Source organism: Paraburkholderia domus, assembly GCF_905220705.1.
Taxonomy (GTDB): domain Bacteria; phylum Pseudomonadota; class Gammaproteobacteria; order Burkholderiales; family Burkholderiaceae; genus Paraburkholderia; species Paraburkholderia domus.
The window spans coordinates 56,121-112,701 of the sequence record NZ_CAJNAT010000014.1; the positions used below are offsets into that span (position 1 = coordinate 56,121).

At 61.0% G+C, this 56,581-nt stretch carries 54 protein-coding genes and 8 pseudogenes (2 of these 62 only partly in view); 43 read left to right on the top strand and 19 right to left on the bottom strand.

What is annotated here, in order from left to right:
• A protein-coding gene (locus KHO31_RS22520) for an iron-containing alcohol dehydrogenase (protein ID WP_201085398.1) crosses the window boundary here: on the bottom strand, positions 1–755 show its 5' portion. The gene continues 523 nt to the left of window position 1, outside the view; the window shows 755 of its 1,278 coding nt (coding positions 1–755); its start codon is at positions 753–755; the stop codon falls past the left edge of the window.
• A gap of 17 nt (positions 756–772) precedes the next feature.
• Positions 773–1,471 (bottom strand): alpha/beta fold hydrolase, encoded by a 699-nt coding sequence (locus tag KHO31_RS22525; RefSeq protein WP_201085397.1) that lies wholly within the window; start codon positions 1,469–1,471, stop codon positions 773–775.
• 168 nt (positions 1,472–1,639) lie between these two features.
• Here KHO31_RS22525 and KHO31_RS22530 point away from each other — a divergent pair.
• A pseudogene (locus tag KHO31_RS22530) lies at positions 1,640–2,586 on the top strand (FAD-binding protein); the annotation flags it as partial.
• A 56-nt stretch (positions 2,587–2,642) separates the two neighbouring features.
• Here KHO31_RS22530 and KHO31_RS39875 read toward each other — a convergent pair.
• The 3 genes and pseudogenes from KHO31_RS39875 to KHO31_RS22540 all read right to left on the bottom strand — a co-directional run.
• Positions 2,643–3,146, bottom strand: a pseudogene (locus KHO31_RS39875) (IS4 family transposase); the annotation flags it as partial.
• Positions 3,147–3,279: 133 nt separating this feature from the next.
• Positions 3,280–3,426 carry a hypothetical protein gene (locus KHO31_RS22535; protein WP_236060971.1) on the bottom strand — a complete coding sequence of 49 codons (147 nt, stop codon included), beginning with the start codon at positions 3,424–3,426 and terminating at the stop codon, positions 3,280–3,282.
• A gap of 24 nt (positions 3,427–3,450) precedes the next feature.
• Positions 3,451–3,588: pseudogene (locus KHO31_RS22540) on the bottom strand (IS4/Tn5 family transposase DNA-binding protein); the annotation flags it as partial.
• A 304-nt stretch (positions 3,589–3,892) separates the two neighbouring features.
• Between KHO31_RS22540 and KHO31_RS22545 the strand changes: the two are divergent.
• From KHO31_RS22545 to KHO31_RS22575, 7 genes and pseudogenes are all read left to right on the top strand, one after another.
• Positions 3,893–5,248, top strand: coding sequence for an MFS transporter (locus KHO31_RS22545; protein ID WP_236060934.1), 1,356 nt, complete (start codon positions 3,893–3,895; stop codon positions 5,246–5,248).
• A gap of 34 nt (positions 5,249–5,282) precedes the next feature.
• Complete coding sequence (locus KHO31_RS22550; RefSeq protein WP_201085394.1) at positions 5,283–6,500, top strand: acyl-CoA dehydrogenase family protein; 1,218 nt, start codon at positions 5,283–5,285, stop codon at positions 6,498–6,500.
• 19 nt (positions 6,501–6,519) lie between these two features.
• Positions 6,520–7,044: a flavin reductase gene (locus KHO31_RS22555; RefSeq protein ID WP_201085393.1), complete on the top strand. Its 525-nt coding sequence runs from the start codon at positions 6,520–6,522 to the stop codon at positions 7,042–7,044.
• A gap of 2 nt (positions 7,045–7,046) precedes the next feature.
• On the top strand, positions 7,047–7,751 hold the full coding sequence (locus KHO31_RS22560) for an EthD domain-containing protein (protein ID WP_201085392.1): 705 nt from the start codon (positions 7,047–7,049) through the stop codon (positions 7,749–7,751).
• A gap of 48 nt (positions 7,752–7,799) precedes the next feature.
• The gene (locus KHO31_RS22565) at positions 7,800–8,720 is read left to right on the top strand and encodes a LysR family transcriptional regulator (RefSeq protein ID WP_201085391.1); all 921 of its coding nucleotides are present in this window, start codon (positions 7,800–7,802) and stop codon (positions 8,718–8,720) included.
• 414 nt (positions 8,721–9,134) lie between these two features.
• Positions 9,135–9,456 (top strand): annotated as a pseudogene (locus tag KHO31_RS40045) (hypothetical protein); the annotation flags it as partial.
• Between the two features lie 111 nt (positions 9,457–9,567).
• Positions 9,568–10,539: a PDR/VanB family oxidoreductase gene (locus tag KHO31_RS22575; protein WP_201085390.1), complete on the top strand. Its 972-nt coding sequence runs from the start codon at positions 9,568–9,570 to the stop codon at positions 10,537–10,539.
• An 18-nt stretch (positions 10,540–10,557) separates the two neighbouring features.
• Here KHO31_RS22575 and KHO31_RS22580 read toward each other — a convergent pair.
• Positions 10,558–11,333: pseudogene (locus tag KHO31_RS22580) on the bottom strand (LysR substrate-binding domain-containing protein).
• Positions 11,334–11,501: 168 nt separating this feature from the next.
• Here KHO31_RS22580 and KHO31_RS22585 point away from each other — a divergent pair.
• The 7 genes and pseudogenes from KHO31_RS22585 to KHO31_RS22615 form a co-directional block, all read left to right on the top strand.
• Complete coding sequence (locus tag KHO31_RS22585; RefSeq protein ID WP_201085389.1) at positions 11,502–12,785, top strand: aromatic ring-hydroxylating oxygenase subunit alpha; 1,284 nt, start codon at positions 11,502–11,504, stop codon at positions 12,783–12,785.
• Complete coding sequence (locus KHO31_RS22590) at positions 12,782–13,282, top strand: aromatic-ring-hydroxylating dioxygenase subunit beta (RefSeq protein WP_201085388.1); 501 nt, start codon at positions 12,782–12,784, stop codon at positions 13,280–13,282. Before KHO31_RS22585 ends, KHO31_RS22590 begins: the two co-directional genes overlap by 4 nt.
• A 62-nt stretch (positions 13,283–13,344) precedes the next feature.
• Positions 13,345–13,719 (top strand): tautomerase family protein, encoded by a 375-nt coding sequence (locus KHO31_RS22595; protein ID WP_201085387.1) that lies wholly within the window; start codon positions 13,345–13,347, stop codon positions 13,717–13,719.
• Positions 13,720–13,779: 60 nt separating this feature from the next.
• Positions 13,780–14,160: a hypothetical protein gene (locus KHO31_RS22600; RefSeq protein WP_201085386.1), complete on the top strand. Its 381-nt coding sequence runs from the start codon at positions 13,780–13,782 to the stop codon at positions 14,158–14,160.
• Between the two features lie 4 nt (positions 14,161–14,164).
• Positions 14,165–14,680, top strand: coding sequence for a nuclear transport factor 2 family protein (locus KHO31_RS22605; protein ID WP_201085385.1), 516 nt, complete (start codon positions 14,165–14,167; stop codon positions 14,678–14,680).
• Positions 14,677–15,837, top strand: coding sequence for an amidase (locus KHO31_RS22610; RefSeq protein ID WP_211624197.1), 1,161 nt, complete (start codon positions 14,677–14,679; stop codon positions 15,835–15,837). Before KHO31_RS22605 ends, KHO31_RS22610 begins: the two co-directional genes overlap by 4 nt.
• A gap of 30 nt (positions 15,838–15,867) precedes the next feature.
• A pseudogene (locus KHO31_RS22615) lies at positions 15,868–15,987 on the top strand (SDR family NAD(P)-dependent oxidoreductase); the annotation flags it as partial.
• A gap of 268 nt (positions 15,988–16,255) precedes the next feature.
• Here KHO31_RS22615 and KHO31_RS40050 read toward each other — a convergent pair.
• The 4 genes from KHO31_RS40050 to KHO31_RS22635 all read right to left on the bottom strand — a co-directional run bounded on the left by KHO31_RS40050 (position 16,256) and on the right by KHO31_RS22635 (position 18,875).
• Positions 16,256–16,507 (bottom strand): DUF4148 domain-containing protein, encoded by a 252-nt coding sequence (locus KHO31_RS40050; RefSeq protein ID WP_201085382.1) that lies wholly within the window; start codon positions 16,505–16,507, stop codon positions 16,256–16,258.
• Between the two features lie 120 nt (positions 16,508–16,627).
• Positions 16,628–16,873 carry a hypothetical protein gene (locus KHO31_RS22625; RefSeq protein ID WP_211624211.1) on the bottom strand — a complete coding sequence of 82 codons (246 nt, stop codon included), beginning with the start codon at positions 16,871–16,873 and terminating at the stop codon, positions 16,628–16,630.
• Positions 16,798–17,259 carry an alpha/beta fold hydrolase gene (locus KHO31_RS40055; protein WP_236555600.1) on the bottom strand — a complete coding sequence of 154 codons (462 nt, stop codon included), beginning with the start codon at positions 17,257–17,259 and terminating at the stop codon, positions 16,798–16,800. The genes KHO31_RS22625 and KHO31_RS40055 overlap by 76 nt, the downstream gene beginning before the upstream one ends.
• A 179-nt stretch (positions 17,260–17,438) precedes the next feature.
• Positions 17,439–18,875: an amidohydrolase gene (locus tag KHO31_RS22635; RefSeq protein WP_211624198.1), complete on the bottom strand. Its 1,437-nt coding sequence runs from the start codon at positions 18,873–18,875 to the stop codon at positions 17,439–17,441.
• Between the two features lie 185 nt (positions 18,876–19,060).
• Between KHO31_RS22635 and KHO31_RS22640 the strand changes: the two genes are divergently transcribed.
• The gene (locus tag KHO31_RS22640; protein ID WP_201085379.1) at positions 19,061–20,011 is read left to right on the top strand and encodes a LysR family transcriptional regulator; all 951 of its coding nucleotides are present in this window, start codon (positions 19,061–19,063) and stop codon (positions 20,009–20,011) included.
• 24 nt (positions 20,012–20,035) lie between these two features.
• Here the strand turns inward: KHO31_RS22640 and KHO31_RS22645 are convergent, their stop codons facing one another.
• A complete protein-coding gene (locus tag KHO31_RS22645; RefSeq protein WP_201085378.1) occupies positions 20,036–20,974 on the bottom strand; it encodes an NADP-dependent oxidoreductase in 939 nt (312 codons plus the stop codon).
• A 352-nt stretch (positions 20,975–21,326) separates the two neighbouring features.
• Here KHO31_RS22645 and KHO31_RS22650 point away from each other — a divergent pair, with 352 nt between their 5' ends.
• The 5 genes from KHO31_RS22650 (at position 21,327) to KHO31_RS22670 (ending at position 27,880) form a co-directional block, all read left to right on the top strand.
• Positions 21,327–22,655, top strand: a complete 1,329-nt coding sequence (locus KHO31_RS22650) for an MFS transporter (RefSeq protein WP_201085377.1) — start codon at positions 21,327–21,329, stop codon at positions 22,653–22,655.
• A 180-nt stretch (positions 22,656–22,835) separates the two neighbouring features.
• Entirely contained in the window at positions 22,836–24,263 is a 1,428-nt protein-coding gene (locus KHO31_RS22655) for an amidohydrolase (RefSeq protein ID WP_236060965.1), read from the top strand.
• Positions 24,263–25,714 carry an amidohydrolase gene (locus tag KHO31_RS22660; protein WP_201085375.1) on the top strand — a complete coding sequence of 484 codons (1,452 nt, stop codon included), beginning with the start codon at positions 24,263–24,265 and terminating at the stop codon, positions 25,712–25,714. The genes KHO31_RS22655 and KHO31_RS22660 overlap by 1 nt, the downstream gene beginning before the upstream one ends.
• Before the next feature lie 182 nt (positions 25,715–25,896).
• A complete protein-coding gene (locus KHO31_RS22665) occupies positions 25,897–26,484 on the top strand; it encodes an ethyl tert-butyl ether degradation protein EthD (RefSeq protein ID WP_201085374.1) in 588 nt (195 codons plus the stop codon).
• 274 nt (positions 26,485–26,758) lie between these two features.
• Positions 26,759–27,880, top strand: coding sequence for a porin (locus tag KHO31_RS22670; RefSeq protein ID WP_201085373.1), 1,122 nt, complete (start codon positions 26,759–26,761; stop codon positions 27,878–27,880).
• Positions 27,881–28,252: 372 nt separating this feature from the next.
• Here KHO31_RS22670 and KHO31_RS39385 read toward each other — a convergent pair whose 3' ends face one another.
• The 5 genes and pseudogenes from KHO31_RS39385 to KHO31_RS22695 all read right to left on the bottom strand — a co-directional run bounded on the left by KHO31_RS39385 (position 28,253) and on the right by KHO31_RS22695 (position 32,097).
• Positions 28,253–28,741 carry a porin family protein gene (locus KHO31_RS39385; RefSeq protein WP_236060935.1) on the bottom strand — a complete coding sequence of 163 codons (489 nt, stop codon included), beginning with the start codon at positions 28,739–28,741 and terminating at the stop codon, positions 28,253–28,255.
• 59 nt (positions 28,742–28,800) lie between these two features.
• Positions 28,801–29,373 (bottom strand): annotated as a pseudogene (locus tag KHO31_RS40060) (porin); the annotation flags it as partial.
• Positions 29,374–29,492: 119 nt separating this feature from the next.
• Positions 29,493–30,806, bottom strand: a complete 1,314-nt coding sequence (locus KHO31_RS22685) for an MFS transporter (RefSeq protein ID WP_201085370.1) — start codon at positions 30,804–30,806, stop codon at positions 29,493–29,495.
• A 263-nt stretch (positions 30,807–31,069) separates the two neighbouring features.
• Positions 31,070–31,660: a TetR/AcrR family transcriptional regulator gene (locus KHO31_RS22690; RefSeq protein WP_201085369.1), complete on the bottom strand. Its 591-nt coding sequence runs from the start codon at positions 31,658–31,660 to the stop codon at positions 31,070–31,072.
• A gap of 62 nt (positions 31,661–31,722) precedes the next feature.
• Entirely contained in the window at positions 31,723–32,097 is a 375-nt protein-coding gene (locus KHO31_RS22695; protein ID WP_201085368.1) for a hypothetical protein, read from the bottom strand.
• A 319-nt stretch (positions 32,098–32,416) separates the two neighbouring features.
• Here KHO31_RS22695 and KHO31_RS22700 point away from each other — a divergent pair, with 319 nt between their 5' ends.
• From KHO31_RS22700 to KHO31_RS22755, 12 genes are all read left to right on the top strand, one after another.
• A complete protein-coding gene (locus KHO31_RS22700; protein WP_236060941.1) occupies positions 32,417–33,733 on the top strand; it encodes an aromatic ring-hydroxylating oxygenase subunit alpha in 1,317 nt (438 codons plus the stop codon).
• Between the two features lie 16 nt (positions 33,734–33,749).
• The gene (locus tag KHO31_RS22705) at positions 33,750–34,157 is read left to right on the top strand and encodes a hypothetical protein (protein ID WP_201085367.1); all 408 of its coding nucleotides are present in this window, start codon (positions 33,750–33,752) and stop codon (positions 34,155–34,157) included.
• A 43-nt stretch (positions 34,158–34,200) separates the two neighbouring features.
• Positions 34,201–34,605: a cupin domain-containing protein gene (locus tag KHO31_RS22710; protein ID WP_201085366.1), complete on the top strand. Its 405-nt coding sequence runs from the start codon at positions 34,201–34,203 to the stop codon at positions 34,603–34,605.
• 8 nt (positions 34,606–34,613) lie between these two features.
• Positions 34,614–35,012 carry a cupin domain-containing protein gene (locus KHO31_RS22715; RefSeq protein WP_201085365.1) on the top strand — a complete coding sequence of 133 codons (399 nt, stop codon included), beginning with the start codon at positions 34,614–34,616 and terminating at the stop codon, positions 35,010–35,012.
• A 10-nt stretch (positions 35,013–35,022) separates the two neighbouring features.
• Positions 35,023–36,408, top strand: a complete 1,386-nt coding sequence (locus tag KHO31_RS22720) for an NAD(P)/FAD-dependent oxidoreductase (RefSeq protein ID WP_201085364.1) — start codon at positions 35,023–35,025, stop codon at positions 36,406–36,408.
• A complete protein-coding gene (locus KHO31_RS22725) occupies positions 36,405–37,052 on the top strand; it encodes a nuclear transport factor 2 family protein (protein WP_236060943.1) in 648 nt (215 codons plus the stop codon). Before KHO31_RS22720 ends, KHO31_RS22725 begins: the two co-directional genes overlap by 4 nt.
• Positions 37,049–37,936, top strand: coding sequence for a dihydroorotate dehydrogenase electron transfer subunit (locus tag KHO31_RS22730; protein WP_201085363.1), 888 nt, complete (start codon positions 37,049–37,051; stop codon positions 37,934–37,936). Before KHO31_RS22725 ends, KHO31_RS22730 begins: the two co-directional genes overlap by 4 nt.
• Positions 37,930–38,868, top strand: a complete 939-nt coding sequence (locus KHO31_RS22735) for a dihydroorotate dehydrogenase (RefSeq protein WP_201085362.1) — start codon at positions 37,930–37,932, stop codon at positions 38,866–38,868. Before KHO31_RS22730 ends, KHO31_RS22735 begins: the two co-directional genes overlap by 7 nt.
• Complete coding sequence (locus KHO31_RS22740) at positions 38,865–39,272, top strand: non-heme iron oxygenase ferredoxin subunit (protein ID WP_201085361.1); 408 nt, start codon at positions 38,865–38,867, stop codon at positions 39,270–39,272. The genes KHO31_RS22735 and KHO31_RS22740 overlap by 4 nt, the downstream gene beginning before the upstream one ends.
• 1 nt (position 39,273) lies before the next feature.
• Positions 39,274–40,347 carry an asparaginase gene (locus KHO31_RS22745; protein ID WP_201085360.1) on the top strand — a complete coding sequence of 358 codons (1,074 nt, stop codon included), beginning with the start codon at positions 39,274–39,276 and terminating at the stop codon, positions 40,345–40,347.
• 56 nt (positions 40,348–40,403) lie between these two features.
• A complete protein-coding gene (locus KHO31_RS22750) occupies positions 40,404–41,105 on the top strand; it encodes a hypothetical protein (protein WP_201085359.1) in 702 nt (233 codons plus the stop codon).
• Between the two features lie 72 nt (positions 41,106–41,177).
• A complete protein-coding gene (locus KHO31_RS22755; RefSeq protein WP_201085358.1) occupies positions 41,178–41,882 on the top strand; it encodes a maleate cis-trans isomerase family protein in 705 nt (234 codons plus the stop codon).
• Positions 41,883–41,917: 35 nt separating this feature from the next.
• Here KHO31_RS22755 and KHO31_RS22760 read toward each other — a convergent pair.
• Positions 41,918–43,045: pseudogene (locus KHO31_RS22760) on the bottom strand (ISKra4-like element ISBusp5 family transposase).
• Between the two features lie 477 nt (positions 43,046–43,522).
• On the opposite strand from KHO31_RS22760, the gene KHO31_RS22765 reads away from it, so the two are divergent.
• The 4 genes from KHO31_RS22765 (at position 43,523) to KHO31_RS22780 (ending at position 47,401) form a co-directional block, all read left to right on the top strand.
• Positions 43,523–44,875, top strand: coding sequence for an MFS transporter (locus KHO31_RS22765; protein ID WP_201078199.1), 1,353 nt, complete (start codon positions 43,523–43,525; stop codon positions 44,873–44,875).
• Between the two features lie 33 nt (positions 44,876–44,908).
• Positions 44,909–45,568 (top strand): RraA family protein, encoded by a 660-nt coding sequence (locus KHO31_RS22770; RefSeq protein WP_236060945.1) that lies wholly within the window; start codon positions 44,909–44,911, stop codon positions 45,566–45,568.
• Between the two features lie 107 nt (positions 45,569–45,675).
• Positions 45,676–46,452 carry a class II aldolase/adducin family protein gene (locus KHO31_RS22775; RefSeq protein ID WP_201078414.1) on the top strand — a complete coding sequence of 259 codons (777 nt, stop codon included), beginning with the start codon at positions 45,676–45,678 and terminating at the stop codon, positions 46,450–46,452.
• 22 nt (positions 46,453–46,474) lie between these two features.
• Positions 46,475–47,401: a 2-hydroxyacid dehydrogenase gene (locus KHO31_RS22780; protein ID WP_201078195.1), complete on the top strand. Its 927-nt coding sequence runs from the start codon at positions 46,475–46,477 to the stop codon at positions 47,399–47,401.
• A gap of 21 nt (positions 47,402–47,422) precedes the next feature.
• On the opposite strand, the gene KHO31_RS22785 is transcribed toward KHO31_RS22780, so the two are convergent.
• Positions 47,423–48,376, bottom strand: a complete 954-nt coding sequence (locus KHO31_RS22785; protein WP_236060947.1) for a LysR family transcriptional regulator — start codon at positions 48,374–48,376, stop codon at positions 47,423–47,425.
• Positions 48,377–48,517: 141 nt separating this feature from the next.
• On the opposite strand from KHO31_RS22785, the gene KHO31_RS22790 reads away from it, so the two are divergent.
• The 4 genes from KHO31_RS22790 (at position 48,518) to KHO31_RS22805 (ending at position 53,133) form a co-directional block, all read left to right on the top strand.
• Positions 48,518–49,750 (top strand): Zn-dependent hydrolase, encoded by a 1,233-nt coding sequence (locus KHO31_RS22790; protein ID WP_201078193.1) that lies wholly within the window; start codon positions 48,518–48,520, stop codon positions 49,748–49,750.
• Positions 49,747–50,649 carry an HpcH/HpaI aldolase/citrate lyase family protein gene (locus KHO31_RS22795; RefSeq protein WP_201078191.1) on the top strand — a complete coding sequence of 301 codons (903 nt, stop codon included), beginning with the start codon at positions 49,747–49,749 and terminating at the stop codon, positions 50,647–50,649. The genes KHO31_RS22790 and KHO31_RS22795 overlap by 4 nt, the downstream gene beginning before the upstream one ends.
• Before the next feature lie 122 nt (positions 50,650–50,771).
• Positions 50,772–52,082 carry an MFS transporter gene (locus KHO31_RS22800; protein ID WP_201078189.1) on the top strand — a complete coding sequence of 437 codons (1,311 nt, stop codon included), beginning with the start codon at positions 50,772–50,774 and terminating at the stop codon, positions 52,080–52,082.
• 74 nt (positions 52,083–52,156) lie between these two features.
• A protein-coding gene (locus KHO31_RS22805; protein ID WP_236060948.1) for an IS5 family transposase occupies positions 52,157–53,133 on the top strand; the annotation gives its coding sequence in 2 pieces (ribosomal slippage) (positions 52,157–52,526 and positions 52,526–53,133; 978 coding nt in all).
• A 1,273-nt stretch (positions 53,134–54,406) separates the two neighbouring features.
• Here the strand turns inward: KHO31_RS22805 and KHO31_RS22810 are convergent.
• A complete protein-coding gene (locus KHO31_RS22810) occupies positions 54,407–54,511 on the bottom strand; it encodes an alpha-hydroxy-acid oxidizing protein (protein ID WP_201078187.1) in 105 nt (34 codons plus the stop codon).
• A 112-nt stretch (positions 54,512–54,623) separates the two neighbouring features.
• Between KHO31_RS22810 and KHO31_RS22815 the strand changes: the two genes are divergently transcribed.
• Positions 54,624–55,874: an ROK family protein gene (locus KHO31_RS22815; protein ID WP_201078186.1), complete on the top strand. Its 1,251-nt coding sequence runs from the start codon at positions 54,624–54,626 to the stop codon at positions 55,872–55,874.
• On the top strand, positions 55,861–56,581 hold the 5' end (the start) of the coding sequence (locus tag KHO31_RS22820) for a sugar ABC transporter ATP-binding protein (RefSeq protein ID WP_201078184.1). Its footprint extends 833 nt past the window's final position; the window shows 721 of its 1,554 coding nt (coding positions 1–721); its start codon is at positions 55,861–55,863; its stop codon lies beyond the right edge, outside the window. Before KHO31_RS22815 ends, KHO31_RS22820 begins: the two co-directional genes overlap by 14 nt.

A 56,581-nucleotide genomic window follows, 5' to 3' on the forward strand; every position in this document is an offset into this window, starting at 1 on the left:
TTCAGGAATCGCGCGCATAGCGAAATGGCTTCGCGCGCGAACAGCATGGTCAGAGACGAGCGACCGCTGTATCCGGGATCAGGATGACCGTTCCGATCGTATTGCGCGGAGTCCAGCGTCAGATATGACTCGATCGCGTGCGTCAAGGCATCGATCCCTGCGTCCGCGGTCACGCGCGGTGGACAGGTGAACGTGAACTCGGGGTCGATAAGGGCAATTTGCGGACGCAGCGAGTTGTCCATCACCGCCACTTTGGTGGCGTTGTTCGGATCGAGCAAAATCGCACCGGGAGTCGCTTCCGAACCGGTACCGGCAGTCGTAGGAAGCGCAATCAATGGAATGGGATTGTCCGCCGACGTCAGGCCACCGACAAAGTCCCGCACCGGTCTTCCAGATGGCAGGGTAATACAGAGCGCCTTTGCGAGGTCGATGTTGCTCCCGCCACCCAGCGCGACGACATGATCGGGCGCTGCGCCCTTCAAGGCCTCTCGCACAGACTGTGTGGCGCTGTCGCAGAGTGTGGTGGTGGGGTCAGGCTCGCCGCCGTCGAATACGATCGTTTCGATTCCGAGCAGGGAAGCGGATTTCACGTACTCGTCCACCCACCGGGTGGACGTCACAAAGAACCTGTCGGTCACGAACACGCCTTTGCGGTATCCGAGGTGGGCGACCAGGGCCGGAAGCTCGGCGCGTGAGCCAGCACCAATAATCAATCTTCCTGGCGGGCAAAAATGAATGAGGTCTTCTGTTCTCATATGAACTCCGTGGAGAATTAATGGCCAACGAAACGGCGTATGGCTTTCGCGACCAGGTCGGCGTGTGTGACGGGCAAGGTGTGCCCGGCGTCGATAAAAATCTGCCGTTGAGCACCGCGGATTTCTTGAGCGAGCGAATCCGCGCATGAACTCGGACAATCGGTGTCCTGAGAACCGTGCAGAACCAGCGCCGGGAGATCAAGCCGTTCGAGAACGGCTCGTTGATCAGTCGATCGAATGGCTTGCCAGGTCCACGCTACCGCATCGTGGTCTGCTGCCTCCTTCAACTCGAGGCGCTTTTCCCGCGTTGCAATCTCTTGCAGCAGCGACCTTTCGTCCTCTGCCCTGAACCAACGGACCTCGCGTATCGCGCCTGTTCCAGATACCAGAATGACGCCCTCCGGCCGCCGCACGTCTGAACGCGACAGGTATTCAAGCGCTACCGATACACCCATGCTCCAGCCCGCTAACCAGTAGGGTCGCCCCCGAACTTCGAAATTGATCGCGTCAGAAAGATCATCGGCAAACGCGCCGAGACCGTAATCCTCGGCCGATAAGCCGCGTGCAGCTCGGCCTCTGCCCCTCAGATTTGGCAATATGAACGTCGCCTCTTTCCGCAAATTCCGGGCGACCGGCATCCAGACCGAACGCGTTCCCTGAATGCCATGCACGGCAACGACAAGCGCCGCACCTTCTCCCACCGTGGTAATGTCCATATTCGCTCCGTATGCTGCTTATATCCCACTAACATATTAGACCGATGTCAGCGATGTGCGTCAAGCGACATTTGTTTATCAAGCACTTTTCTTCACGGGACGGCCCCATTGATAGCGGATCCGGGGTATCTACCTGACAGAAGTATTTCGCCGGACAGCAGTGAATCAATGGCGCTTGCCCGGCGGGCTCGACGCATCGACGCGTTTGCGCAGAAATTGAGACGCGAGATGCCTGGCTGCACTTTGCTGACGGACAAGGAGGATGTCGCGCCTTACGAATGCGACGGTCTTGCCGCATACAGGCAGTTACCGCTCGGAGTCGTGCTGCCTGAGTCGGAAGCGCAGGTTCAGGGGGGCCTCAGGCTTTGTGCGCACCATGGCATTCCGGTAGTGCCACGTGGCGCGGGTAGCGGCTTGTCGGGCGGCGCCATGCCACTTCGCGAAGGCGTGGTGCTTTCGCTTGCGCGCATGCGCAAGATTATTAATGTCGATCCTTACGCCCGCACGGCCACCCTGCAACCCGGGGTGCGCAATCTCGCGATTTCCGAAGCAGCGTCACCGTACGGGCTGTATTACGCTCCTGATCCGTCATCGCAGATTGCATGCACCATCGGCGGCAACGTCGCTGAGAACTCCGATGGAGTGCATTGCTTGAAGTACGGCCTCACCGTCAACAACGTGGTGCGCGTGCGCGCCGTTACGATGGACGGAGAAATCTGTGAATTCGGTTCGCCGGGGCTCGACTTGCGGGCAGTACTGATTGGCAGCGAAGGCATGTTCGCGATCGTGACCGAGGTGACCGTCCGCCTGATCCCGAAACCTCAGGTCGCGCAAGTCGTGAGGCGAGTTTCGATGATGTCGAAGTCGGAGGTGCGGCTGTGGCAGCGATCATTGCAAGCGGGATCATCCCGGCGGGACTTGAAATGCTCGATCGCGCCGCAGCGCAAGCTGTAGAGGAGTTCGTGCATGCAGGCTATGACACGGGCGCGGCGGCAATCCTCCTTTGCGAGTCGGATGGAACGCCAGAGGAAGTCGCCGAGGAGATCGAACGGCTCACTACGCTGCTCGAAACGCAAGGCGCTACGCGTATCGAAGTTTCGACCTCGGAAGCAGAAAGTTGCAGCGCCTCAACCCGGCAGGCGCTCTTCAGGACGTTGAAGAACATTTCTATTTCCCACCTCGCGCGGTACCAGTCAACGAGTTCGATGAGCGCATGCGCATCGCCCGCTTCGCGGTTGGTCACAAGACGCCAGATGACGGGCTTCACACCCGCTGGCGCATCCACTTCATATGCCTCGACGCAGGGGAGCGTGACACCGGCACGCCCGGGCAGCGTGATGCGCTGGCTACGCAGTTCCTGCCTCACTTCACGCGCCTTCTGGCCGCTGCGCCCGGGCAGCACGAAGCTGATGTGGCCAACCACCTCACTGGCGTGCGCCGTCTCCCACAAACTCGCTTCGCCCTTCAGGGCACGATTGTGCTGCGAGCGCATCAACCAGTCCGCCGGTTCACCCAGTTCCTGGGTACGCTGCATGAGCGCGGCGATGTCGCCTTCACGATCGGCCACATACACCAGTCGCGTGTCAGGCAGCGCCCGTGCCTGTTCGGCCACGATTTCATAGCTTTCGATCCACCGCACACTTTTCCCTGACACCGCCACGCCTGCCGTTTGCATCGCGTGGCTCGCGCGCCCACCTCCATGCGTTCATCACACCCAGCGGCTCCCGATCCGGTGTCACCGCATAGGTCGCGTGAAGATACATGCCCACCTGTGCTTCATAACTGAGCGGGCCGGCCCCATCGATGTCCTAACCGTTAAAGTTCAGGTCTGTCGTATCGGCAATGCAAAGCACCACCGGCAACTGCCCCATGCGCGTCGTGGGACGGTCCCAATGCGGCTGCATCATGTCGCGCCAGTCGATGCGCTCATTGCCCAGAAAGCGATATGCCGCCATCGTCTCGGCCCAGCCTTCGCACGCGCCCGGAATGCTGGCCGTGGGCCGGCTGGCGAACCGCTAGACCAGCTCCTTCGCGCGCCGGTCTCGCCGTGGATCACCCAAATCCAGCGTCTCAAATTCCTCGTCCACCCATGCTCCCGCGTCGTCTCGAATCTTCATGCCGAAAATCCGAGAGTAAACGCGAAATCCGCGTTGTTAACAACCACCTCCTGGCTGATTTGCTATCCAGCATCATTTCCAGGCACGTCGATTTGTGTATAAGGAGGTGGGGTTAACTCCCATCCCTCATGCACCAGATTCATAGCGCGCATTTTTGGCTCGAATTTGACCGGCCTTTTCGCCGGTCATATTGTGGTGCCATGTCGTTGAGACCTGTCGTCCGGCCTCGCCGTAACGATGTTCGCACCGCTTCTTCAGCCCATCCGGAAGCGGGGACCATAACTTCAATGTTCTTCCCCAATCCATGAATCCTGACGCTTTGCACCCCGAACTCAGCCCGCCCGTTGCATCGCCGCGATCCGCGCGTCCAGTGGGAGCAGTACGCCGCGCCGTGACGACTGCGGTACTCGGCCAGATTCTCGAGTGGTACGACTTTTTCCTCTATGGCACCGCTGCGGCACTGGTGTTCGGCAAGCTGTTCTTTCCGGTGGGCAGCGATCCTCTTACGGGCACCATCGCAGCGTTTGGTGGCTTCACGGTGGGCTTCATCGCGCGTCCGTTTGGCGGCGTGCTGTGCGGCCACATTGGCGATCGTTATGGCCGCAAGCTCGTGATGATGCTGACCCTTCTGACGATGGGCACCGCCACCGTTCTGATGGGCGTGCTTCCTACGTATCACCAGATCGGCCTTGCGGCACCCGTCATGCTGGTCTTGCTGCGCATTCTTCAGGGACTCGCCGCGGGCGGCGAATGGAGCGGCAGCATTCTGCTCATCCACGAAAACGCGCCGCCCTCGAAGCGCGGTGCGCTCTCGGCATGGAGCCCGTGTGGCGCCGCGCTCGGCTTTGTTCTATCGACGGGGGCATTCCTGTTGGTGCACAACCTTGCATCCGATGACTTCATCAGCTGGGGCTGGCGCCTTCCGTTTCTCGGCAGCGCCGCGCTCGTCGCACTCGGTTTGTGGATGCGTCGCTCGGTCGGTGAAAGTACTGCCTTCGCCGAGGTCAAGGCAACGCGCCATGAAAGCCGCATGCCGGTCGTCGAGGTGCTGCGCCAATGTCCGCGCCAGGTGCTGACTGTATTCGGCCTGCGTTTCGGCGAGGGCGGTGCGTCATATATCTTCTTCGCGTTCTCGATCGCCTATGGCCAGTTCCTCGGCGTGAAATCGAACTGGATTCTCGGCGGCCTGACCATCTCCATGCTGCTGATGATCCCCGTCTCGCTGCTCTCCGGCTACGTCACGGACAGGATTGGCCGCAAGCCCGTCTATCTCGCGGGCGCCATCGCGCTGGTGCTGGTTGCGTGGCCCTACTTCGCGCTGCTCGGCTCGGGAGAATACTGGAAGGTCATCACCGCGCTCGTGCTCGCCAACAGCGTGACGTTGGGCATTCTCGAAGGAGCGCAACCCGCTTTCATCAGCGAGATGTTGCCGGTCCACCTGCGCTTCTCGGGGCTCGGCATCGGACGCGAGGTTTCGTCGGTGCTCGGCGGCGGTCTTTCACCAATGATCGCCACTGCCCTTCTCGCGCATTACCGCAGCGCCGTACCGGTTGCGATCTATCTCGGCGTGCTCGGTCTCTTCACTGTCGCCTCGACGCTGCTGGCTCGCGAAACCTACCCTAAAGCGATGCGCCTCAAGGCGCGTCAGATGTCGGCATGACATCGTCCATCTCTATCGACAAGGAGTAACCCGCATGCACGCCGCCCATAGCGCCAACGCCGGTGCAGGCACCGCCGAACAACGGTTCATCGATGCACAGGAGCACTACCCGCAATACGCGGGACCGCTCTCCCTCGATGAACTCATCATTGAAGTCGAACGCCGCCGCGACGAGTTCGATGGACTATCGCACGTGCCGCCCGACATGGTCGGCAAGATGAAGCGCGCCGGCATTTTCCGCGCAAGTACGCCGAAGCGTTTCGGCGGCGACGCACTCCCTCCACCGCGTTTTCTCGAAACGCTGGAACGGATAGCGATAGCAGACGGGTCGACGGCCTGGGTCGCCGCATTCGGCTCGGCCAACACATACCTGGCTTCGCTGCCGATCGAAACTCAGGCTCGCATTTATACATCCGGTCCCGACCAGGTTTTCGCGGGCGGGTTGTATCCATTGCAGAAAGCCGAGCGCGCGCCGGGCGGCTTCCTCGTCTCGGGGCAATGGCATTTCGCGAGCGGCTGCAAGGGCGCCGACTGGATCGGCGTGGGGATTGGCGGCACACCCGCCAACGCGGGCGATACCAATGCGGGCAAACCCTTCACGGCCGTGTTCCCGGCGAGCGAAGTGGAGATCGTCGACAACTGGAACGTAGTCGGCATGCAGGGCACGGGCAGTCACGACCTGCGTCTGCAGAACAAGTTCGTCGATGAAGCGTGGACGTTCGTTCGTGGCGGCGCAGCGTTGATCGACGAACCGCTCTACCGCTATCCGGCCGTCGCCTATCAGGCGCAAGTCCACGCTTCGGTCAATCTCGGCCTCGCGCGCGCGGCGCTCGACCTGCTCGCGTCGATGTCGGGCGTCACCAAAACGACCACAGGTGCGCCGCGTCTCGCGGATCGCGCGTACTACCGTTCGGGCCTGGCGCAAGCCGAGGCCAGTCTGCGCAGCGCGCGCGCCTTCTTCTTCGAGGCCGCGGAAACGTCCTGGCGCACCATACTTGCGGGCAATCCCGTGTTGCCGGCAGAAGCCAACCTGCTGCGTTTGTCGGCGACCCATGCCGCGCACGCGGGCGCCGAAGTCGTCATGCAGGCCTACAAGATGGCGGGCATCAACGCGATCTACCGCGAGAGCCGCATGCAGCGCCTGGTGCGCGACTCCATCGTGGTGACGCAACATGCGTTTCTTGGCGAAGGCACCTATGACGCATCGGGCGCGATCTTCGTCGGCATTCCGCCTGTCACGCCCTTTCCCTGACATGCGAGGAGCAATCGCTATGACGAACGATAAAGATCAGACCCGTACGCAGTTCCGCAATGCGATGGCCGCGCTGGGCGCGGCGGTCAACGTCATCACGACCGATGGTCCGCGTGGCCGCTGCGGCATCACTGCAAGCGCGGTCTGTTCGGTGACGGACTCTCCGCCGACCATGCTCGTGTGCATCAATCAATCGAGCTATGTGCACGACATTCTGTCTGGCAACGAGCGCGTGTGTATCAACGTGCTGGGCGCCGATGCCGAGGAGGCTGCGCGCGTGTTCGCGGGCATGACCGGCTGCTCGATGGACGAACGCTTCGAGCGGTGCGCGTCGCGCTCGGGCTGCTCGGATGTCCCCGTGCTCGACAACGCGATTGCGACGCTCGAAGGCAGAATCGCCGACAGCAAGACTGTTGGCTCGCATTCGGTCTTCTTCGTGCGGGTCGATCACATCGGCACGCGCGAGCATGGCGACGGTCTCGTCTGGTTCGGCAGGCAATTCCATCGGCTCGCGCGAACGAGCGCATCCTGTGGGGTGGCCTGATCATGCAAGCTTGTCTCTTTCTGATTGGGCAAAGCGGACCGGAGCCGCTAGTCGATGTGCAAGCGCTGCAACGCGCGGCGACGGGGATCGACGGCTTACGGCGGTTGATCGTTCACGAACCGGTGTCCGGGCAGATCGATCCGCGGATCGCCGCGCCAGACGATGCGCCTTCGTGCGTACTTCAGTGCTACTTCGACGAACTCGCGCCCCTTGAAGCCGCCTTGCGTTCCGATGGCGCGATACACAGCGCGCTGCGGACAGCGGCGCGCGCCGAGTTGCAGCGCGATACCTTCAGGCAGCAGATCATGGCGGTGCGCAAGTTCACGCCGCCGGCCGCTCCGACCGAAGACGAACAGCGCACGCAGCGGTGCACTTATCTCGTCGCTTACGAAGGCCCAGCCGAAGACCTCAACGCGTGGCTCAAGCATTACCTGCAGGGGCATCCGCCGCTCATGCTGCAATTGCCGGCAATCCGCGAGGTCGAGATCTATTCCTGCCTCGACGGCACGAGCGGCTTGCCCTTCGTGCGAGCGCAGGCCATGCAGCGCAACAAGGTCGTATTCGACGATCCAGGCGCCCTCGCGAACGCACTCGCCTCACCCGTGCGCGACGAGATGCGACGCGACTTCCATACTCTGCCTCCCTATCAGGGCGCCGCGCCGCATTTTGCAATGCACAGCAAGTGCGTTAATCTCGCAACACACTAACCGGCCGTTGAGCGCAGCGCGGCCCACTTTCGTCCGCGAGTAACGGGCATGAACAAGCCGAACCTCGGCATCGCCGACCTCAACCTGCTGCGCGTGTTCCTTGCTATCTGGGACCTGCGCAGCCTCACCGCAGCTGGCGACCGGCTGGGACTGACGCAGCCCGCCGTCAGTCACGCGCTGCGCCGCTTGCGTAACCTGTTCGAAGATCCGCTATTCGTGCGCAGGCCCACCGGCATGGTACCGACCGAGGCCGCCTTCCGGCTCTATCCGCCACTCGCTCAGGCTTTGTCGATCATCAACGACGCGGTGCAACAGCATGCGAAGTTCGATCCCGCCACCGCGCGCCGCGAGTTCCGCATCTCGATGTCGGACATGTCGGAGTTCTTTTTTCTTCCGCCACTCATCGCGCTGCTCGATCGCGACGCGCGCGGCATTCGCATCGAAGCCGCCAATATTCCGGTCGAGTCGGTGAGCGCGGCAATGCGTGCCGGTGAGATCGATCTTGCGCTCGGCTACGTTCCGGGTCTCGACGCGGGCTGCGTGAGCCAGACGCTGTTTGTCGACGAACATGTCTGCATGGTGCGCGCGAGTCATCCGTTACGCAAATCGAAGCCGAGCCGCGAAGACCTCGCCGCGCTACGTTATGCGTATGCCAGCACCAATGCCACCGGTCATCGCATGGTCGAGCAATGGCTCGACGAGTTGAACTTCAAGCGCGACGTCGTGCTCCGTCTGCCGCATTTCGTCGTGGCACCCGAGATCGTTATGAACACGGACCTCGCGGTGATCTTTCCGAGGAGCATCGCGCGCCGTTTCAATCGCGGCAAGGCGTTTCGCATCGTGCCCTTGCCGTTCGCCCTGCCGCCCATCGAAATCCAGGTTCATTCGCACACGCAATTTGCCGCCGATCCCGGCATTGCGTGGCTGCGCGGAGTCATCCATAGCATGTTTCATCAGCCGGTCGCGTGAAATCGGCGACCCGCATTTGCGGCGCTGATACCGCAACGTCTTTTTTTCCAATTTGACGGCTGCCTGGCGCCACTCGACACTGCCTGCCATGCGAAGCCTCCTGAAAGGCTTCCTGCCCTCAATACAACGATGCGATCAGACATCGCAACCCATCAATCTTCGTCCACAGCCGAGCGCAGCACGGCGCCCACGGACCGCGTACTCAACCGTATCGTCATCGCGTCGGTCGCCGGCAATCCGACGGAGTGGTACGACTTTTTTGTCTACTGTACGGCTGCCGCCCTCGTGCTTTACGCGGCATGGCGTCTATTCGGCGTGGGTGGCGGATTCGTGCTTTCTTCGGCCGCGTTTCTCGCGGTGCATCCTGAAAGCCGCGACTTCGAGAACGCCAAACAATCCGGCAAGACGTCGCACATGCCTGTGCTCACCGGCGAACTGTCCAGCACCGAGGTGCGCTATTCGGGCGTCGCGCTCGGGCATGACGTGGCGTCCATCTTCGCGGGCCGGCCTCTCCCCGCTCATCGCCACGGCATTGTTGGCGCATTACCACGCGTCCTGGCCAGTTGCTCTGTTTCTTCTCGTGTCAGGTCTCGTTGCGGTCGTGACGCTCAAGTTCACGCACGAACGCGGCACCGGCAAGTCCTCTTTAATTCCACGCCATCCATTCGGCCGCTGTCAACCGCGCGAACGCTTCGGCACGATATCGTTGGCTTCATTGTGGTTGTTGCGAAGGTAGTGAAATTAATCTCACTGATGCCTGAGAGACTTTTTAATCTATTTCTCTTATTCATTGCTTGAGTCTAATCTCGACCCATCGTCCCCAGGAAAAAGTCACACGAAGATAATCATGCAAGCTCAAAACCTGAAAGTCCGGGTCGACGCCTTGCGCGAAGAAGCGCATGGCGTGCGCTCATTCATCATTTCTCGCGTCGATAACCTGCCGTTTGAACGTCACGAGCCCGGCGCACATATCGATGTCACGAGTCCCTCGGGGGTCGTCCGACAATACTCCCTGTGCGGCGACCCTGAATGCCTCAAATCGCAAACCTTCGCGGTGAAGAAGGAAGGACAGTCGCGTGGCGGGTCCCGCTCTCTTCACGACGAAGTCAACGTAGGCACCGAGTTGTCCATCGGTGCGCCGCGCAATCTTTTCCGACTCTCCGAAGACGCGAGCGAACACATCCTGATCGGCGCGGGCATCGGCATTACGCCGTTACTTTCGATGGCGTATCGCCTCTCCGCAAGGAATGCGCGCTTCACGCTGCACTACTTCGCGCGCAGCAAGGAGCATGCAGCTTTCATGGCGCTGCTCGTCCGCCCGCCGTTCGATGCACACGTGCAGTTTCATTTCGGGGTTGAGCGGGAAGACCTTCCCGCGCGGCTCGATGCCTGTTTGCGTGAGGCCGGCAGCGACGCGCATCTCTACACCTGCGGCCCGGGTCCATTCATGGACCTGGTGGTGCAAAGCGCGCAGACGCGCCTGCCGGCAGACGCGATTCATCTGGAGCGCTTCAAGGCAGAGCCCGCCGCGCCATCAAACGACGCGTCGCTCGACAGCTTCGAAGTTCAGATCGCGAGCACCGGGCAACCCGTGCATGTGGACGCGAAGCGTTCGATCGTGGATGCGCTCGCGTCGATTGGCATCGAAGTGGATACGTCGTGCGGCGAAGGCGTGTGCGGCACATGCATGGTCGATGTGGTGAGCGGCGAGCCGGAGCACCGTGACCATTGCCTGAGCAAGGCGGAGCGCGCGAGCAACAGCGTGATCTGCTGTTGCGTCTCGCGTTCACGTTCGCCGGTGCTCGTGCTCGACATCTGAGCCGCGAGACGGCACGTTCTACACTTTGGCGAAATCCGCGAGGACGTCGGTCATGAGACCCCGCATCGAGGCGATGCCTTCGTCCTCGTGAAAATGCTCGTGCCAGTGCATCGTGACAGCGGCCTTGGGTAAGGAAACCGGCAGCGCGTAAATGCGAAAGGTGTCGCCCTGATTGAGGATGTGTGCGAGCTTCTCGGGCAGCGTGGCGAAAAAATCCGTTGCGGCGAGTACGCCCGGCACCGCCACGAAGTGCGGCAACGCCAGGGCAATGTTGCGTCCCACGCCTTGCGCGCGCAAGGCGTCGTCGAGATTGTGGTGACTATGCTCGAGCGACCGCACCTGCACGTGCGACGCGGAAAGAAACTGCTCCAGATCGAGCTTGCTCCCCGCTGGCAGACCACGGCGCTTGCGCGTCATGCACACATACGACTCCTCGAACAGCAGCAAATCGCGCGTGCGCGGCAATAGCGACGGCAGGTTGCCGATCGCAAAGTCCAGCCGGCTCGAACGCAGCGCCTCCTCGATCTCCTCCACCGGCAATGGTTCGATCAGCAGCTTCACGCGCGGCGCCGCGTCGTGCAATGCGGCGCAAAGGGCCGGCAAATAGGCCATTTCGCTCGCGTCCGACAGTGACAACCGAAACGTGCGCGTGCTCGTTGCCGGATCGAAACGCTCGGCATAGCGCAACGCCTGGCGCACGGTATCCAGCGCAAGGCGCGCGTCAGACTGCGCTCTTCGCCGATCGCCTGAAAGACGCGCAAAAGGTTGAGATCGATGTGATCGATGGACGTCATGGGAAATCACAAGATATTTGCCGCACTTATTAGAAGACCATTTTTTTATCGATTTGACGCATGATCCTCGGAAAGCGAAACTGCTGTCAACGAGAGGATGCGCTGATGTGGTTTCGGCATCCTCGTGTCAGTCACTCATTTCGCAACCCCTATTTCCCCACGAAAACGATGAGTACGCCGACCTACCAAACCATCGACACAAGCGCGCTCGCAAAGCGCGCCGAGTCGGATCGCATTGCGCCTTCCCTCTACTACGATCCGGAACTGTTCGAAGCGGAACTGGAGCGCATCTTCTACAAGACGTGGATCTGGGTCGCACACGACAGCGAACTGCCGAAACCGGGCGATTTCGTGACCACGACCATCGGCCGCCAGCCCGTCATCGTGGTGCGCGACAAGACCGGCGCCGTGAACGTGCTGCAGAACCGCTGCCGCCACCGCGGCGCCACGGTGTGTGAAGAGCACAAGGGCAACGCGAAGGGCTTCACGTGCCCGTATCACAGCTGGTCCTATGCGCTCGACGGCACGCTACGCGCGCTGCCTTATGGCGACGGCTACGAAGGCGTGTGTGAAAAAGGCGATCTGCCGCTCAAGAAGCTGCGCGTCGGCGTCTACCAGGGTTTGATCTTCGCAAGCTTCAACCAAACGATCGAACCGCTCGAAGACTTCCTCGGTGGCGCCAAGCCGTGGATCGATCTCTTCATGAAGCAGGGCGCGGGCTATCCGATCAAGGCCAACGGCGAGCACAAGTTCAAGTTCAAGGGCAACTGGAAGATCCAGCTCGAGAACACGACCGACCTGTATCACTTCCCGGTCGTGCACAAGTCGTGGATGAAATCCATCGACGAGGAAACCGCCGCCGCGATCACCAGCTTCATGACCAGCGATCAGGCGTTTTGCCGCTCGCTCGGCAACGGTCATAGCCTGGCGGTGCTGATGCCGGAAATCGTCGATCTCGACAACGACGACGGCGCGCCCATTCCTGAGCGCTTCCAGGAACTCGCCGCGCAACTCGCCGAAAAGCGCACGCCGGAGGAAGTGCGCCGCATTGTGCGTTCGCTGATGGGCGTCGGTTTCAATCTGAACCTGTTCCCGAACCTTGCGCTCTCGATGGCCTTCTTCCGCGTGCTACGCCCGATTTCCGCGGAGGAAACGGAGATCCGTCATGTCGCACTTGCCATGGAAGGTGGTCCGGAAGAAGCAAACCGCGTGCGCCTGCGCATTCACGAACACTTCCAGGGTCCGTTCGGCTTCGGCAGTCCCGACGATGCCGAAGCGTGGGAACGCGTGCAGCGCGGCTCGTATGCGGGTCCCGACGTGCCGATTCTCGTAAATCGCGGCCTGAATCGCGAGACCACCGCGCCAAACGGCGAAAAAACCGCGCACTCGACCGACGAAACCGGCATGCGCGAAGCGTACAAGCAATGGCGCGCAATGATGGAGCAAGCATGACGGACGACCGCAACGCACTCTTCTCCCACCAGACCTTCGCACGCGCGATCGAATTGATCTGGCGCGAAGCCGAGCTTCTGGACCGGCGCGACTATCGCGCGTGGCTCGACATGTGGGACCCGAAAGGCATCTACGTCGTGCCGATCGATCCGGACACGACCGACTACGCATCGACACTGAACTATGCGTTCGACGATCAGCACATGCGTGAATTGCGCGTGCAGCGCATGACCTCCGGTTACTCGGCGTCCGCATCCGACGCCGCGCGAACGGTGCGTACGGTGTCGCGCTTCACGTTGTCGAGCGACATCGCGGATCTCGTCGAAGTGAAGTCCTCGCAGATCATCATCGCGTACAAGCGCGGCGTGTCGACGATTTTCGCGGCCGACCTCACACACAAGATCAGCATGGTGAACGGCGAGCCGCGTCTTGTCGAGAAAGTCATCCGCCTGATAAATTCGACCGAAGCACTGAACGCCATCGGCTTCCTGCTTTGATGTTCAATCGCGCATCGGCGGCGGCACGCGCTGACGCGCGCAATTTTTCGTGACACGTTTTCATGCCGACACTCGAAGTCTATCTTCCCCAAGGTCACGCCGACGACCGCAAAGCCTCGCTCATTCAGGGGCTGACGCAGGCGACGGTAGATGCAATCGGTGCGCCCGCCGAGTCCGTGCGCATTCTACTTTCGGAGTTGCCCGCCACGAACATCGGTCTGGGCGGTAAACTCACGCCGGCCGGGTTGCCCGTCATTATCGCGATCCTGATAGCGGGCCGCACGGATGCCCAGAAAGAAGCGCTGATCGCCGCGCTGTCCGAAACGAGCGTCGCCGTGCTCGATGTACCCTTGCAAGCCACGCGCGTGATTATCAAGGACATTCCGAACACCAGCTTCGGACTAGGCGGTCAAACCGCGCGCGCGCTCGGTCGCTAAGTTCGCGAAGTCCTCGCCCATCTAACGATAGCGCGGCGACGCGCAGCAAGGAAAAACACCATGACCGACACTCGAGTCCTGCCGTTGCGCGTGCTGTTCTGCTGCGGCGTCTCGCAGAACTTCTTCGATCTGCCCCGCGAGCAGATCGGCGATGTGTGGCAAGCCTACGGCAAGATGCTCAGTGCAATCGAAGCGATGGAGAATGTGCGTGTGCTCGGCATCATGGACGACGACCGGCTCGTGGTCGGAAACGCCGACAGGGCGCCGTGGACCTTCTACATCATGGCCGATGTCGCCGATTTCGACACGGCAGTTGCGATCTGCAATCTGTATCGCACCACACCCGTCGGCGATCACAACCTGTGGCGCTACGGCAAGATCGAAGCGCGCGTGGGCCGCGCGCTGACGGTCCCGCCCGTCGCAATTAACGATAATGCGTGACGCCATGAGCGATTCCATCATCGAAACGCTGCAGGCACGGCTTCGGGCACTCGAAGCACAAAATTCGGTGCGCAAGACCATGGCGCGCTATATGGCATTGTGCGACGTGCCCGCACGCGCATTCGTACGCGAATCGCTCGCTGCGCTCTTTAGCGACGACGCCGTGTGGGAAGGCATTGGCCCGCAATACGCGCACAAGTTCGGCCGGCTCGAAGGCCCCGGTCCGATCGTCGGCATGTTGCAGCGCTATCTGCCTCCTACGCCGCATTTCACCACCAACGTGCATTTCCTCACTGCGGAGCACATCGAGGTCGACGGCGACCATGCCATAGGACGCTGGATCATGCTTCAAGCGTCCGGCTATGTCGACTCAGAGGCACAGTTGATCGCGGCCCGCCTCGAAGTAGACTTCGTGCCCTCTTCACATGATGATTCGGAGTGGCTGATACGGCGCTTCACCACCGAGCGCCTCTTCGATGCACCATGGAACGTCAATCCGGCCGTAGGGATTTCAACATGAGCGCCTTTCTGCAGGAGTTCGATCTCAGTGCTAGTACTGCCGATAGTGCAAATGACGCTAACCGCGCCGACAGACCGACCATCGCGATCAAGGACAGCATCGACATCGCCGGCTATCCGACCACCGCGGCCAGCCGCGCGCTCGCCGATGCGCCGCCCGCGTCGCGGCATGCGCAAGTCGTCCAGCAACTGCTCGACGCCGGCTGGCGTATCACCGGCAAGACCAACATGCACGAACTCGCTTTCGGCATGACCGGCATCAACGATTTTTGCGGCACGCCGCAGAATCCGCAGGACATATCGCGCATTCCGGGCGGCTCGTCGAGCGGTTCGGCATCGGCAGTGGGGCAGAAACTCGTCGACGCAGCGCTCGGCACGGACACAGGCGGCTCTGTCCGCGGCCCCGCCGCATGTTGCGGCATCATCGGTCTGAAGCCGACTTTCGGACGCGTGTCGCGCGAAGGCGTCGCACCCCGCGAGACTACGCTCGATTGCGTCGGCCCGTTCGGGCGACACATGAAGACGATCGTCGACGTGATGCTCGCGATCGACCCTTCTTTCGACGCAAGTCGAGCACGTCGCGACGTTTCGAAAGCGCGGATCGGTATTCCTCGCGTGGAGGCCGACAGCGAGATCGTGCGTGCGATCGCAACGGCGATATCACGCACAGGCTTCGCAACCCACGACCTTCGTCTCACTTCGATGAACGACGCGTTCGCGGCGGGCCTCTCGGTCATCAACGCGGAGACGTGGCGCGCGTTCGGTCATCTCGTGGACAGCGGCAAGCTCGGCGCCGATATCAAAGCTCGATTGCGAGCCGCTTCGAAGACGACGGCCGCGGATCTGGACGCAGCGGAACACGTGCGACGCGAGTTCACCGCTGAAGTCGACGCGGCGCTGAATGAAGTCGATGTCCTCGTGCTGCCCACCATGCCCGCGTTGCCAATTACACTGGACGCCGCGCGCGCTGGCGCGTCGGTGATCGCCATGTCATCGCTGATCCGGCCGTTCAATCTCAGCGGTCATCCCGCGCTCACGCTGCCGGTTGCCGTGGAAGGCTCCCCGCTCAAGGCCGGGTTGCAAATCGTCGGTTGCAAGGGTGACGACGAAACAGTGTGCGCCGTGGCGGCGCGTATCGAAGCGATACTTGCAGGCTGAGAGGCAACGCACCGAAGAGGAATCGACACCATGTCCAACAGAGTCGTGCTGGTGACGGGCGCCGCAAGGGGACTCGGCGCGATCATCGCGCGCCGCTTCCATGCTGCCGGATACAACGTCGCGCTGGGCGATGTCTCGTTTGACGCCGTCTAGGTTTCGCGGTGGACATGTGTCACATTCATCAATTTCGCTCTCGCTATCAATCTGGCGGATTTTGGGGTAGCACTTCGGCGGTTGCATCGGTCGAGGATAAAGTACGTAGCATCTCCTCATGCGCCGGCTACTGGCCGCGGGTAATCTTCAAAGACATGCGATTGATCGATGGCACCCAGAGGCAGGGTCCAGCGTTCCAATTCAATTTGCAATCCTTATAAACTATCGCCAGACGCATCGTAGTGTGCCGAACCCAGTATTTCCACTACTGCGTCGGAACAGTGGAATTATCCTGACCTGCGCGTTTGGCAGCGAGACGCTTCTCTGCTGCAATAAGGTCGTTTGGATAGTCATACCGTACTGCGTCGGGCTGATATCCAATCCCGACCAGTTCCCTTAGTTCCTGCGTCACTTTCGTCCGGGTCACAGCGTTATCGTTCGATGTTTGCGCGAACGCAACCCCAGGGAGAAGAACCAGCGTAGCTGCAACCGACACCAACATTCGAGGCATGTTCATGATCCACACTCCTGGCGAGGCGCTAAATGAGGTTGCACCAGCCTCGCTCAGCCAAGTATAGGTGTGAATCTGCAGCAACAGAAATGCGCGGAACAATCGAAAGGTATTCGCAAGGATTGCTCAGGCATCGCCCGAATACCAGCCGGATAAGGCCCAATCAATGGCGGACGCCAGGCCCGCTGGATTGTCCCGCATCATGAAGTGCCCTACGTTTTGCACGATACTGACCGCGATACCCACCTTCGACAATCTGTCCGCGTCGGGATGCGGCAACGAGCGCTCGCCGAAAATCACAGCGCGCGGCATGTGTAGCCGGAACAGCAATTGGCGCCACGCCAGTGAATCGCCAGCGATGTCGCCGCACAATCGATTCCTCTGGGACAGGAGATCGCGAGAGCGCCCGCCCAAATGGGATCGCCCTCTTTCGACGCGGTTGCGACCATTTGCGCGTGGCCGTACAGCAAGTAGTCAGATTCAGGGTAGGCTGCAATCTCGCGCCTGAGCAATCCTCCGCCCACGTCAAGATTTGGCTCTGCGAGAACCAGATGGCGCGCCCGGCGAGGCGCCATCGTAGCCGCGACGACAGCGACCGCCCCACCCATGCTGTGACCGAAGAAGTCGACTTTTGTTTCGAGACTCTGAATGAGCTCGACGACGATTCGAGCATGGTCTTCGATACGATATCTAAAACACTCAGGCCGATCGCCATACCCGGATCCCAGCAAATCGACCAGAATACTGCGCCGCCTCATCAATGCCGAATCTGCAATCACTCGCGGCTAGTCGCACAAGGGCGCGCAGTCAAGTCCGTGGATAAACACGAGTGGCGTGTCTGACCCCGGAATGTCATGGAATCGCAGCGTTGCGCTTGGCCCGGAAACCTTGAGAGTGCGCACGGATGATCTTCGGCCGATATGCAGGCTTGTGGCGTTCAGGCGGTCGCTCCAGTACGCGCTGGCGGAGGCAAGACTTCCGGCGGAATCGGGCAATCATAAGGCTTGCGGCCGCGCTTTTCGTCAAGCTCCACTTTTGCTGCGCGCAGCACATCCGGTTGGCCGACCAGATCGATGGCCGTGGCCGCCAGCGTCTGCGCGGCCAGCAACATGCCTCGATGAGCCAGCGTCGCCTTTCCCTGCGAGACCATTTGCCACGAATGAAAACCTGTTCCCCATGCGAAGCAGGACGTCAGACATTGCGTGGTCGGGACGACCCAAGTGACATCGCCGACATCGGTCGAGCCTGTCACCGGGCGCACCATGTCGGCCCGATACGGCTGGATTTCCGTGATGATCGGACGCGGATCACGCAGCGCCGCCGCGAAGTGACGGGCGCTATTCTCGAAATCGTCAGATGAAATGGTCTGCTGAATCTTGCTCGCGAATTCGACGTCGTGGTCACTGACGTCGAAGCCGCCGAGCGCCCGCATGTTCCGGTCGAGAACCTGATCGAGCGTGTCGTTATGCAGCACGTTCGAGCACGCTTTGTCAAAAATGATCTCGAGACGTGTGCCGGTCATCAATGCAGCACCGGTCGCGATCTGTTTGACACGCTCGAACAGATCCCGCGCGTCTTCGCTGCGCGGTGCTCGCACCGTATAAAGCAGTTCGGCGAGTACCGGCACCACATTGGTCGAAATTCCACCGGAATTGATGTAAGCGAAATGCACGCGCGCCTGATCCGGCATGTGCTCGCGCAGATAGTTGACACCGATGTTCATGAGTTCTGCGGCGTCCAGCGCGCTGCGCCCAAGATGCGGCGCCAGTGCCGCGTGCGCAGCCTTGCCGTGAAAGCGGAAATACGCCTGAACGTTCGCGAGCGTGGCGTTCATGAACACGGAGTTCGCTACCGACGGATGCCAGCTCAACGCGACGTCCAGGTCATCGAACAATCCGGCACGCGCCATAAAGGTCTTGCCGGCAGCAGCTTCCTCGGCGGGGCAACCGTAGAACCTGACCGTGGCGTCGATATTGTTGGCAGCAAGGTAGTCTCTCGCGGCCACTGCGGCGAGATGCGCGCCCGCGCCGAGCAGGTGATGGCCGCAGCCGTGTCCGTTGGTGTTGACGCCGTCAGCGGCCGGTACGCAGACCAACGCGCCGCTTTCCTGACTCAGCCCGGCCAAGGCATCGTACTCGCCGAGAAATCCGATGAGGGGGCCGCCGCTGCCCGCCTCCGCCACAAAAGCCGTCGGCAGTCCGGCCACGCCACGCGTCACGCGAAACCCTTCCTCCTCGAGTAGCGCCGCGTGCAGTTCGGCAGAGCGATATTCGCTGTAGCGCATCTCGGCGTACGACCAGATTTCATTTGCCAGTTCAACGTATCGCTGCTGCTTTGCCTCGACAAGACGCTTCACCTGTGCTGCGTGCTCCACATAGCCTCCATTCGTTCAGGATCGGTAGTAGTTTCGAAAGATTCGCGCCGGCAACCGGGCGCAAATCTTTCCACTTTCTGTTGGCGTAGAGTAGTCGACAGATAACGAGCCAACAACTCAATGAAAGTGTTGCCGTTGACCCCCGGTTGTCTCCTCCTGAAAAAATTTGGTGTCATACATTGACCATGAAGCTACATCAACTCCGCGCACTTGTTGCGATCGCCGACACCGGCAGCATTCGGAACGCAGCCCGCGCCACGGACCTCTCGCCGGCCGCCATTACCAAGGCGATACGCGAGCTCGAGGAGGATCTGAATGTCACACTGATCGTACGCGAGCCCACGGGTGTGACGCTGACCGAGGCAGGTCAGACGCTGCTCGGGCATGCAAGGCTGACAGTTGGACAATTGGCGCGAGCGCGGCAGGAAATGGAGCTGCTATCCGGCAAGAGGGACGGCACCCTGTCGATTGCAGCGGTGTCGTGGGTCGGTCTAACGTTGCTTGGAGAGGTTGTCGGCATGTTCCAGACGCGTATGCCTGAGGTAAAGATCGAATTCTTCGAAGGATTGGCAACCGTGTCGATACCAAGATTGCGCGACGGAACGCTCGATATCTCGATTGGAAGGGCTAGCTCTGTTACGCAAACGGAGGAGTTCACACATGTCCCGTTGTTTCGAACCGGCTACGCGGTGGTCGGCCGGGCAGAACATCGCTTGGCAGGATGTAGATCGCTGCATGAATTGAAGGACGCCGAGTGGATTCTGAATCGCGACTCTTCCGTCGACGAGCTCGCTTCGGACAACGCGTTCGCCGAATACTGCCGGGCCTACGAACCGCGTATCCATATATCACATTCCAGCGGAATCGCGCTCGGGCTGGTCGCCAACACAAATATGTTGACGCTCATGCCCTGGCCGCTCGCGGAACTGCTCTTGAGCAGGGAGCGGTTATCCGTCCTCCCGCTCATCGACTCCATTGCCGAAGGGGAGATCAGCCTCATCTACCGGCGCGCCGCACCGCTCAGCAACGCGGCAAAATGCTTTGTGGAGTGCCTGACCAGTGTCATCCGCACCTCCATGACCTCCGACGATCCTTTCAAGCGCCGGCTCTTCAACTCGGTCGAGTGCCTGCTATAGGCGATACGCGCGGCCAACCCGCGGTCAGGAATCGAAGTCCACTTCCAGCACGAGTCGGCCACGCGTGACCTGCCTAGTTTCGAGTGCGCGGTGCGCCGCTGCCGTATCGGCAATGGGGAACACACCGGCAATCGCGGGCCGCAATATCCCCTGCTCCGCAAGTTGCGCGACCGCGAGCAGAGCCTCGCGCTGATCGTCTACTGTCGCGCGTGTGACTGTCACGCCGAATTCCACCCCCCGGTCCACTATGGAATCCGCGGTCAAATACACAAGGTTTCCGCCACGTCGCAAGATAGGATAGGAGCGCGCATGCACGGCGCCGCCGATCAGGTCGAATACCACATCCTGGTCGCGCAGCGTGCTGAAATCGTCGCGATCATAGGCAATCGCCCGATGCGCACCGAGATCCAGCACGTAGTCGACGTTGTCGGCCCGGCATGTGGCGCTCACGTGAGCCCCCAGATGTCGCGCGAGCTGCACCATCAAGCTTCCGACTGCGCCCGCCCCGCCGTGAATCAACACATGCGCATCGCGCGTGACACGCGCCGCTCGCACCACCGCACTCCATGCGCTAATGCCGGGCTGTAACAGCACCGCCGCCTGATGATCCGACAAATTAGCGGGTTTCAGCACGGCGCGTGTCGCGGAGCAAACGATCATTTCCGCGCAAGTACCGCCGCGAGTCAGATCGGCCAGTACACAGACGACGTCGCCGACCACCAGTTCACGCACCCCTTCGCCCACCTGATCGACGACTCCGATACCGTCCCGTCCGGGAATCATCGGGAACGCGAGAGTGAAATGTTGCTGGAGCAATCCGGCCCTGAGCTTGGTATCGAGAGGCGCGACCCCTGCCGCCCGCATTCTGACCCGGACATCGCCAGGCCCGACGACTGGATCAGGATGCGTAACACGCTCAAGCACATCGGGACCACCATATCGAGAATACTGGATTGTTTGCATGAGTTATTTTTCGCCAATAAATAGTTAATTCTGAAAGATTCGCCGTGCCCACCGGCCCCTGATCTTTCCATCCATGGCGACGTAGAGTAGGTCGACAGATCGTGCGCCAGTAGCTGAATGAAAGTGTTGCCGTTGACCGACGGTTGTCTCCTCCATCAAAAATTTGGTGTCGTACATTCGCCATGAAGCTGCACCGGCTTTGCGCATCTGTTGCGATTGACGGCAGCACCGATGCCCGGATTGCGTGATCGAATTCACGACGTTTTGGCACGTTGACGACAATAAAAAGAACGAATTTATTTTTTAAACCGGACGGCAACTGCGCCGACGGAAACTCAATTCGGAGACGGGTGTGTCAAATCAAGCAAACGGGTGCGAGCACTCGACGGTCCACACAGCCTCGACCCTCGACTTCGTCGCGGTAGTCGTAGGTAACGCCCTGGAGTTCTTCGACTTCACGGTCTACGCCTTTTTTGCGGTATTCATCGGAAAAGCGTTTTTCCCGGCGTTTTCTCAGGCGAGTCAGGTGATCGCGTCGGTCGCCGTGTTCGGTGTCGGTTTCATTGCGCGCCCAATCGGCGGTGTGGTCATCGGGGTGTACGCGGACCGTTCAGGGCGCAAGGCGGCGTTGTCTCTGACGATCGGCCTGATGGCGCTCGGCACCGCGGTCCTCGCGTTCACGCCGTCGTATGCGACGATCGGCATGGCGGCGCCTGTCCTCGTCGTCATTGGCCGCCTGCTACAAGGATTTTCGGCTGGCGGCGAAATGGGACCCGCGACGACCTACATGCTCGAAATGGCGGCCTCGAACCGGCGTGGCTTCTACACGAGCTGGCAGCTTGCGACTCAAGGCGTCGCTTCGCTGCTCGGCGGCCTGGTCGGCTACGTCGTGTCGTCGATGCTGTCACCCGCGGCGCTCGCCGAATGGGGCTGGCGCGTGCCGTTCATGATTGGCTTGCTGATCGCGCCGATCGGGCTATATATCCGCAAGCAGTTGAGCGAGACCCTCGATACCGAGTCCGCGGCCAAAGGCACGGCTGAGCTTGCATCCGTCATTGTCGGCAAGCATCTGTCCGATTTGCTGATCTCTTGTGCCGTGCTGATCGGACCGACGATCACGGTGTATGTCGTCGGGTACTACATGACGACATACGGTCTGCGCGTGCTGCATCTGCCCACATCGACCTCGATGCTGGTCGGGCTCATCACGGGCGGTGTGGGAATCGTCGCGTCACTGGCCGCCGGCCTGATCTACGACCGGTTTCCCAACACCAAGTGGATGGTGTTGCCGCAAGTCCTGATGGTTCTGGCGATCATCCCGGCCTTCATGTGGGTCACCCAGAGCGGCACCGCCAGCACCTTTCTCTCGATGGTAGCGCTGCTGACGCTGTTGCGCGTGTTGATGGCGCCGTTCCAGCTATGTTTCATTCCCGAGATATTTCCGAACGCGATCCGCAGCACCTGCGTATCCATTTGTTTCAGCGTGCCGACCACGATCTTCGGCGGTAGCGCGCAAGTCATCGTCGCATGGCTCGCCGCCAGAACAGCTGATCCGATGTCGCCCGCCTGGTACCTGCTGGCCGCAAACATCATTTCGCTGCTTGCGGTGCTGACCCTCTACCTGCGACATCGCTCAACGATGAGACGCAATAGCGTATTTCACGCCAAAGCGGGTATCTAGCAGTCCGTCGAAACATCGCGACTAGCTAAAAGTGTTCGTCATTCGACTGCGAGGCCTGGCATGTCATTTCGACTAAGGGTTGAACAGCAACGGGCTTCTTGCTTCAATCGAACTGGAGAGCAAGTGAATTTCGATCAACTCGATCAAGAGATTGCCGCACGGATCGAATCGTACCGTGATATGTGCGTACACCTGAGCGACCGGTTGTGGGACCTCGCTGAAACGGCCTATGCAGAGTACGAGTCGGCGGAACTGCAAATCCGCGAGCTCGAGCGGCATGGCTTCCGGATCACGCGGGAAGTTGCGGGCATCCCTACTGCGTTTGTCGCCGAAGCCGGCGATGACGGCCCTGTCATCGGCTTTCTCGGCGAGTACGACGCGTTGCCTCACCTCAGCCAGGTCGCCAACTCCGCCACCCGTCAACCGACAGCAGACGCCGGCAGCGGACACGGTTGCGGTCACAACCTGCTTGGCGGCGCAGCGCTGATGTCCGCGTTCGCCATCAAGGGTTGGCTCCATGCGTCCGGGCGCGCGGGCCGGATTCGCTATTACGGCTGCCCCGCCGAGGAAGGGGGAGCCGGAAAGACGTTTATGACGCGAGCCGGCGCATTCGCCGATCTCGACAGCGCACTCACCTGGCATCCTGCGAGCGTCCTCGCCATCGATGCGATGACAACCCTTGCGACGCTCCACGCGCGCTTCACGTTCAGCGGCGTCGCTGCACATGCGGCGGCCGCGCCTCACCTGGGGCGCAGCGCACTCGACGCCGTCACACTGATGAACGTCGCTGCCAACTATTTGCGCGAGCACATGCCGAGCGACGCCCGTCTTCACTATGCGCTGCACGATACGGGAGGGTCAGCGCCCAACGTCGTGCAGGCTCGCGCCGAGGTCGTCTATCAATTGCGCGCACCGGAACTCGCCACGATCCATTCACTGCTCGAGCGGCTGCGCAAGATCGCGGATGGTGCCGCGATGATGACCGACACCACCGTCGTGTGCCGGGTGGAAAAGGCAATGTCGAATATGAAGCCCAACAAGGTTCTGTCCGATCTGATGTACGAGCGCATGCTCGCAATCGGTCCGACGCCCTTTGACACCGTCGATCACGATTTTGCCGCGCGCATGCACGCCGCCATTTCACCCGCCGAGGCACAGGGAAGCTTGTCGATTTTCGGCGCCCATCGGCTTCGGGGAGTCCTCCATGACGGAGTCCTGCCCGCTGAATTGATGCCATCGTTGTTGCCGGCGTCGACCGACGTAGGGGATGTCAGCTGGGTCGTACCGACAGCCCGCTGCCTCGGAGCCTGCTTCGCGCTGGGCACGCCGTTCCACTCGTGGCAGTTGGTCGCCCAAGGCAAATCGTCGATCGCGCACAAGGGCATGCTTCAGATCGCGAAGGTGATGGCTGCCACCGCCGCAGCGCTCTACGCGAGTCCTTCATTGCTTGAGCAGGCCAAGGCTGAACTGCGTGAGCAATCGGCGGGTGAAACCTACGTCTGCCCCATTCCGGACGACGTGCTTCCTCCCATAGCTAAAGAAAGCCGAACGCAAAGAGGCTCGGTTCGGGGGGCGTTTCCGCACCAATACGCTGGGGGTAACGCGTGATGAAGCGCGAAGATAACCAGCGGATCGGACTCATCGAGCAGTTTGTCGAAGCAAAGCGTGACGACTTTATCGGTCTTGCGGATCGGATCTGGGATCTTGCCGAAACTCGCTGGGAAGAATTTCGCTCAGTTGAAGCGCAGATCGAGATGCTTGAGCGCGAAGGATTCCGGATCACGAGAAATCTGGGCGGTCTGCCCACGGCATTCGTCGCCCAGGCGGGGAATGAAGGACCCATCGCCGGTTTCCTCGGCGAATACGACGCGTTGTCGAACATGAGCCAGCAAGCCGCGGCCGTTGAAGCGTGCCCGGTATGCGCCGGGGGTAGCGGACACGGATGCGGCCACCATCTGCTTGGTGTCGGTGCGATGCTGGCGGCAGTTGCCACGCGCGACTACCTCGTGTCCCAGGATTTGCGTGGAATCGTCCGTTACTTCGGATGTCCAGCCGAGGAAGGCGGTGCCGGCAAGACATACATGGCTCGCGAAGGCGTCTTCGATGAAATCGACTTCGCCTTGACCTGGCACCCTGGTCCTTTCTCGGGGATTTTCAAGTACAAATCGCTGGCGGTGATTCAGGCATTCTTCCGCTTCTCTGGCGTGGCCTCGCACGCGGCGGCTTCACCCCATCTCGGACGAAGCGCGCTCGATGCGGTTGAACTGATGAACGTCGGCGTGAATTTCCTGCGCGAGCATATGCCCGCCGAGGCTCGCGTCCATTACGCAATCACCGATGCGGGCGGCCTCGCTGCAAACGTTGTTCAGGCTCTTGCCGAAGTGCTGTACGTCGTCCGCGCGCCGAACATCGAGCAGGCGCGTGCGCTGTTCGAGCGCGTTCGGCGAATCGGCGCGGGCGCGGCGTTGATGACCGAAACAACCGTCGAGGTCGAAGTCGATCGCGCATGCTCGGACGTCCTTCGCAACGAAGCGATCGAAGCCTTGGTGATGGCGAACCTCGAGCGTTTCGGTCCCCCTCCCTTCGACCAGTCCGACCGCGATTTCGTCACGCGGCTCGCCGGAAACATCAGCTCGGGGGATTTGCAGGAATGTCTCGACGCCTATCGAGGACCCGCCGATGCCCATGGACTTGCCGACATGCCGCTTCCACTGAACGACGAACCGGGCTCCTTGACAGGATCGAGCGATGTGGGAGACGTGAGTTGGGTCGTGCCGACAACCCAATACCTCGGCGCGTGCTACGCAGTGGGTACCAACATGCACACGTGGCAACTGGTGTCACAGGGGAAACTGCCCGCCGCACACAAAGGAATGCTGCATGCGGCAAAGGTACTCGCGGCGACCGCTGTAGATCTGCTGACGGAGCCGTCGCGTATCGGTGCAGCTCAGGCAGAACATGCGCGCCTTACCGGCGGACGTCCCTATGTCTGCCCTATTCCCGAATCGGTGCTCGCGCCGCCGCTGCGTAAAAGGACGGAAAAGGGAAACCTTACCTAGCGCCCAACCGCAATCCTTTCACGCACTTGACCTGACCCATGACATTTTCTTATTTCATCACAGCGACTAACGAGCAAGATCCGAACGCTCGGGTAAGCGCGACACATTCTCGGCTCATTCAGGAAGCCATCCGCGCGACGCCTAACTTAAAGAAGGCAGAGCTTTATACACCCGCCCAGATCATGACTTATCACGACGACGGGCATTCGCCCGTGCTCGCGCTGCGGCTCGAGTTCGCCAGCATCGAGGCACTCGAGTCACAACTCACCGAGGGCGGACATCTCTGGCGGCTTGCGCAGTCGGATGACTGGCTCGCGCTGGGCGCAAGCCAGGTCACGCATCAAGCCATGCTCACCCGAACGTTTCTGCCGCTCACGAGGACGACCACCGAACCGACGTTGTGCAGCTATCTCGTGCACTACCCGGGCACTGCGGAAAATTTCAACGACTGGCTTTCCTACTACATCGCACATCACCCTCAGATCATGCTCGAGTACCCACACGTACGCCAGGTCAACGTATTCACGCGGGTCGACTGGTGTGAGTCGATGCCATGGACGCGCGTGAACTACATGCAGCGAAACATGCTGACCTTCCCTTCGTCGCAACTGCTCGCCGAGGCGCTGACGTCGCCCGTGCGTGCGCGAATGCGAGAAGACAATGACCGATTTCCGGCGTTCTTGGGGCGAGCTTGCCACTACCCGATGCTCACCAATTTAATTGCTCCGGGCAACGAGACGTCTTTCGAAACACCGCCATTGTTCGTCTGAACGTTTGACCCTGCCATCTGGATGACTTGCCGCCTGATCGCACCTCAAAGGGCCGGCATTCTGAAGATGGACATAGCTGACAAAGGAGAAAAATAAACCAGATAAGTCTTCAATCACTGCCTCATACCACACACTCTAATATTAGTAATACTTAGCACCTAAAGATATTTCGTTTTGGTTGAAAATCAATTTCGTCAACGAATCGTCTCGAAACATTTAACAACACTAACAAAAATTCAGGCGATCTACGCAGCACTTTAAGAGGATGTTTAAAATGTGTAGGAAAGTTCTAGTCACCGCTACCCTGCTTGGCTCCATCGCAGGCGCCGCACACGCACAAAGCAGCGTAACCCTCTATGGGCTCGTCGATTCGGCAATTGGCTACACGAGCAACATGGGCTCGACCAATGGCCACATCAATCACGGCATTCAGGCGCTGCCCGGCGGTATGTCAGCCAACCGATGGGGCTTGCTCGGCTTCGAAGACATCGGCGGCGGTACGAAAGTCACCTTCAGACTGGAAAACGGCTTCAACGTTCAGAATGGCGCGCTCGGACAAGGCGGCCGGATGTTCGGTCGTAGCGCGTACGTGGGCCTCACTAGCAACAGTTGGGGGAGCGTAACGGCCGGTCGCCAATACATGCCGTTCCAGGAAGATGTGGGCAACGAAATGGCCGCCTTATATATGTCAGGCTATACGTTCCACCCATATGACAGCGACGACATGAATGCCACGTTCAGGCCCAACAACGCAATCAAATACACGACACCGACCCTCGCCGGGTTCACGGCGAAGGCCTTGTATGCGTTTTCGAACCTTCCAGGTCAGATCAATACCAATCGCCTGTGGAGCGCCAGCGCCGACTATCTGAACGGGCCCTTCCGCCTCGATGCGGGTTTCTTCACGGTTAATCAGCCAGGATACAGCACGGCAGGCGCGGAATCGTCGGACAACACCTATGGCGCACTGCCTACGATTGCCGCTGGCGGCATTGCGAAGCACACGGTATGGGGCGCCGGCGGCTCGTATAATTTTGGCTCGCTCCTCGCGAACGTCGTCTTTACGCATGCGACCTTCGATGCGACCATCGGCGGCACACTGAAGTTCAACAACTACGAAACGAGCTTGCGCTATCAGCTCACGCCCGCTGCGATACTGACTGCAGCCTATCTCTACACGACTCAGAGAAGCACCGTTGCCGCCGGCGGGAACACGCACTACAACCAGGGTGCATTAGGTATCAACTACTTCCTGTCGAAGACAGTCGACTTGTACAGCAACCTTGTCTACCAAAGGGCCGCAGGTACGGCTCATGCGTGGATTCTCAACGGAACGGCGATGTCCAGCAACAACAGCCAGTTCATGGCCCTAGTCGGGATCCGGAAGAAGTTCTAGAAACCCCGGCTTCGAGAGAACGGCAGTGTGTGCTGGCGGGTGCGCGAGCTTGTCGAGGCGCATTCCGACAGCATACAAGGCGGCACAACCTAGAATAATCAGGCGCATGCGTTTTTTAACGGCTACGCATATTGTGAAGCAAGCTGACGGCGGGACAGATGCAGCCAGCAACCTCCATGTTAACCATCTCAATTGCCGTAGAAATCCGCAGTACGCCGGAAAATGAAGTTGTGCTACCGGGTGTCGACAGATGCCTTTGTAGAGGCTTGATCCGTATATGACCGACAACCCTGTTACTTGCCGTTTCGGAGGGAAAACGGTGCGACCGCCGGTCATCCTTCTGCTTCGGCCCATGCGGCGTCGAGCAGACGCTTAGAACCAATGCTGCATCCCGATTCGCAAAGATGCCTGCTCGCTGCCTGACGACGGCGCAAGCGAGATCATTGCGGCACGAGTCCCGCCCCCCGCGTGTTCAAATGTCGCTTCCGCGTAGAGCATCGTACGGACCGACAGGCGATACAGATTCGACAATCCCGCGGTCGTGTACGTCTTGCCGCCGAACCAGGTTCGGTAACCTCCGAGCAACACCGTGTCGAACGGCGTCACGTTCCAGTCGACGCCAAGCTCGGTCCTCGTGGCTCGTGTCGACGCAGAATTGCTTGAAATCCGGACGGTGTCAGCGACGCAATGAACGACCCACTGCCTGTTGAACGAGTAAGTGCCTGCGGCTCCAATAATCTGGGTATCTCTCGCCTTGAAGGCTGCGCCACCCGACAGGTTCTGACCGAGAAACTCGTTGTAGCCGAGAGTCGTATTGAACGCATACAACTTGTTCCGGGTGTCGCTATAGACCGCACCCACCTAGAGACCGCGGGATTTGTACATGAGCGCCCCCCGACATATCGCCCCTGCGATGTGGATGGATCAACGAATCCGTACATCATGCGTGCAGAGACGCCGCGCCATGGGACACTGCTATATTTGATCGTGTTGTTCACGGGGGTTACCGCATCGTTATCGATGTTGGCCGGGTGATACATAAAATAGTTGTATTGGAACGCACCGTTTGCATTGGGCAGAAGAACGTCATCTGTCAGATCCCATTGCCGACCCAGGGTAAGCGTACCCCATGTGTCGTCACTGAGGCCCACGAATGCTTTGCGACTGAACAACACGCCCGATGTTGCCAACGCACCGGTGTTCGAGAAGAATCCATTTTCGAGCTGAAAGATCGCCTTAAGCCCGCCTCCGAGATCCTCGCCTCCCTTGAAACCGAACTGGTCCGGAACGGAAATAGGCCCGGTCACCGTCGCCGAATGGCCTTTCTCGTTAGTAACGTAACCGACGCCTTCATCGATACTGCCGTAGAGCGTCACACTGCTTTGAGCGTGAGCAGGAACAGAGACAAGCGAATTCAATAAAACCGTAGCAGCAGTTTCAATACGACAAGGATACCTAACTAGTTTTTCTGCACAATGATTTATTGATTTCATATGATCTGCGAGATGGATACTTCTATGCAGGCGCGTGCGGCATCCGCCCGTTATTCGCCTTAGCGCAACGGAAGCTCTGTCGCCAACACGTAATTTCCGTTACGGGTAATTCGAAAGAATCAAACGTCGTGTTGCTTCGAGCTGCTCAGCGCGATAGCCAGCGCTGCGACGAGACCGGACACGGCGAATGCCACGAAATTCAGCCGGACGTCGAGGTGGGACGAAGCAAACCAGGCGCCAACCATCGGACCTGCCATAGCGCCGAAACGCCCTATGCCCACTGCCCATCCCGTGGCACTCGCGCGAGCGAACGGACGGTAGAAGTTTGCAATGTAGCCAAGCTGGACCATCGCGACGCCAATGCTACCCAGCCCGGCAAGCGCTACGAGAACGTAATTCGTCGTCACGCTGCCTTTGATCGTCAGACCGCAGATCGCGAGCGCGCCGATCACGTAGCCGCCCACGATGGTCTTGCGCGCGCCGATGCGATCACTTACTTGCCCGATCAGAATCCCGCCAATAGCCGACGACAGCATGAATACCGCGAGAAACGTCAGGCTCGAACCCAGGTCATAGCCAAGCTTGCGCATCAACTGAGGCAGCCAGGTACCGAGTCCGTAGATCACCAGCACAGCGGCTATCTGCGCAACCCATAGGCAAAGCGTCGGCCAGAGATTGCCGCGCGAAAACACCTCGTCGAACACACTCTTTATCGAAGGCCCCGCTGCATTCGCGGCCGGGATAGCATCGATCGCGGACAGGGACAAGCCAAGCCGCTCAGCCAGCGTCTGTGCTTCCCGCGTTCTTCCGCTCGCCATCAGGTAGGCGAGCGATTCCGGCAGCATGGCGATCAGGAATGGAATCGCGATCAATGGAAGCGCGCCAATGCCGACGACAAAACGCCAACCGTGCGCTCCAAGGAACGCGATGCCTGCCACGGCCGAAATGAGCGCGCCGATCGCATAGCCCGAGTACATGATGGCGAAGTTCAGATTGCGTTTCGCCGCCGGCGAGTACTCGACGGTCAGCGCGGCCGCCGCGGAAATGACCCCGCCAAGCCCGAGCCCCCCGATAAACCGCATCACGCCGAAGACAAACGGGGTCGGAGAGAGCGCTGCGCCTAACATCGAAAGAGAGAACAGCGCGACGCAGGCAATCAGCAGCCGCTTGCGTCCAATCAGATCAGTCAGCACGCTGATGAAATAGGAACCGAACAACGTGCCGAACAGCGCGGCGCTGCTCATGGCGCCGACCTCGATCGGCGTGAGCTTCCAGACCGGGTCGGCAAGCATCGACGGCACGATGGTGCCCATTACACCGATGTCGTAACCCTCGGTGACGATGGTCAAAAAGCAAAGAGCAAGAACGCGGTTAGTGGTGCGCGCAGGGGGATCGACCGCGAACGAATGAGGACTTTCGGAGATTGCCGCCATGGGAAACCTTTCTCGAACGGAGCTGCCGGATGACTTGATCAGGCAAATCGAGTGCCAGCATGCTGAATGCCGCTTCCACCGCGATGCCGGACTGCGGGGTGTCGGCCAATGTCGCGGCTCCTGCGGGCATGCTGTCACGTTTGCCAGCCCGGCGCAGGCACACCATTCGTCCTGCGCTTCAATAAAGAATGCCATTCCATATTGAGTGGGTCAAAGGTTTCAAAAAGTTTTCCGACCAGACCAGGGTAAGTCCTGACAGAACGTCAGGGCGAGCCGTTCGGCTCCTCTCCGAGCAGCAGCGTGGCCGTCATCTGCGTGATGTGCTGGATGTCGCGATGGTCGCCAATGCGCTGGTTGATCACGAATCCATCAAAAGCCATCCAGATCACGTGCGCGAAAAGATCGCCGCCGAGCGCGCCAATGCGCTCGGGCGGCAAGGCGTCCTTCAGCAATTGCGTCAGAAAATTTTCGACGGACACCAGCAGATTGTTGGGCTTCGAGAGTCCGGCGGGCGCGCTCGCCAGCGCGTCGATCAGCGCGTTGGCAAACGCGTTGTCGGCGGCGGGGATATCTCCCCATATGCCGACCAGAATACGCTCGACCTTTTTTCGGGGGCCATTGAGCAACGCCACTTCGGCGCGCAGCCGGTGCAGTTGCTCGATCAGCCACGGTTCGTAGATTTCGTAAAGGATGACCAGTTTCGAATCGAAATAGACATAGAGATTCGCGACTGTAGTGCCCGCCAGACGGGCAATTTCGGTCATCGTGGTTGCTGAATAACCTTTTTCGCTGAATGCGTTGAATGCGGCCGTCAAAATGGCATCGCGCTTCACGGCTTTCTTGATCTGCGGCACAGAGAGGCTCTTGTTCGGAAGGAAGAGGATCGGAAGTGACGCAATTTTAACAAGCCGCCGTATCAAGCCGGGACTTTCTCGTGCGTGGCGGATGAAGCCGCGGCGGCATCTCCAGTTCGCAGCAATGACCTCACCAGCGCGGCAATACGCTCGATGTCGCGAGCGCCACCGAGCTGACGGTTGATCACGAAACCGTCGAACGCCGTCCAGATCTGCCGCGCGACGATGGTTCTGTCGACGCAATGTCCGCCCGGCCGCAATGGCTCCTCGAGACACACGTGCAGGAGTTCGGCGATGACATGCTCGATTTCGTCCAGGAATGCGCTCGTTGGCCGCTCGCGCACTCCCGCGTGAGACAGGGCGTCGACCAGCGCATTCGCAAAGCTCGAATCCGCTGCGGGAATGTCATGCCAGAGCCCACGCAGCAATCGCCACACACGCGCCGCGGGATCGCTTTGTGCACGGTCATCTGCGGCGCAGCGGCGATCTCCGCCATCGTCGTGCCCGTAAATCCCTGCGCGCGAAAGAGCGTGAACGAGGCTGCGGCGATCTTCTCCCGCTTCGTGTGCCTCATTTCGTCATCCTGATTCTGTCACGAGGAAAGCGACGGCCCAGATTCTAGAAGTGTCGCGACGGCCAGGCACGCTCGAAATACAAGTTTCGCAAATTCCAGACACACCCTCTTGACTTCGGTTTTTTTCCAAAACAGAATGTGATTCATTATTAAACGACATTCGTTTTTGAGGTGTTGCTATCGTGTCCACAATCCAACTCTCCTCCGATGTCCCCGCGCCCGCAGGCACGCTGACTGGCCGTTATCCCGAACTGGGCTCCGGCCCGATTCCCGTCGAACCCTACATCTCGCCCGAGTATTTCGAGCAGGAGAAGGAGCACATTTTCAAGAAGACGTGGCTCCAGGTCGGCCGCGTCGAGGAAATCCCGAAAGCCGGCGATTATTTCGTCAAGGATCTCGCCGCTTGCGATACGTCGATCATCGTGGTGCGCAATCGTCAGGGTGAGATCCGCGCGATGCACAACGTCTGTGCACACCGGATGAACGAGATCGTCTACGACAAATGCGGCAATACGCGGAAGTTTTTCTGCAAGTTCCACGGTTGGGCGTATGACCTGGACGGCAAGCTGACTGGCGTGCCGGATGAGAAGTGCTTCTTCGGCCTCGATCGCGAACAGTTCGGTTTGTCGCGCGTCGCCTGCGACGTCTGGGAAGGATTCATTTTCGTCAACATGGATCCAAACCCGGCGATTTCGCTCGCTGACTATATGAAGCCGATGTTCGGCGACGTCGAAGGCTACCCGTTCGAGAAAATGACTTCGGGCTTCGGCTGGCAGACCGTCGTCAACTGCAACTGGAAGCTCGCGCTCGACGCGTTTCAGGAGGCGTACCACGTCGCTTATGTGCACGGCAACTCGATCGCCGACGCCATCGACAAGACCGACAACGAAAGCATGCCGCCACTCGACGCGCTGTGCGGCGAGTTCCACCGCCGCCTGTCGCTGGCGGGCAACCAGAAATCAGTCTATGGCAATCCCAAGGCGCTGACCGAAGGTGGCGCCGCCGCCCAGAACGCGCTCTCCGACGCCGGACAGAAGCGCCCGATCGCAGCGGCCGCGCTGCGTGCCGGCATCGGCAGCGCGAAGTATGCGTTCCCGATGGACGCGCTGCCGTCCGGCGTCAACTGGACGAAGAGTCCGAACTGGCTGTTCGATATGAACATCATGTTCCCCGACTTCTACGTGTCGCTGCGCCCGAACTATTGCCAGGCGTACAACTTCCGTCCGATCTCGCATAACCAGACGCTGGTCGACGCGCGCGTCTTCTACCCGGAAATGACGACGCCCGGCGGCCGCTTCTTCCTCGAGTACATGAAGGTCGCCTTGCGCGACGTCCTGCTGGAAGACTTCAGCACGCTGGAGCGCACCCAGCGCGCCGCCGAAACCGGCGCGAAAAAAGTCATGGTCCTCCAGGACAACGAACTGCTCGTCCGGCACGCGTATCACGTTGTCGAACGCATCCTGGCCGAAGGGGCCGCGAGTGCCGCAACGTCGGCCTGAATCCGGAGTCATCGCAATGCAAACTGAAATTCAAGTCCAGCCAGTCGCGTTCATCAGGAGGGCCACGCCGGCCGTTCGCCCTCTTCCCGAAGGATTCGAATCGCTCGCGCCATTCGTCCACGTCTGGGCACTGGAAACCGAAACCGAACGCAACACACAGCGCCACACGGTCGGTATGGACGCGATCCTCGCATTCCGGGACGCGATCCTGCCGCAAGTCGACGATGTGGTGGCCTATCTGAACCAGTACGCACTAGGGACGCTTGATGAGCATCCGGAAGCGATGACGATGATGTACCTGCTGCTCTCGCTTGCCGAGATCGCCCCGGCGATCGAGTTCTATAACCAGCCGTCGGTGATCGATGGCTACGAGTCGTCGCGCTTCAGGGCCGACGAGTCGTTCGTGATGCGCCCGCTGCCGTAAGCGGCAACGCGATCGACGGCGCGCAAAAATGAAGGAGGCGGAAATGGCGAGATGTCGGGTGTTTGGTATCGATCACGGTCTGAAGACCGTGGTCGAAAACGGGTTGTACATGAAGACGATGATCGGCGAGACGATGAGCGTCGCCGTCATCAAGTTCGTCGAGCAGGAAGGCACGAATCTGCCGGCGAAGGCGCACGACCACGGCGAAGAAGCCTCGCTCCAGGTGCTGGGTTCGTGTTCGATTTTCGAGGTTCGGCCCGATTCGCCGGACATGGAGCGTCCGCTCGCGCAGGGCGACGCGATGATCATTCCGGGTGGTCTTAGCCACTATGGCAAAAACCGCTATGGCGCCGAGGGCGTCAGCATGCGCCTGAACGTGGTCTCGCCGCCGCGCGCGGAATATGGCGCGCAGGACGACACGCCGTACTACCCATTGGCGAACCGGTGAGCGCAGACATGCAAATGGAAACAGTCAACCAGCCGGCCGAAGGTGATGTGCACTGCACGTCGGTAAGAGCGGCCGACAGCTGGCGCGATGCGGCGGTGGCGAGCGGGAGCATTCGCGCGCAAGGCGCCTTGCTGTCGACCGAATTCGACGTGTTCGACCAGGGCGAAGTACGTGAACATCCCGCTGGCATCGTCGGCGAGGAAGTAGTTGCGATCCTCGAAGGCGAATTCGACATCGATGCTGCCGGCGAACACTACCGCCTCGTCGCCGGAGAAGCCATCCTGATTCCGCCGCGTGAACCGCGCCGTTTCTCCTGCGTTGGCGCAAGAGGCGTGCTGTATCGCGCCGGAACGTCGCTCGACGCGAGTGCATCTACGTCCGGCAGCCCGTCCGGACAATCTGCGTGAGGACTTCGTCATGGCTCACGATATTTCCGCTGAAGCCGTACCTGAGCACGTCGTCATCGTCGGCGCCGGACATGCCGGAGGCCGCGTCGCGCAGCAGTTGCAAGCGCTCGGCTTTCCCGGCCGGATCACGCTGATCGGCGACGAACGTCACGCGCCCTACGAGCGCCCGGCCCTGTCGAAAGACTGGCTGACAAGCGAAACCGAACCGTGGACGGATGAACCGGTCGCCGCCGTGACCGAACCGGCCGCGCCTTCCGGCGCCCCGGCATCGTCGCTGGCGCTCGCGCCTGCCGCGTTCTGGGACCGCCCTTCGTTGCGCGATGCACGCATCGAGCGCATGTACGACCGCGCTATTGCGCTGGATACGGCGCAACGCCTACTGACGCTCGCGAGCGGTACAAAGATCGGCTTCGACCGTTTGGTGGTCGCAACCGGCGGCCAGCCTCGCGACAGCGGGATCGTGGGCGCCGACCTGCCTGGCGTGCACGTGTTGCGCACGATCGACGACAGTCTGGCGCTACGTCGCGCACTGCGTAAGAGCCTCGGACTCGTCATCATCGGTGCGGGCGTTATCGGTATGGAAGTGGCGTCGGCGGCGCTCGATCTCGGCGTGCCCGTCACGGTACTCGAAGCCGGCGACCGCGTGCTGTCACGCTGCCTGCCTCCCGTCATGGCCGACTGGCTGCTGCGCGAGCATCGTGCACGCGGCGTACGCGTCGAATCCGGTGTCGCAGTCGAGGCCATCGTCACGACCGCCAATGCCCAGCAAAAGCCCTACGATGCCGATGCTCCGCTTCGCTACGCGGTGCGATGCAAACGTACCGGCACAGGCGCAGAGACCTTCGATGTCGCCGCCGATACGGTGCTGATCGCAATCGGTGTCGACTGCTCGCCTGCTTTCCTCGCGGACACGGATCTCGCTGGACGACACGGCGTCAATGTTGACGAGTGGTGCCGCAGCCCTCGCGCACCCTGGCTCTACGCAGTCGGCGATGTCGCACACGTGCTCGGCAATGCGGTGGAAGGATCTGCTTCGGGCGGCGTGCGTCAGGAAACGTGGCGCAATGCGGAGAACCAGGCGCTGGCGGTAGCCGAGGCGCTCGTTGGGCGTCCGCATCCTTATCGCGAAACGCAGTGGATGTGGACTGACCAGCTCGGCTACAACATCCAGGTGGTTGGCCAGCCTGACCCGAGCGACGAAGTCGTGTTGCGCGGCGAGCCGGGTGCCGGTCCCGCGCTGGCGTTCAGCCTTCGCGACGGCAAAGTCGTCGCGGGCGTGCTCGTCAACGCGGGCCGCGAACGACGCTTCCTCGAGAAACTCGTCGGAAACGGCATTTCGGTGGACCCAGCGAGCCTCGCCGATCCAAAAGTGACATTGCGGGAATTGACGTCATGAGCGCGACATCGATGTGGGACCCCGGGATGACCGCTACCGGAGACGGATGCCCGATGCCGTTCGACGCCGCCCCGGCCACGCTCGGCGAACGTATTGCCCGGCTCGAAGCGATCGAGGCGATCCGTGCGCTAAAGGCCCATTACGGCGCACTCGCCGATGCCAAGTACACCGCCGACTACCGGAAGATCGACGCCGACGCACTCGCAGAGGTCGCGCGCCGACAGGCGGCATGCTTCACCGAGGACGCAGTCTGGGCCGGCGGCAACGGCTTCGGCGGCGACCTGGTGGGTCGCGAGGCGATTGCCCGCTGGTTCCTGTCGTCACCGTGGCGCTACGCGATGCACTACTACGTGAGCGAAGCGTTGCGCGTCGACGTGACGGCTGGCGAGGCGGAGGCGACATGGCGCCTGATGCAGGTCGCCTTGCGCGACGGCGACGATACCCATGCGCGTGCGGTCTGGCTCGGCGCCGTGACATCGGAGCGTTACCGGCGCGACCCGGTCAGCAGCCGCTGGCTGATCAGCTATATGAAATTTACCGATCTGCAGATGATGACGCTCGCCGACACGCCGCTGCCGATCGCCCGAAACTTCGCGGGACTCGATGCCATTCGCGCGGCCCGCACTCAGGACATTCCACAATGACCGAGGCCACTCTGTCGCATTGCGCGACACACGATGCGTTAGACACACCAAGCGCCGCAGACTGCTGCGGTGCGCCGCTCGATATCGCCGAACACGCTTGCCAAGTGCTGGCCAACAAACCCGTCAACGCCGAATACCGGCACATGATCGTCAAGGCGCCGGCCGGCGCGTCGCTCGCGCAGCCCGGCCAGTTCTTTCATCTCGCTTGCCCACCGGGCGCTTCGGGAAGCACCTTCCTGCGCCGGCCAATGAGCGTATACGGCGCGGACCCGGTATTGCGCACCGTCGAGTTTCTGTACAAGGTGCAAGGCGCCGGTACACAGGGTCTCGCCACGTTGCAGCCGGGCGAGACGCTGGACGCGCTCGGCCCGCTTGGCAGCGGCTTCTCGTTGCCCGGCGGCACACAGCATCTCCTGTTACTCGCACGCGGCGTCGGTCTGGCAACGCTGTCGCCGCTTGCTGCCTATGCGATAGCGCGCGGCGCACGCGTCACGGCCGTGCTCAGCGCACGCAGCAAGGCGCTAGTGATGTCGGCGGAGCGTTTGCGTGAAGCGGGTGCGACGGTCCATATCGTCACGGACGAAGACGGCGACAGCGACCCGCTGCAACTCGAAGCGCACTTGCGCGCCTTGCATGCCGGTCAGCCGTTCGACTTCCTGTCGACGTGCGGCTCGAACCGCCTGCTCGTGTTGCTGCAACAACTGGGTAACGAATGGGGCGTAGCGGGCCAAACGGCGATCGAGCAGCACATGGGTTGCGGCATAGGCTCGTGCTATGCCTGTGTGCGGCCCTTCCGTGAAAGCACCGGTTCCGACCGCCTGACATTCCGGCGCGTGTGCTGGGACGGCCCCGTCTTCGATTTGCAGGAAACCACGTCATGGTAGATCTCAGCGTCAAGGTGGGAAGTCTCACGCTCGCCAATCCCATCATGCCCGCCTCCGGCACATTCGCCGACGGCAATGCGCGCGTATTCGACCTCAGCTGTCTCGGCGCGATCGTCACAAAGACGATTACCGCGGACATTCGCGAAGGCGTGCCTCCGCCGCGCGTCGCCGAATTCAAGGATGCCACCCTGTTCTCGATCGGCATTCCAAGCAAAGGTGTCGATTACTACATCGACACCACGGTGCCGTTCTATCGCCAGTATTCCCCGCCGATCGTCGGCAGCATTTCGGCGAATTCGGTTGAAGAATTCGGTGAACTGGCGGCCCGGCTCGGCAAGAGCGGCATCGCGGCGATCGAAGCGAACGTGTCGTGCCCGAACCTGAAAAAGAACGGCAAGGCGTTCGGTATGGACCCGGAAGCCACCTTTCAGGTCATTAGTGCGATGAAGTCGGGCACCGATATTCCGGTGTGGGTCAAGATGACGCCGAATGCGGGCAACATCGTGGAAGTGGCGCTCGCCGCGCAGGCCGCCGGCGCCGACGCACTGGTCTGCTGCAACGCGATTCTCGCGATGGCGATCGACGTCAACACGTTCAAGCCACGCGTCGCCAACGTAATGGGCGGACTGACCGGCGCGGCCACCAAACCGATCCTGCTTCGGATGGCGTATCAGTGCGCGGAGGCAGTCGAGATTCCGGTGATCGGCTGCGGAGGCATCAGCACAGCGGAAGACGCGATCGAATTCATGCTCGCCGGCTGCACGGCGGTGCAGATCGGCACCGCTAACATCGTCACGCCCAACGCGATGCCGCGTGCGATAGATGGCCTGCGCGCGTTCTGCGAACGGCGCGGAATCGCACGGATCAGCGACGTGATCGGCGCGATGAAGCAGCACGACGTAATCAATCTGCAAAAGGAGTACGCGCTATGAAAGTGATTCCGATCGCGTCCGTGTGCGGACGCTCGCTGTCGGCTCCGGAAGCCACGGTCGACTTCGCGGCAGGCGGTACGGTAGCGGCGGACGCCTGGCATCTGGTGGGTTCAGTGGACGCCTACTTCGACGGCAAGGACTGCCATGGCGTGACGATCGCTTCGGTGAGAGTGGGCCTGTTTCGCGTCGACGGTGAAATCTACGCACTCGACGATATCTGCACGCACGGCAACGCGCTGCTGAGCGAAGGCTTTCTCGACGGACACGAGATCGAATGTCCGCTGCATGCGGGACTTGTCGATATACGCACAGGAAAGGGCACGACGTCGCCGATCGTGCGCGATACGCGCCGGCACGACGTACGCCTGGATGAAGGTAATCTGTATGTGCGGTTGAGTCACTGACATGATCCGACTTTCCTCGATCAATGCAGGCCGGTCGCCCAGAATCGCAGTAATCGGAACCGGCGGCACCTTCGCCATGCACGCGCGCGATCCATTCGACTGGATCGAGTATTCGGAAAGTGGCGTCGTGCATCCCATCGATACGTTGCTCGATATGCTCGGTGAACTTGCACCCGACGTCGAACTGCTGCCGGTCACATTTCGCGCGCTCGGTAGCGTCGCGATCAAACCTAACGACTGGGTCGAGCTGGCGCGGCTGATTCATCGCACGGCGCAGGCTGATCCGTCGATAACCGGCTTTATTGTGACGCATGGCACCGCGACGCTCGAAGAAACCGCATGGTTCCTGCAACTCGTGCATGGCATCGACGTACCGGTTATCGTAACTGGCGCGCAGCGCCCGGCGAATACGGCGGGCAGCGACGTACTGGTGAATCTGCGCGCCGCGATCGCCGCGGCTCGCGATCCGGGCAGCGCGGAGCACGGCGTGCTGGTTGCGATGGACAACTGGCTGTTCTGCCCTCGCGACGTCACGAAGGCGGCCAGCTTCGAGCTGGGTGCGTTCGAGTCGCCTGGCTTCGGCCCGGTTGCGCGCGTCGAGGCGGATGCACGCATTACGTGGCGACGCGGCGCGTGGCCCGCGCGGGCGGCCGAGAATGCCGCGCCCTGGTTCGATCGGGCGATCGTCGAATCGGACGAGGCGATGACGATGCCACGCGTCAATATCGTCATGTCGTACGCTGGGGCAGACGGCGTTGCGGTAGATGCTCTCGTCGCCGCCGGCAGCGCAGGCATCGTGAGCGCCGGGCTCGTGCCCGGACGTCCGGCAGCGGGCGAGATCGCAGCGTACCGGCACGCGGTGGAAGCGGGCGTGGTGGTGGTCCAGTCGAGCCGTGCCGCGCGGGGCGTCGTGCCTCCTCAGGCGTTCCTCCAGCGCGACGGCATCGTCGCAGGTGGCGATCTCGCCCCCGTCAAGCTGCGGATTGCCTTGATGCTCGCACTCAGCTTGCCCGATGGCTCCGCAAGCCCCGGTGAACGCCGCGAACGGATCCAGCGCATTCTGCTGGCCCTGTAGTCTGAAGACCTACACCGTAAAACCTGTCATCGCTTTGCCCGCATAAAGGCCATCCCATGCGTTTTTCGTACCTCCTGACGTTTATCCACCCCGACCCGCGCGCACGGATCGCCGCAGACGACCTGGCCGCGATTACGTCGATCACCACCACGATCCCGGCATTGTCGCGTGCGCGGCTCTACACGCCGGAGTCGGCCGACGACTACTACACCAACGACGGTCCATCGCCGATCTTCGCGATGCAGCTCGACTACGAAAGCATGTTCGACCTCGAAGCCGCCATCGCAGCGAACGGCCACCTGCAGTCGCTCGCGAACGCGACGCTCGTGAGCCTCGAAGGATGCCGCGTCGAACAACAGGCGATGTTGCGCCGGCCGTTCCCGGTGGCCGATCCGGTCGCACGCGTTGCGGACGGTTCGCTGCCGTGCCAGTTCCTCGTTCACTATCCTGGAGAGGCACTCGATCTCGACGAGTGGCTCAACTACTACCTGACCCATCACCCGCAGATCATGTTCGATTTTCCGGGCGTGCGTGAAATCGAGATTTTCACGCGCATCGACTGGCTCGACGCAATGCCCTGTACACGTGTCCACTACATGCAGCGCAACAAGCTGATGTTCGACAGCGCGGCAGCTATCACCGAGGCAATGCATTCGCCGGTGCGCCACGCGATGCGAGAGGACTTCGAGTCGTTTCCATCATTCAAAGGCAGCAACATCCATCATCCGATGCTGGCGCGTACCTACAATTTCGACTAAGGCATCGCCGAAGAGCAAACAGGCAAGTATTCCGGACGGCGAACGCGAAGCAGGCACTGGAGAGGTTTTCTTATGAGCATCGGTTTCGGCCATCTCGCGCGAATTGGTCATCTGTACCCGTCGGGCGGCCTGTGCGACTTCGAGATCCAGGCGATGGCGCCTGAAGGCGTGCAGTTCGTGACGACCCGCTTGCCATTTCGCGACACGTCTGTCGAATCGGATCGTAGTCTGATCGACGACCTCGAGTTGCACGCCTCGCTGGTTGCGGACGCCCGAGTGGATCTGATCGCGCTCAACTGTACGGCGGCGGGCGTGGTGAGTGGTCCCGAGAAAGTCAACGAGCGCATTCGCGCCGCCACCGGCATTCGTGCGGTAACGACGATCGAAGCCGTGCTGGCAGCCTGCAATGTGCTGCACGCACGCAGGATCGCTCTGCTCACGCCCTACCATCACGACGTGGTCGCCGCGGAAATCAAATTCTTTGCAGAGCGCGGCACCGAGGTCGTGTCGCATGCGAGCCGGCCATGTCGTACGCCATTCGAACAGGCCATGCTCGATCCGCACACCTGGATCGAACTCGCGTCGCAACTGCCCGGCGGATACGATGCGTTAATTATCAGCTGCGCAGGCGTGCGAGTGAGCGGCGTGATCGGGCCGATCGAACAGATGATCGCTCGGCCCGTCGTGACGAGTAACGCTGCATTGCTCTGGTATTGCCTGAGAACGCTCAACATCGGAGAGCGGCCTTCTGGCTACGGACGCTTGATGCATTGTTGAGCGCGGATCGAGAGCACAGCTGTTGAAGGAAGCCGTTAAAAAGACTGGGATGTTCGTTGCCAAGGCCACGTAACACGTCGCTGTCCAATCCACGGAAACTGTCGTCGTGCGAGTTCGTGGAATTCCTGGTTCAACAACGCGACGCGCAATCGCACGACACTGTGTGCCCCCACGCGACTTCAGCGCATATGCTGGCTCTTGCACATTCGACGGCCAACGATTCGGTTAATTGACGATTCGACGAAGCCGGTGGAGATCCGCCCTCCCGCACATTGCCATGTGCGATAGTCGACCAGCGAATCAGCGTTGCTGTCGAGATACGTGACCACATTCGAGAGGCTATCGATCGCTTTCCTGACCTGGCTGCTCACTGCCGGATCTCGTGTCTCACGTAGATCAAGCAAGTGAGCGAGTCTAGCTGCAAACTGCTGCCAGGCCGCTGTGCGCCCGACTCAAACGTAGTGGCGGAAGCCCACACTCGTGGCTGCTCACCGGCTTGGCCCAAAGCAACATCGACGACTGCGATCGACGACGACCAGTTCCCGGCTTCTGAGCGATTTTCCTTGCCCGAACCCTTGCGATTGCAACGTGCGCGACGGACATAGCCGACGTCAATGCCAAGCTCCGCAATCGGTTTTTCCGTCTCGCACCACGGACGCACCGGCCGTGCGTGCTGTATCGATTTTCCGATGGCCACGGTGTGGTTGCGAATGGTTACATGATTGTCGCTACCTGAGGTGGGTAGCAGAAGGTCCATGACGGCCTTGGCTTGCCGGTAGGGCATCGTGGCGCCAAGCTCCGCGTGCAGCCATCTCAGTTCACCGGTACTTGCCTCCGTCAGCACCGCAATTGCAGGCCTTCCATCGTTCGCGGCAATAGTAAACCTTTCCCAGCGCGGTCTTCACCTCCGAGCAATGATTATCATGCAGGCGACGCTGGACGCAGCAATCCATACAGGATCTACGCGAGGCGAGAAAACGTTCGATCTGCTCGACAACGAATTCCTGCTGCACACAATTGAGCAAAGACTTGCCTTCACTGAGTGACAGTCCCACGTCTCCGGGCGTCTAGTCTTCGATGGACCTGTGCAACCGCATGACCTCAACCCGCTTTACCACACTCCAATCGCCGTTATCGAACTCAAGAACGATCGTGCATCGCATGGTGGCTCCTAGTCTCGTCGTTAGGGATACGATACCCCGCTGTGCGCTCGTCTCCCAGGCTTTTTAACGGCTTCCACCAAAAGCATGACCGGTTCACGCACTGCGTGATAGGCGAATCGATGGAAATCCTGAAGCCCCGTAACGCACGTCCTTTAAACGCTGACCTAACATTTGGCCATCCACTACGCACGTACAACGTTACCGAAGCCGCCGTATTCAGTCCTGGTAGCCCTGACAGCAGCGGCTACAACCGAGATTCGTTTCTTGTTCACATCGCATTTGGGGTGAGCAGTTCGGCGGACAGCGCGGACGACGCAATCCCCCCTCATTCACTGCCGGCGATTATTCGTGGCGTTAATACAAAGGATTAGAAAACAGACTTTTACTTATTGTTTTTGGCTTCCGATAAAGGCACCAGGCCATGCGCACAATGGCTGCGTTCATCCACTGACCCCGCCATGCCTCAAGGAGAAACCCATGACGCCCTATCGCCCCGCGGACACGCCACCACCGCCAGATGGAACCCAAACCAACATGAAAAAGATCGCGGTGGCGAGTGTGATCGGCACGACCGTCGAATGGTATGACCTGTTCGTTTTCGCCACCGCCTCGGCACTCGTCTTCAACAAAGTGTTCTTTCCCGGCTTTGTCCCGTTGGTCGGCACCTTGCTGGCGTTCGGCACGTTCGCCTCCGCCTACCTCGCGCGCATTGTCGGGGCCGCACTGTTCGGCCATTTCGGTGACCGCCTCGGACGCAAGGCGATGCTGCTGGTCTCCCTCATCATCATGGGCATCGCGACGTTCTCGATTGGGCTGCTGCCGAACTACGCGTCGATTGGCATCTGGGCGCCCATTCTGCTGCTCACCCTGCGCGTCATTCAGGGACTCGCGCTCGGCGGCGAATGGGGCGGCGCCGTGCTGATGGCAGTGGAACACGCACCGGCCGGCAAGCGTGGACTGTATGGCTCGTGGGTGCAGATCGGCGTGCCTGCCGGCACTCTGATCGCCAATCTGGCGTTTCTGGTCTGCAACGCCACGCTGTCAAACGACGTACTGCTCTCCTGGGGTTGGCGCATTCCGTTCCTTGCGAGCGCATTGCTCGTGGGGGTCGGGCTTTATATCCGTCTGAACACATCGGAAACCCCGTCGTTCCGCAAGATCAAGGAAGCCGACGCGCAGGTCAAGCTGCCGATCGCCGAAGTCCTCACCCGATACTGGAAGCAGGTTCTGCTCGGCGGCATCGCGACGATGTCGACGGGCACCTCGTTCAACCTGATCGTCGCTTTCGGGTTGACCTACGGAACGCAGACGCTGGGTTTCTCACGTAACGCGATGCTTTCCATCGCGCTGATTGCCTGCGCGCTTTGCATCGTGTTGTTGCCGGCCTTCGGCAAGCTATCCGACGTCGTGGGCCGCAAGCCGGTGATCATCGGCGGCATCGTCGCCGAGGCCCTGCTCGCTTTTCCGCTGTTCTGGCTGCTGGATACGCGCGAGTTTTCTTTTGCGCTGCTCGGCTATCTGCTGATGATGACCGCCTTCGCAGCGAACTATGGTCCCATCGCGACCTTCCTCGCTGAGTTGTTCGGCACCGAGGTGCGCTACTCCGGCCTGTCGGTGAGCTATATGTTGTCCGGATTGCTCGGCAGCGCGGCCACGCCGATTGTCACCACCGCGCTGTTGTCCGCTACGGGCCGCGGTTCGTCGGTGGCGTGGTACATGATGGGCTCGGCTGCTGTTTCGGTACTCGCGCTCGTGCTGCTCGCCGAGACGCTTCGCCGCGATATCTCGTCTGCGGCGCGCGCCAATGCCGCCACGGCGAGCCTTTCGTGAGGGCCTGATATGGGAACGGAAAAGATCTCTCTTATGCCAGCCACACCGGACTCATCCTTACTGCGCAGCCTCGAGGCCGTCAGCTTCCCGACACTCGGGCATTTTCTGGAAAACGGCTTCGCGGACCATCGCCTTCGCGCGATGGTCCCCAACGTGAAGGTGATCGGGCGCGCTGTGACGCTCAAGCTGCTGTCGCCCGACGCCATTCCGGTGAACCGCGCCCTGTCGCAACTCAAAGCCGGCGACGTGCTGGTGATCGACATGAGCGGCGACCACACGCATGCGCCGGTCGGAGCGGTCACGGCATGCGCCGCGCTCAACGCCGGCGCGAGGGCTGTCATAGTCGACGGCGTGGTGACCGATCTCATCGAATTACGCAGCACGGGGCTGCCGGTGTTCGCGCGCGGAACGTCTTTGCTGACGACAAAAAAACGCGACACGGCGTCGAGTCTGTTCAACGAGCCGGTGGTGTGCGCCGGGGTCGTGGTGCGCCCAGGCGACATCGTGCTAGCCGACGACAACGGTGTGCTGTTCGCCGAAGCGCCGGCCCTTGCCGCCGTGATCGATCTGGCGCTGGCGTCCGACCGCGCGGAGCCCGCCATCCTGAATCGGCTTAACGCCAAGGAGCCGCTTCACGAGGTCCTGCAATGCTTCATGCCGCCAAATATTCACGCCGCTAATGATCAGCATTAGAACAATGAAATTGACGGATACTGACACGCTAACGAACACTAAGCGCACTACAGCACGTGAGAACCTGGGAGACTTCTGAAATGCAATCCACGCCAACACCCGATCGCATGAGCGACAAACCGGCGCCGCTGGGCGCCGAACAGCAGGTACGAGAGGAACTGGCAGCGCTCTACCGGCTCGCCGCTCACTTCCGCATGACCGACATGATCGACACGCACATCACGGCGCGCCTGCCCAGCTCGCCGGGCGAGCCGCCGGCATTTCTGATCAACCGCTATGGCGTGCTGTTTCACGAGATGCGCGCGTCGGACCTCGTGAAAATCGATCATCTCGGCAACGTCATCGACGAGCGGGCGCACAGCGAGCCGGCGCTGTTCCGTGTGAACGCCGCCGGGTTCACGATTCATTCGGCCATCCACGCGGCACGCGGCGATCTGCATTTCGTGATCCATACGCATACCGCCGCGGGAACGGCCGTATCGGCCCAGGAGCAGGGACTGCTGCCGATCAGTCAGCATGCGTTGAAGTTCTACGGCAAGCTCGCCTATCACGATTACGAAGGCATCGCGCTTGAACTTGGCGAGCGCGAGCGTCTGGTGCGCGACCTCGGTTCCTGCAAGGCGATGATCCTGCGCAATCACGGGTTGCTTGCAGCAGGCGCCACGGCAGCCGAAGCGTTCCACGAGATCTATTTCCTTGAGCGGGCCTGTCAGGCGCAAATTCAGGCGCTGGCCGGCGGCAGCGCGCTGCGCATCCCGCCGCGAGAAGTGTGCGAGTTGACCGCGAGCCAGTTCGCTCGCGACGACTCCGCGGGAATTTCGGAGTTGGCGTGGCAAGCAGCGTTAAGGTTGATCGACGACCCGCAATCCGACTACCGCAGTTAGGCCCGTTTTCCGATTCAATGCAATGACCAAATTAGTTCTGATGAGCCGTGACTACGACATGTCACACCTGGTGCAGCCGATTCTGCGCGCCGCCCCTGAATTCGATGTCGTGATGCACGGCGAGCGATCCGCTGCCGATGCTGACATCGCCGTGTGCTGGAACCCGCCGGCCGGCGCGCTGGCGGCGCTGCCGAGACTACGGCTCGTGCATAGCATCGCCGCGGGCGTCGACAACATTCTGTCCGACCCTGCGCTGCCCGCCGTACCGGTGTGCCGGGTCGTCGATCCGCAACACGCACGCGGAATGAGCGAATTCGTGACCTGGGGAGTGCTGCACTTTCATCGTCAACTCGACCGCGTGCTCGCGAATCAGCGTCTTAACCGCTGGTTCCGCCACGATCAGTGTGATGCTTCGGAATGCGCCGTCGGCATCATGGGACTGGGAGAAATCGGCAGCCGCGTCGCAACGGATTTGCAGCGCTTTGGCTTCGCGGTGCGCGGCTGGGCGCGCAAGCCCCGTGAACTGCCGGGCGTGACGACTTTCGCCGGTCCGCCGGAATTCAAGTCATTCCTTCAGGGGACGGACATCCTCGTGTGTCTCCTGCCGCTCACGCACGAAACCCGCTGGATTCTCAACGCGAACACGTTCGAGCACTTACGGCCTGGCGCGAAGCTGATTCACGTCGGCCGCGGTGAGCATCTGGTACCTGCGGACCTGATTGCGGCGCTGTCGAATGGGCAGGTAGGAGGTGCAATCGTCGACGTGTTCCCGACTGAACCGCTACCACCCGAAGATCATTTATGGCGCGCGCCCAATCTGATCGTGACGCCGCACATGGCGTCGGTGGCGAGTTCAGAGACGATCGGCACGCAGGTGGCGCACAACGCACGCAGGCTAATCCGCGGCGAACCGCTGCAGAACGTGGTCGACGTCACGCGCGGCTATTGAGCGAAGCGGTTGAGCGCGGCGCTAAAGGTCAGCGCCTTCCGCCTGGCCGTCGATGAACACATTCAGGGCATCGATAAACGCGGCTTCAGCGGCGCTCAGCTTTCGGTCCAGTGACCACAGCATGTAGATATCGAGGTCGGCCACGCCTTCGTCCGGCGGCAGCCGCTGAAGGCGGCCTTGAGCGATGTCATCGCGCACGACGTGTTCCGGCAGGCAGCCGATGCCGAAGCCCGCGAAGATGAAACGCCTCACCTCGGTCATGCTCGACGATGAGCCGACTACGCGCCCAGTGAAGCCCATTTCGTCACGAAAGAACGTGAGCGGCGACAGGTGGTCGCCCACTTTGTCGCCGGTGAAGGAGACGAACTTCTCGCCGGCAAGATCGGCGACCCGAAGGTCGTCGCGTCCAAAGAGCGGATGATGACGTCCGCAGAAAAGTGCATACCGTTGGCGCAGAAACACGCGGCTGTCGACCCGTTTGGGTAAGGCGCGCCGCGGCGTCAGTCCGAGCGTTGCGGACTTTTGCTGGAGACTGTTCACCACATCGGCGCTGCGCATTTCCTGGCTTTCGAGCTCGATACGCGGATACGTGCGATGAAACTCCGCGAGAAACGTGTCGTAGGCCGGAAAATCGATGCCGCTGACGGTACTCACGCGCACCATGCCGGAGATATCGTGATCGCGATCCACCTCGGCAAGCGACAGGCGCGAGATCGTGCCGTATACGTCTTCTGCAATCTGCTTCACTTCGATACCGGCCTGCGTGACCTCGATGCGCGGACCGTGGCGATCCACCAGACGCAGTCCCAACTGATCTTCCAGCCGCCGCAGCGCCTGGCTCACGGCGGGCTGCGTCAGATGCAGCTTCGTCGCCGCGCGACTCACGCTGCCTTCTTTCGCAATGGCGAGAAAAGTACGCAGCAGATTCCAGTCGAGGCGGTCGTTCAGATAGGTGTCCGGGCGGTCTTTGCTCACAATGAGCCTCACTGTTTTCATCATCCGCCAAAATTATACTTAGGATTAGAATTAGAAATTAGACTTATCATTTTTGATTACCGATAAAGGCATCACGACGAACCCGACGCGGCCATCACGCCGCGACTTCAGGAGTGTGTGATGCTGAAAATCTATGGTGAGCGGCTCTGGACGAGTCTGATGAACATGGCTGCGGTCGGCGCCACGGCAGGAGGCGGTGTGCGGCGCCTCGCACTGACCGAACAGGACGCGGCAGGTCGAGCGCTTTTTTCGCAATGGTGCGTCGAGGCCGGGCTCACGTTGTCCGTCGACCAGGTCGGCAATCTCTTCGCCCGGCGCGCCGGCAAACGGGACTATGCCGCGCCCGTCGCAAGCGGAAGCCACCTTGACACCCAGCCCGAGGGCGGCCGCTTCGACGGGGTCTACGGCGTGCTCGCCGCGCTCGAAGTCGTCCGTACCCTGAACGATGCTGGCATTCAAACCGACAAGCCCATCGAAATCGTCGTGTGGACCAACGAGGAAGGCGCGCGCTTCACGCCGGCCATGCTCGGCTCGGCGGCCTTCACGGGCGTCATGCCGCTCGTCCAGGCGTTGAACACGCGCGATGCCGGAGGCACCTCGGTCGAACAGGCATTGCAAACGACCGGCTACGCCGGCACGCGCGCCGTGCCCGGCATTGTCTTCGACGCCTACTTCGAGGCGCATATCGAACAAGGGCCCGTGCTAGAGGAAAGCGGCGTGCCGATCGGAGTCGTCACGGGTGGCCAGGCGATTCGCTGGCTCGATGTGCACGTGCGCGGGCAGGCAGCGCATGCGGGCACGACGCCGATGCAGTACCGCCGCGATGCGCTGTTCGCGAGCGCGGAAATGGCCGCGGAACTGGAGAGCATCGCGGCGGATTTCTTCCCGCAAGGCCTCGCCACTATCGGCGAGCTGCACATACGCAATGCATCGCGCAACACCATCGCCGCGGACCTGTCGTTCACAGTAGACCTGCGTCACCCTGACGACGCGCTGATCGACAAAATGGAAGCCGCGTTGCGCGAGCGCTTCGATGCGGTTGCGAAGCGCCGCCGCCTCACGGTCGAGATTGGGCAGCATTGGGTCAGTCCCGCGACGCCGTTCGACCCGCATTGCATTGCTGCAGTCAGCAACGCGGTAGAGGCGCTGGACTATCCGCATCAACGCATCGTCAGCGGTGCCGGTCACGACGCGATCCACCTCGCCAAACATTGTCCGACCGCGATGATCTTTATTCCCTGCGTCGACGGTCTGAGCCATAACGAAGCCGAAGACGCTTTGCCGGAAGACGTCACGCGCGGCACGGACGTGCTGCTTCACGCGATGCTTGCACGCGCGGGCCACGCCGTATGAATGTTCATCAAACACCGCGCCCGCCAGGGATCCGGCGCACATGGCTCTTCGTACCCGGCAATCATTCCGAGGCCCACGCGATCGCGCTGCAAAGCGGTGCAGATGCGATCGTCACCGACCTGGAAGAAATGACGTCGCCGCAAGACCGGCCGCAGGCACGCGAACGCATTGTCACGCTATTGCGCGAGGCGGCTCGCGCCGGCACGTTCGGCTCGGTACGAATCAACAAACTGGAGCACGACGGCCATGCCGATCTCGAGGGCGTCATGCCCGGCACCCCACGGGCGATTTTTCTGCCACACGCGGAGAGCGCGGCTCAACTGGCCGCGCTCGACGATGCGCTGGCCGTCATCGAGCGCAAGCTGGGCATTCCGACGGGCTCGACGGAGGTGGTTCCAGTTATCGAATCCGCGAAGGGTCTGGTCAATCTGGGAGCGCTACTTCAGGTGGATGCACGGATAAAGTGCTGCATGCTCGCGGTCGAAGACCTGGCGGCGAATCTCGGCGCACGCCGGACGCCGGGCGGTAACGAACTGCTTTACGCACGCAGCCGCTTTCTGATCGAGTGCGTTGCCGCCGGTTGCGTGCCGATTGATCTTCCTTGTACATATCGGTCGGCACAGGTGCTTGGGCAGGACCTGGACATCTCCACGCAACTCGGATTCGCATCGAAAAGCGTCGTGTTTCCCGAACATGTGCCCGCGATTCACCGTGCGCTGACGCCATCCGCGGAAGACGTGCAGGCGGCGCGTGCGCTCGTCGACGCACACGCAGCGCAGCAGGCAAATCCGCCCCCTGCCGGATCGGCATGGATCAACTACCCGGAGCGCAACAACGCGCAACGGCTGATCGCACGTGACGCGTTGCTCCGCGCCTTTGACGACAGCGGCAACGCATAGGCAGGGCGAGCATTAGCCGCCTTGATACTGAAGATTAAAAATCCGAATTTTGCGGGCGTATTTCGGCGACCGATAAAGACGGCAGTCAAGCCAACGCTGTTCGTCCATCAACAGGATTCCCCATGTCCCATTCTGAACAGACTCATCAGCCGGTGCGCGCCGCCACCGCGGCTTTTATCGGCACGGCCGTCGAGTTTTACGACTACTACACCTATGCGACGGCCGCCGCGCTCGTTCTCGGTGACGTGTTCTTCCCGAGCAGCAATCACTTCCTCAGTACCATGGCGTCGTTCGGCACGTTCTTTGTCGGCTTCATTGCACGTCCGTTGAGCGGTGCGGTGTTCGGGCATCTCGGCGACAAGCTGGGCCGCAAGAAGATGCTGCTACTGACCATGTTCCTGATGGGGATCGCCACGACCGGCATCGGCCTGCTGCCCGGCTACGCCAGCATCGGCATCTGGGCACCGATCTCACTGGTGCTGTTGCGGATTCTCCAGGGCATTGCCGTGGGCGGCGAATGGGGCGGCGCGGTACTGATGGCAAGCGAGCACGCGCCAACCGGCCGCAAAACGTTCTTCGCGTCCTTCCCGCAGATGGGCAGCCCGGCCGGGTTGATTCTTTCGCTCGTGTCGTTCAGGCTCGTTACCTCGCTAGATCACGAAAGCTTTGTTGCCTGGGGCTGGCGCCTGCCGTTTCTGGCCAGCTTCGTGCTGCTCCTGATCGGCATGGTGATCCGTCTCGGCGTAAAAGAGTCGCCCGAGTTCGAAAAACTTCGCAAGAATCGCGAGGTGCTGAAGTCGCCCGTCAAGGAAGTGCTGCGCACCGCGTGGTACCCGATCGTCATGGCGGCGATGGCCACGACGATCGGCTCCGCCGGGTTCTTCTTCACCAACACGTTCATGATTTCGTATGTCACCGGCTATCTCGGCATGTCGAAATCGTTCATTCTCGATTGCCTGTTTGTGGTCACCCTCATCCAGCTGGCGTCCCAGCCGCTGTCGGCGTTACTGGCCCAGCGTGTTGGAGAAACCCGCTTTCTGACCTATGCCGCCCTGCTATCCATGCTCACGCCCTACCCGATGTTTCTGCTCGTCCAGACCCATAGTCCGGTCGCGATCGTGGCGGGCATCTCGCTCGCGGTGGTAGTGCTGTCCGCTGTCTACGCGGTCATCGCCGGCTTCATGACGCCGGCATTTCCGACCCAGGTTCGATATTCCGGTATTTCGATTGCGTATCAACTGTGCGCGACGATCGCCGGTGGGACGACACCGTTGATCGGTACGATGCTCGCGCAGAACTACAAGGGCGAATGGCTGCCGCTGGCGGTTTTCTTTACGGTGCTTTCGGCGGTGTCGCTGGTTGGGATTGTGGGCCTCGGACGTTACCGCAAGGGCGTGCACACGGACTCGTCCAAGGCGATGTTGGCAAATTAAGGCAATGCTGATTAAGTCCACCGCTGAGCTAATTCGAACGTTATAGATCGGAGTCTATAGAAAAGGCAGACAGGATGAAGCAGCAGACGCTGGCGATGGCAGCCGATCAAGGTGCTGGTTTCGAGACACACCGCAAACGGACGCGGCGCAATGAGTTTCTCGACACCATGAATGCGATCGTGCCGTGGGCTGAACTGTGTGCAGTGGTCGAGCCACATTACCCGAGGCGCGGCAATGGCCGCCCGCCGATTGGTCTGCAGCGCATGCTGCGGATCCACTTCATCCAGCACTGGTTCAATCTGGCGGACTTTGCCTGCGAAGAAGCACTGTACGACAGCGCCAGCCTGCGTCGCTTTGTCGAGGTTGACCTGGGCTGCGAAGCGGTGCCGGACGCGACGACGCGGCTCAAATTCCGGCGGCTGCTTGAGATGCACAAGTTGGCGAACAACTGTTTGCCGAAGTCGGCCAGGTGCTACAGGCCAGCGGCATGACGCTGAAGAGCGGCACCATCGTGGACGCCACAACCATCGGCGCACCGGGCTCGACGAAGAATCGGCGGAAGGCGCGCCATCCGGAGATGCATCAGACCCGCAAGGGCAAGCAATGGTATTTCGGTGCAAAGCTGCATATCGGGGTGGACAGCCAGAGCGGCCTGGCGCACAGCGCGGTGCTCACGCCGGCCAACGTGCATGACGAGCACCCGCTGCCGCAACTGCTGCATGGACAGGAGCGGCGCGTCTATGGCGACAGCGCGTATGCCAGCCAGAAGGCGCTGATCCACAGCAAGGCGCCCAAGGCTCGCGATTTCACGAATCAGCGCACACGCCGCGCCGGCGGTGAAGTCGATGAGGTGCAGCGTGGCAAGAACCGCAGCAAGTCGAAGATCCGCGCCCGGGTCGAGCATGTCTTCGCGGTGGTCAAGCGGCTGTGGGGCTTTACCAAGGTGCGCTATCGGGGACTGGCAAAGAACGCGAACCGGGCCTTTGTGGCGCTGGCCCTGGCCAACATTTACCTGTCGCGCCGGCGATTGATGGCAGCAGTCCGCCCATAGTGGGCAAAATGCGGGTAAAACGCCCGCACATAAGGCTCGAAAGAGCCGAAAGGCCGGGGTCGAAGTGCCGTTTCACGACTGATTAACCCTCACATCGCCGGGAAGCCGCAGATTCACCGGCTTGCTCAGCGTAGCCTTAGGTTTCGACCGATTTTCGCCGAATTCTGACGTGCCAAACAGAGTTCGAACTCAGCGATCGCAACGTCAAATGGGCATCGGAACGACCAGTGCATGTCGTCCTCCACCTGCACCTTGACCCAGTTAAGTTCCCACCCTTCCGGAATCATTTGCCATTCACACCGACACGGGCCGTGGCGCTCTCGGAGAAAATCCTGGGCACGCATGGCGCGGGTCACAAAAGAAGGCGGAGCCGCTGAAACCGCGCCGATGCACTTATAGAAGTCAAAGACGCGAGCGAATCCGAGACCTCGTGTCCGGAGACCGGTACTGCTCTCGAGGAGAATGTAGCTGACCTACCCCGACGACTCGTCGAGGGGTTGTCGTCCTTTCCGTGCAAATTCTGGCGGTTTGATCTTAAAAGACCATATTGATCAAAGGCTTGCGGAACCGCCGATTGTGCGAAAGCCGCCGAACTGCCGAGCCTTGCTGCAAGCCGCTCTGCGCGCGACTACCGCCATAATTTGCACGGAAAGGACGATAACCCCATGAAGGCGTGGCGTTTGTGCGGGACGCCGTCGACCTGACGCGATTGTGCCGCGTGCTACGACTGCCCTCGAACGTGTTGAAGACATCGTTGCCTGGTTCCGCGCCGCATGATCAGTATCACGGGGTCTTCCGGTATTGCCGACAGTGCGCAGCGCACGGCTACCACAGCGTGTTGTTCCAGCGTGAGGATGAAAATCTCTGTCCGGCGCATCACCAATCGCTCCAGACGCGTTGTCCGCATTGCAACGACGAGACGCCTTACATAATAAACACCAGCGTAATCGGAGCGCCGTTTCGATGTGGCTGGTGCCATTCGCACTACAGCTACGGGCGGCTTTCGCTGCTCCCGACAACGGCTGCGATGCGCCGGCAGGACCGCATCGCTATCAGTCGCCGATTGCGGCTGCGCTCGGGCAACGAAGTCGAGGCCGTGCATCCCTGCACAGATGGAAACGGCCGGCGGCGACACCTGCGGAGAGACTAGCCGGTGACACAATTAATTCGTTTTTGGCAAGCTATTGAATTTAAGGTGATTTATTTGGCCGTCTGGCCGACAGACTGTGAAGTGACAGATTTACTCGCGAAGTGGTGACAATTTTATTGCGGTCTACGGAAGGGTATCGAGCGGCGAAATTGTGCCGTCCAGTTGCCTGCCACCTCGATCGGACAAAACCACACCGTCGGCGCCATGCGCAGGGCTGTCAATCTGCATGGAACCCTGCCCCGGGATTTCCCTAGGCAGACATTCTTCGACACTTGGGTTTAAATAAATCAACTTGATTTATTTAAACGATGCCCAAGCAGGTGTCGCCAGGAGGAGACTTGTGAGAAGCCCCCATATCGGCCAAGGCAGCAATTCGGCGAACGTCCGCCGCTACAACGAGCGCCTGCTGCTGCAAGCGCTACGCCGTGCGGGACAGGCGTCGAAAGCCGATCTCGCCCGCCTGGCCAATATGACGAGCACAGCGGTAGGCAGCATCATTACCTCCCTCAGCGCGGCCAGGCTGATCGAATTCACCGGCCGCCGGGTCGAAGGCCAGCGCGGCCAGCCTGCCTCTCTGATCCGTCTTGACCCGCGCGGCGCCTTCGGCATTGGCGTGCGTCTAGACCGTACCAGCATGGAGACGGTGCTGGTGAACTTCGCCGGCGAGGTGCTGGGGCGCTGCGGGCACGATATGGTGTTGCCCCATCCTGCTCGGGTACTCGAGATTGTGCAGCGCGATATCCATGAACTACTGCCGTTGCTCACCCGGGAAGAGCGCGAGCGCCTGAGTGGCATCGGCGTCGCACAACCGTACAACCTCGGGAGCTGGCTGCGTGAACTCGGCCTGCCGGCCGATACGTTCCGCGCGTGGGATGAGATGGATTTCGGCAGCAAACTCGGCCAAGCGTTGTCGATGCCGGTGTTCAGCGAGAACGACGGCAACGCGGCGGCCATCGCGGAGCTGTTCTACGGCTGCGGTCGTCAATGTGACGATTTTGTCTATCTGTTTCTCGGGCCGGCGATCGGTGGCGGCATCGCCGTCGACGGCGATTGCCTGCGTGGCGTGAGCGGCAATGCGGGTGATATCGGCGTCATGCCGGTACCGCCCAGCCGCCTGCCGTCAGCGCCTCAGCCGACCGGGCCGTGGGACATCCTGCTCTCGCGCGCGTCCCTTAATGCGCTCACGCGGCACCTACGTTACAGCGGCGAGTCGATTGAAAATCGCGCCGCGCTCGAAGCCTGCATTGCGCGCGGTGTGCCCGCCGTCGACGAATGGCTCGACGACTGCGTCGATGCGCTCGCTCCCGCCCTGCGCGCGATGCTGTGCGTGCTGGACGTGCCGGTTGTCGTCCTCGACGCCGATGTCGACGCGGGCCTGATCAACACGCTGATGAAACGCCTGCGCACGGCACTGGCGATTACTGCGCCGGAAGCCCGCGGCACCCCGGCACTCGTGCGAGGCACCTTCGGGTCGGATGCGGGCGCGATCGGTGCCGCCACACTGCCGATGTTCTTCAACTTTTCGCCGCGCGCGGGCATTCTCAAAGGCGCCGGTGCTGAATCGCAAGAGGTGAACCATGTCCAGTTCTAAGGCCACGCCTGCGCTGCTGGAGATGCGCGGCATCAGCAAAACCTTTCCCGGCGTGCGTGCGCTCGACAACGTGTGCCTCACCGTCTATCCGGGCGAGGTGCATTCGCTCATGGGCGAGAACGGCGCCGGCAAGTCCACCCTGATGAAGATCCTCTCCGGGGCCTACCAGGCCGACTCCGGCGGCGAAATCCGCCTCGACGGCAAGACCGCCGTCATCGACGGCCCGCTTGCAGCCCGTGCGCTGGGTGTGGCCGTGATCTATCAGGAACTGAGCCTCGCGCCCAATCTGAGCGTCGCCGAGAACATCCATGCAGGCCGCGAATTGCGCAAAGGCGGCCGGGCCTGGGGCATGATCGATCGCCCGGCGATGGAGCGCGCCTGCGAAGACGTGCTCAAGCGCCTGGGTGCCAGCTTCCATCCGCACACGCTGGTGGGCGATCTGTCGATCGCCGAGCAGCAGCTCGTCGAGATCGCGCGAGCCGTGCATACCCGCTGCCGCATCCTCGTCATGGACGAACCCACCACGCCGCTGTCGTCGCGTGAAACCGACCGGCTCTTCCAGCTGATCCGCCAGTTGCGCGCCGAGGGGCTTGCAATCATCTATATCAGCCATCGCATGGCTGAAATCTATGAGCTCTCCGATCGCGTCTCCGTGCTGCGCGACGGCTCCTATGTCGGCACCCTCGAGCGCGCCGACCTCTCGGCGG

What these genes read in the sequence shown, in the direction of transcription:
- KHO31_RS22525 (WP_201085397.1), bottom strand. Translation starts at nt 1,471, where the DNA reads ATGGACATTACCACGGTGGGAGAAGGTGCGGCGCTTGTCGTTGCCGTG.
- KHO31_RS22535 (WP_236060971.1), bottom strand. Translation starts at nt 3,426, where the DNA reads ATGGCGGCATATCGCTTTCTGGGCAATGAGCGCATCGACTGGCGCGAC.
- KHO31_RS22545 (WP_236060934.1), top strand. Translation starts at nt 3,893, where the DNA reads ATGAATCCTGACGCTTTGCACCCCGAACTCAGCCCGCCCGTTGCATCG.
- KHO31_RS22550 (WP_201085394.1), top strand. Translation starts at nt 5,283, where the DNA reads ATGCACGCCGCCCATAGCGCCAACGCCGGTGCAGGCACCGCCGAACAA.
- KHO31_RS22555 (WP_201085393.1), top strand. Translation starts at nt 6,520, where the DNA reads ATGACGAACGATAAAGATCAGACCCGTACGCAGTTCCGCAATGCGATG.
- KHO31_RS22560 (WP_201085392.1), top strand. Translation starts at nt 7,047, where the DNA reads ATGCAAGCTTGTCTCTTTCTGATTGGGCAAAGCGGACCGGAGCCGCTA.
- KHO31_RS22565 (WP_201085391.1), top strand. Translation starts at nt 7,800, where the DNA reads ATGAACAAGCCGAACCTCGGCATCGCCGACCTCAACCTGCTGCGCGTG.
- KHO31_RS22575 (WP_201085390.1), top strand. Translation starts at nt 9,568, where the DNA reads ATGCAAGCTCAAAACCTGAAAGTCCGGGTCGACGCCTTGCGCGAAGAA.
- KHO31_RS22585 (WP_201085389.1), top strand. Translation starts at nt 11,502, where the DNA reads ATGAGTACGCCGACCTACCAAACCATCGACACAAGCGCGCTCGCAAAG.
- KHO31_RS22590 (WP_201085388.1), top strand. Translation starts at nt 12,782, where the DNA reads ATGACGGACGACCGCAACGCACTCTTCTCCCACCAGACCTTCGCACGC.
- KHO31_RS22595 (WP_201085387.1), top strand. Translation starts at nt 13,345, where the DNA reads ATGCCGACACTCGAAGTCTATCTTCCCCAAGGTCACGCCGACGACCGC.
- KHO31_RS22600 (WP_201085386.1), top strand. Translation starts at nt 13,780, where the DNA reads ATGACCGACACTCGAGTCCTGCCGTTGCGCGTGCTGTTCTGCTGCGGC.
- KHO31_RS22605 (WP_201085385.1), top strand. Translation starts at nt 14,165, where the DNA reads ATGAGCGATTCCATCATCGAAACGCTGCAGGCACGGCTTCGGGCACTC.
- KHO31_RS22610 (WP_211624197.1), top strand. Translation starts at nt 14,677, where the DNA reads ATGAGCGCCTTTCTGCAGGAGTTCGATCTCAGTGCTAGTACTGCCGAT.
- KHO31_RS40050 (WP_201085382.1), bottom strand. Translation starts at nt 16,507, where the DNA reads ATGAACATGCCTCGAATGTTGGTGTCGGTTGCAGCTACGCTGGTTCTT.
- KHO31_RS40055 (WP_236555600.1), bottom strand. Translation starts at nt 17,259, where the DNA reads ATGAGGCGGCGCAGTATTCTGGTCGATTTGCTGGGATCCGGGTATGGC.
- KHO31_RS22640 (WP_201085379.1), top strand. Translation starts at nt 19,061, where the DNA reads ATGAAGCTACATCAACTCCGCGCACTTGTTGCGATCGCCGACACCGGC.
- KHO31_RS22645 (WP_201085378.1), bottom strand. Translation starts at nt 20,974, where the DNA reads ATGCAAACAATCCAGTATTCTCGATATGGTGGTCCCGATGTGCTTGAG.
- KHO31_RS22655 (WP_236060965.1), top strand. Translation starts at nt 22,836, where the DNA reads ATGTGCGTACACCTGAGCGACCGGTTGTGGGACCTCGCTGAAACGGCC.
- KHO31_RS22660 (WP_201085375.1), top strand. Translation starts at nt 24,263, where the DNA reads ATGAAGCGCGAAGATAACCAGCGGATCGGACTCATCGAGCAGTTTGTC.
- KHO31_RS22665 (WP_201085374.1), top strand. Translation starts at nt 25,897, where the DNA reads ATGACTTATCACGACGACGGGCATTCGCCCGTGCTCGCGCTGCGGCTC.
- KHO31_RS22670 (WP_201085373.1), top strand. Translation starts at nt 26,759, where the DNA reads ATGTGTAGGAAAGTTCTAGTCACCGCTACCCTGCTTGGCTCCATCGCA.
- KHO31_RS22685 (WP_201085370.1), bottom strand. Translation starts at nt 30,806, where the DNA reads ATGGCGGCAATCTCCGAAAGTCCTCATTCGTTCGCGGTCGATCCCCCT.
- KHO31_RS22705 (WP_201085367.1), top strand. Translation starts at nt 33,750, where the DNA reads ATGCAAACTGAAATTCAAGTCCAGCCAGTCGCGTTCATCAGGAGGGCC.
- KHO31_RS22710 (WP_201085366.1), top strand. Translation starts at nt 34,201, where the DNA reads ATGGCGAGATGTCGGGTGTTTGGTATCGATCACGGTCTGAAGACCGTG.
- KHO31_RS22715 (WP_201085365.1), top strand. Translation starts at nt 34,614, where the DNA reads ATGCAAATGGAAACAGTCAACCAGCCGGCCGAAGGTGATGTGCACTGC.
- KHO31_RS22720 (WP_201085364.1), top strand. Translation starts at nt 35,023, where the DNA reads ATGGCTCACGATATTTCCGCTGAAGCCGTACCTGAGCACGTCGTCATC.
- KHO31_RS22725 (WP_236060943.1), top strand. Translation starts at nt 36,405, where the DNA reads ATGAGCGCGACATCGATGTGGGACCCCGGGATGACCGCTACCGGAGAC.
- KHO31_RS22730 (WP_201085363.1), top strand. Translation starts at nt 37,049, where the DNA reads ATGACCGAGGCCACTCTGTCGCATTGCGCGACACACGATGCGTTAGAC.
- KHO31_RS22735 (WP_201085362.1), top strand. Translation starts at nt 37,930, where the DNA reads ATGGTAGATCTCAGCGTCAAGGTGGGAAGTCTCACGCTCGCCAATCCC.
- KHO31_RS22740 (WP_201085361.1), top strand. Translation starts at nt 38,865, where the DNA reads ATGAAAGTGATTCCGATCGCGTCCGTGTGCGGACGCTCGCTGTCGGCT.
- KHO31_RS22745 (WP_201085360.1), top strand. Translation starts at nt 39,274, where the DNA reads ATGATCCGACTTTCCTCGATCAATGCAGGCCGGTCGCCCAGAATCGCA.
- KHO31_RS22750 (WP_201085359.1), top strand. Translation starts at nt 40,404, where the DNA reads ATGCGTTTTTCGTACCTCCTGACGTTTATCCACCCCGACCCGCGCGCA.
- KHO31_RS22755 (WP_201085358.1), top strand. Translation starts at nt 41,178, where the DNA reads ATGAGCATCGGTTTCGGCCATCTCGCGCGAATTGGTCATCTGTACCCG.
- KHO31_RS22765 (WP_201078199.1), top strand. Translation starts at nt 43,523, where the DNA reads ATGACGCCCTATCGCCCCGCGGACACGCCACCACCGCCAGATGGAACC.
- KHO31_RS22770 (WP_236060945.1), top strand. Translation starts at nt 44,909, where the DNA reads ATGCCAGCCACACCGGACTCATCCTTACTGCGCAGCCTCGAGGCCGTC.
- KHO31_RS22775 (WP_201078414.1), top strand. Translation starts at nt 45,676, where the DNA reads ATGAGCGACAAACCGGCGCCGCTGGGCGCCGAACAGCAGGTACGAGAG.
- KHO31_RS22780 (WP_201078195.1), top strand. Translation starts at nt 46,475, where the DNA reads ATGACCAAATTAGTTCTGATGAGCCGTGACTACGACATGTCACACCTG.
- KHO31_RS22790 (WP_201078193.1), top strand. Translation starts at nt 48,518, where the DNA reads ATGCTGAAAATCTATGGTGAGCGGCTCTGGACGAGTCTGATGAACATG.
- KHO31_RS22795 (WP_201078191.1), top strand. Translation starts at nt 49,747, where the DNA reads ATGAATGTTCATCAAACACCGCGCCCGCCAGGGATCCGGCGCACATGG.
- KHO31_RS22800 (WP_201078189.1), top strand. Translation starts at nt 50,772, where the DNA reads ATGTCCCATTCTGAACAGACTCATCAGCCGGTGCGCGCCGCCACCGCG.
- KHO31_RS22810 (WP_201078187.1), bottom strand. Translation starts at nt 54,511, where the DNA reads ATGCAGATTGACAGCCCTGCGCATGGCGCCGACGGTGTGGTTTTGTCC.